The sequence below is a fragment of the Paenibacillus spongiae genome (assembly GCF_024734895.1).
Lineage (GTDB): Bacteria > Bacillota > Bacilli > Paenibacillales > Paenibacillaceae > Paenibacillus_Z > Paenibacillus_Z spongiae.
Genome location: NZ_CP091430.1, coordinates 4,652,865 through 4,710,535, shown reverse-complemented (window position 1 = coordinate 4,710,535; position 57,671 = coordinate 4,652,865). Strand labels below are relative to the sequence as shown.

The following is a 57,671-nucleotide window of genomic DNA, read 5'->3' as shown; positions in this document are numbered from 1 at the left end:
GAATCCGGTTATGTTCGTCGATCAATTCAATCAGGAGTTCAGCCGCGATATTGAACCGATGAAAGGCGGACACGGCGATAATTATTATTATCAACTGGTTGACTATATCCGTAAATATAAAGGAACTGACGCTCTGCCGGCCGCCCAGAAGAAAAATAACGTCAAGATCGACGGCAAGTTTAAAGACTGGGACAAAGTGAGTCCAGAGTATCGCGATAATATTGGTGATGAAGCGCGCCGGAATCATCCGGGAGTCGGAACTTCGGGGCAATATGTCAACGACACCGGACGCAACGATATCATTAGCGCTAAAGTCGCTTTTGACAATCACTATGTGTACTTCTACGTAAGAACCAGTGAAGCGATGACGCCATATACCGATCCGAACTGGATGCACTTATTTATCGATGCCGATCAGAATCATGCTACCGGTTGGGAGGGTTATGACTTCCGGGTAAACAAGTCGGTCGCAAGCAGCCAGAAGTCGCTGTTGCAGGCCAGCGTGAACGGTACGGACTGGCAGGATATCGGCCAGGTCGAGTACCGGGTCAGCGGCAGCGAGATGGAAATTGAAGTTCCTAGAAGTTATCTTGAATTGAACAAGAAGGATAGCGTTCAGCTGGATTTCAAATGGGCGGATAATATGCAGCAAGAAAATGAAATAACCGAGTTTACCGTAAATGGGGACAGCGCGCCGAACGACCGGTTCAATTATCGTTTCGAAGGGAAGTAGAAACGACAACTGAAGAGGGTTAAAGAGGGCTTGGAAGGCAAAAGGAAGGTGGTGCAGGGATCATCCTTGCACCACCGCTTTTTTCTCGTGATCACGCTACGCGCGGCTGCTCTCGACAGGTGTGTCGTTCATGCTGATTTGGAAACCGACCTCGAACATCCGCTTCCATGGCATGCGTACGTCAACGATCTCAAATCGTTCAGGCTGCAGATCTTGAAGATAGGTGTGAGCGAAATTCTTCAGCTGATCCCCTACGATCTGGGTAATGGCATCATAGCATTCCGATACGCTGAAATAATTGCCGCCCAGCGCCGGAAGATGTTCATTCAAGACGCAGGATCGGACGATGGCCTGGTAACCCCAATCTTCAATAAGCCGCTGGATGAGGAAAGAGCGGCTGCTCGACATTCTCACCTTCGATTCACTGGCTTGGGGACGAACGAAATAGGACTCGATAATGCCGTGTGCAATTACAGTACCAAGCGTATTGCCCGATGTGTTCCATCCGGCATAGGCATGCAAACGGCTTAACAATCCGGAACGGGACAGCAGCTGCATCAGGGAATGATCGCTGCCGTTCAGCGCGGCAACGTCCGCGAGCGCAACCGTTCTTCCACGATCCAAATAATTCTCGATTGCAGCAGTAAACTCGCGAATGTTCACCTCGGAAAAATAAGAGCGATGGCGCGTGGATAACGGTGCCGCAGCATTAGCGACAGCGTCTTGACCGGCTGCCGGCGAGTGAACCATCAGGATAAAATCGGCTTCGTGCGAATTGTCCGCAAGCAGACCCCCGGCTGCGATGACCTGCGATTTAATGCTTTCGCCAAGTGTACGGTCTTCCAGACAAGGAATGATCGTCGGCCCAAGAGTGGAAGAGTATCGTGTAAACAATTCGGGCCGGTAATTCCGCCGCTCGCAGAAGACACGGGCGATTAACGTACAGCCGACCTCGTCGGCTCCAGGGTAAATATGTATGCGATCCGATAGATTGAGTTGATCGGCAAGAATGATGAGCTTGTTCCGCTCGGAAGCGGTAAAACCATACTCCGCATTGTCATCAAGCGGTATGATAAGCGTATCGATTATGCCATCATGGACCAAACGGATGGAAGCTTCATTAATGAATGCGTTCACGCTGCGTCTTAGCAAATGCTCGGTAAGCACCGCTTGAGGAATCTCTTCCTGCAACCGCTTCCATTCCAGCTGCTCGTCAGCGGCAAGATCGCCGTGCGTCCCCTTATCGCTCAGCCATGAATATCGAAAGATGCTTGCGCCGTACTGTTCGTAATAGGAAGGCTCCTCATCGTCGCTGTTATACGAAGGGGTGCGCATAATGAGATTGAACGCCGAGATCCGCAGCTGGGGACGGCTGGCCTTCAGTTCTCTAAGAACGTTAAGCCGCCTAAGACATTCTTCTTCCGTATGATGATGCAAGCGCGAAGGGACAATACCTCCGTACACGAGCATATCGATAGATACGATCAAATCATCGGCATCCGCAGCAGATTCCTTCAGCCAATTCATGATGCCGGCGGGATCGGCAGGAGTCTTCTTGTTCCCAAGAAGATGATACGGAGGTGAAGACAATGGCAATTCACCAATGCGGGCTAATGCGATAGGATATTCGTAATTGCAAGGTCTCTCGTCTAGCGGTAGATACAGGAGAGCATTCATATCCGATTTCCTCCATTACCATATAATTGTTTGAATGAATTATACCATGTTTCACTCGTTTGAAAAAGAGAATAAATCCGATATAGGTAGATTAAAAAAAGAAATCTTCCATTTCGGATAGTTCGATGGTATGATAGCTTTTAAATAATAACCATATTCTATCCAGTCAAAAGGAGCGGAACTGATGAAGGATGCACTCATTGAAAAGCTGCGCAACGGGTGCGTTGTATCGTGCCAAGCCTTGGAGGATGAACCTCTGTTTGGTTCGGACATCATGAGCGCAATGGCTGTAGCCGCAGAAGAAGGAGGGGCAGTTGCCATTCGCGCGAATACGCCCCAAGATATCGAAGCGATCAAGAAGCGCTGCTCACTGCCGGTGATCGGCCTGTACAAACAAACTTATCCGAATAGCGATGTATATATTACGCCTACGATGAAAGAGATCGGAGCCGTATTGTCGGCGGGCGCCGAGTTTGTCGCCGTCGATGCCACGAATCAAGCCAGACCTGACGGATTGCAGTTTAGACAGCTTCTGGAGCGCATTCGTTATATGCATCCGAAAGCAATCGTCGTTGCAGATATATCCACCTATGAAGAAGGCGTAAAGGCGATGGAGATGAATGTCGACATCGTGTCCACGACAATGTCGGGGTACACCCCCTACAGCAGGCAAAGCAAAGACCCGGACATTGGGCTTGTGCAAAGGCTGGCGGCTTTGAAGAAGACTCCTGTCCTCGCCGAAGGCCGGATTTGGACCGTTGATGAATGCTTGCAGTGCTTCGAGGCGGGCGCGCATGCTGTCGTCGTCGGTACGGCCATTACAAGACCTCAAGAAATTACGAAACGGTTCGTGAAGGCAATCCATCGAAGAAACGAGCATGCATCGAATTACTCGGCAAAATAATGGCACTTCTCCGCGATTGATTCGTATGGTAGGGAGAAAACCGGCAGTCCGTTACGAAACAGATGCAGATTTAATAGAAATTACGATGCAGATTTAACGGGATGTTCCCTTGTAAAACGATTGGCATTCGTATATTCTTTCATTAATTAACCAGAATAACCCAGCGGACACAATAAGGGAGAAATACAAATGAAAAAAACACGCAAATTAAACAATTCATCTAACACGCTTCTCATGATTTCCAGTGTGTATTCCTCGATGACCAAAGCGGAGAAGAAGGTGGCCGATGCCGTACAGAACAATCCGGAAGAAGCGGTACTGTCGACCGTCACGGATTTGGCTGAGACGGCGGGCGTCGGCGAGACGTCGGTCATCCGATTTTGCCGTGCGCTGGGCTTCAGAGGTTACCACGAGTTCAAGCTGTCCATCGCTCAAGACCTGGTCAATGTCCCCAATTATAACAATGGTGAAATTGACGAATCCGACACTGCGATGGATATTGTCCGGAAAGTAACGATGAACAACGAGAACATTCTGAAGAATACGCTTGATTTGTTAGATATTGAGCAGATGACGAAAGCGGTCGAAGCGATTATCGCGGCAAATAAAGTCTACATCTATGGTGTCGGATCGTCCGGGATCACCGCGCTCGACACGCATTACCGATTGATGAGATTAGGGATGAAGGTGGAGGCGCAGCGCGATTCGCATATCATCGCGATGTCGGCTGCCATGGTAGAGAAGGGCGATGTCGTGATCGGGATCTCCACTTCTGGCAGCACGAAGGATCTCGTCGATCCGTTAAAACAGGCCAAGGAAAACGGAGCGCGCGTCATCTGTCTGACAAGCCATGCGAAGTCGCCGATTACGAATTATGCCGATATTGTCCTGCTGATCCCAACCCGCGAGATGCCATTCCAAGGCGGCGCATTATCGACGAAGATGGCTCAAATTCACGTTCTGGACATTATGTCCACTTTAATTACGACGCTCAAGAAGGATGAAACGAACGATTCAATCCGAAAAACGGCGAATGCCGTTGCCGATAAGCTGTACTAATAAGGTCATTATTCAAAATCATACAGGAGGTCGTCAGATGTCTGTCGAGCTGGCAGTTGGAGTGGATATTGGAGGAACCAAAATTCATTTTGCACTCGTAGACGATGAAGGCAAGCTCTACCATCAGGAGATTGTCCGGACAGAGTCGAGAAAGGGCGCCGTTGTCGTTCTGAATCAAGTATTAGAGGGAATTGAACGGATGTGCCTGGCAGTTCCAGCATATACGGACCGCGAGAAGCTTCGCGGCATCGGAATCGGCAGTGCCGGACAGATTGATTTTGCCACGGGAAGGGTCGCCTTTGCCGTCGATACGCTGCCAGGCTGGACGGGAACGCGAATTAAGGAAGAGGTATCGGCCCGGTTTCCGGGACTCCGGGTCATCGTCGATAATGATGTGAACGTTCAGGCTATTGCGGAGCGGCGCTACGGCGCCGCCCAAGGCTTGAACAGCTTCGTCTGTTTGTCGCTCGGGACCGGAGTTGGCGGCGCTGTGGTGGAGAACGGGCAGCTGATTCGGGGGACATTCGGAGGAGCGGCTGAGCTGGGACATGTATCCGTCGATTTCAATGGACCACGCTGTTCATGCGGCAACAGAGGCTGTCTGGAATTATATGCCTCCGGTACCGGTATCGTACGGTTAGCGGATGAACGTGCCGCTGCAGGCTTGTATGAGGGTCAGACCGATTCGCGGTCCGTAATTAAGGGTTGGTTGGATGGAGAATCGAGTGCCGCGGCAGTTATGGATGTCGTAATCGCGGCATTGTCGACGGCCACAAGCGGTCTCATCCATACATTCAATCCTCAGGCTGTCATTATTGGAGGCGGCGTATCGGAAGCTGGCGAGCCACTGCTGACCGCGCTTCGCAGCGAGACGGCACTTCGAACGGCTCCGGCGATGTGGAAAGCGGTACAGATCGTTCCTGCCGCAGTAGGCATTCAAGCCGGTGTCATCGGAGCAGCTGCACAGATTTGGCACTATGCTTAAACATATATTTGCAACCGGTTTCAAGAAATATGACACAGCTATTTCGACTTCGTGTGCAGGCATGGGATAAGAGATCTCGTGCCTTTTTTTTATCGAGTAATGGTGAAAGTAACCGTCAGTATAGAATGTGAAAGTGAATAATTCTTTTTAAGGAGGTGATGGGGGGGACGATAAGCAAATAGGCAGTAAAGGAGCAGTAAAGGAAACGAGATGATTCAGCAAACGGGTGGAATGATGACATTATAAGCTGTCTAAGGGAGGTAGAACGGATTTGAATATTCGCGCCAAATCACTGCTATCATGTATGCTATGTATTGCCCTTATCTTCACTGCTGTCGCCGCAACGGTATCAGCGGAGCCTCAAATTGAAGACCCGACATTCATTCATACACAAGAGCCGCCGGCAGGCGGGCCGGAAGAGGTGACTAATCAAGATCAACCCGTTTCGGAAAACAGCGAGAAGGTCGAGGATCCTTCACAGGGGATCCCCGAGAATGAAGATGAATCCAGTCCGCTTGCTGCTCTTGCCGATGATCCCAGGATCATCGTGGAAGGCCGCGAACCCATACAAGTGGATAGGGTGGATCAGGAGCGCACCGAGAATTCAGTAGTTATCTATACGCGCAATTATGGAAGCGCAACCAAGCCTTATCTTGCGGAGAATACCGCGGAATACATCGTTGTCAATGGCGTCATTGCCGTCATAGGAGCCGACAGGCAAACCGGAAGCAGCGGAACCAACATCCCGCTGAATGGCTATGTCATATCGGCCTCGGGCACTTCTAAGACTCTCCTTGACGGTGTACAGCTCGGACAGTCGGTTACAGCCGAATCGGTTCAAATTCCAGTGTATCCGAACAAATATTTTAAGGTAAGCGACATAGTAGTTGGAGTTACAGGGACCAATACACAACGCCTTGCGGCAGATGTCATTCTGTTTACGCCAGAATACGGGGACACGACAACTCAGAATCCGTGGGGGATGGAGCTAACAGTGGTAGATGGCAAGGTGACACGTATTGTGAAAATTCATGCCGATGAGAACGGGAATTTCGTCGATAACAATTCACCGATTCCGGATAATGGTTATGTGTTATCCATTCAATCGGGAAATCAAGGCTACGATGATTTGGTCGATATCATGAAAGTTGACGACCCTGTTGAATTGAATATGGATAGCCCGGTTTATCAAGCCGCCAAGACGGACTTTGATGCGAGGAATGCCGACCGGCTGGGGGATCAATTAATTGTATACGATCGGAGTTATGGTGAGCGAACGAACACCAACGGCTGGGGGAACGAGGTTGTCGTCGACAAGAATGGCTTTGTCATTAGTAATAGCGGCAACGATTCATTCATACCCGAGGAAGGATTCGTCTTATCCGGACATGGCGTGAAGAATGCGTGGTTAACGAGCAATGCGCCTGTTGGCGCCCGCGTATGGGTCGATGATATCACGAAACAAGTGCTGATCATCTTTACTCCCGAATCGTACCTGGATAAGGCGAAGATCAATATTTTGGCTGCCGAGAGTCAGTTGGAGCAGTCGAAGAAAGAATTCAGAGACGTTCCGTACAACGAGATTCAAGCGAAGATCGATCAGGGGAAGATGCTGTATGAAGAAGCCGAAGCAAAGCTGGCAGCGGAAGGAATTGGCAGCATCCTGGAGCTGTTGAAGGAGATCGACCGCATATTGACGGACGCGTTTTATTTGAGCTTCGAATCCGGCAAGGTGGAAACGCGCGGCGTATGGCTTCGTCCGAAGGAAAGCAATATCGAGGATGTGAAGAAGAAATTAAATAACTTGAAAGCCATCAACGTCAATGCCGTCTATCTTGAAACGTGGTGGGACGGATATACGACCTGGCCAACGGTAATGAAAGATGGCGAAGGGAAATTGTTAACGGAGCTGAACCCGCTATACAAAGGCTTTGACGTATTGCAGGCCTATATTGACGAGGGCAAGAAGCTCGGTATTGAAATTCATGCCTGGGTGGAAAATTTCTTTGCCGGCGGACCCTCGGTGATGAATCATCCGGAATGGCGATTAACGTCCAGAGACGGCACCGATTATGAGCCGGGACCGAATAATACACCATGGTATTGGCTGAATCCCGCTCTGCCGGAAACCCGTGATTTCGTTTCCGATGTGTATGAGGAATTACTTACGAAATACGATGTCGCGTCACTTCATCTCGACTATGCACGCTACCCGGGTTCCGGCGATTACTCCAATGATTTCGGGTATGATACGTACACGCGCGGCGAATTTATGAAGAAGTATAACACCGCTATCGATCCGATTAATCTGCACCCGGGCGATGCAGCAAATGAGGAATTGTGGAATCAATGGCTGCAGTTCCGGGCGGATATCATTAATACTTGGGTGGAGCGTGTCGTGGAAGAAGCCCATGTTATCAAGCCTGATTTGCAAATTACGGCTTCTATCTGGCCGAATTTCCATGAAGCGCCTAAGTCTCATGCACAGGAAACGAAATATTGGCTGGATCAGAATTTGATCGACGAGCTGTTCCATATGTCCTATGCATCGGGCTCCTCCGTCGTTGTAGGCGATTTGAAGAATTCACTTGAGCTTGCGAAGTCGAATGCGTTCGTTTCCTCGGGCATCGATACGTTCCAAGGAAATCCAACCAATGCTGTGCTGGACCAAGTGAAGGAGACGATCGCGAACGGTGCGATTGGAACCGCATTATTCGAGTATGAAGGGATATTTAATTTTAAATACGAGAATGCGCTGCGCTCCAGCGTGTTCCGCAATGAAGCGATCAAACCGGACTACCGATACACGAGACCGCTTACAGCAGTCTTTACGGATATGATACGTAAAATCAATGATATTTACGTACCCTATAACGGGCTCAGCGATAAGAATGCTAAAGAGCTGCGTAAGGATTTGCAATCTGCAATTAAACAGCAAAAGTCGAAAACCTTAATGGACGGGAAAATAGCAGCGAAAACGAAGAAAGATATCGCTCGAATGAACAACCTAATTGCATCTTCTACGCAAGGGATTAATGACGAAGTGAAGAAGCGGTTAGCTCATGATTTGTCTATCGCAAGTAAAATGGTCGACGTATTTCTAGCAAAAGACGTAGGCAAACATGGATCCAAACCAGGATCCAAAACCAAATCCGAAGAATGAAATATAGATTAGAAAGCCGCAGAAGCATTTGATCTGCCGCATTGACAATGCGATCGAGGAGGGGCTTAGAAGGCTTCCCTCCACGTCCATTGGCATGTTGAATTCATCCATAGCAAGAAATAAAGAAACCGTTCTTTTCGTAAATGGTGAGCTGCACTCCATTTATCAATGAACGGTTTCATTATGTTGGGGTTGCACGATTATATGTATTGCCGTTTACAGAGGCGTCATGACAGGCCAAGCGAGCTCGATGCCTTCACGTTCCAGAAGCGCTTGAAAATCTTTGAGAAGTTCGGGATTGTTACGGACATGCCGGGGGATGGTCCCCTTACGAAGACTGTACGCGGCTAAGTAGCCCGCAGCCTCGCCAATATTCCATTCCACGGGATGCAGGCGATAGCATCCATTCGTAATATGGGTGACGCCAAGGTTCTTGCAGGCAGGAAGCAGGTTATCCGTCCGTACCGGGATCAGGCTGCCGAGAGGGATCTGGAACGGCAGACTGGAGATATCGAGAAAGTTGCGGTTGCCTGTATCGGGATGGAGATCGATCCGATAGGCACCGACTCCAACGGAATCGGCAAATTGCTCCGCACCCCGATCGCCTCGCGCGTCAGTGCCGATATGCTGCTCCAGAACCGTGAATTCGGCCTTAATACGGCGGGATTCGCGAATGTAGGGCGCCATTGCCAGCCCGTCCTCCGTTCCGACAACGTCGCGTCTGAGCCGCAATCCAGGGTATCCGACACCTCCGTCGGGACGCGGAGCTTCCTTCTGCATCCAGTAGAGCAGCGACAGACTGAGCTGTTTGGCCTGATCGAGATGCCGATTCCGCTCGTCCTCGGAGACGTCGATGATAGAGCCCAGCCAATAATCGTTTTGAGGCCAGTTGATAATGGAAATATCGGCATGGAATGTCCCCGGCGCGAAGTTGGTCCTGTCCAGAATGCGGCGATAATGGAAGAACGGGTACTGCCCCTTGGCATTAGGAAACAGCGACACTTCCGTCGGCTTCAGCGTGATCGGGTTCGGATAGGTCCAGCTCAGATGCTTATCCGGCCAAAAGTCCGCTTGATAGGAACGCCAGAAATCATAATCGCGCGGCTTATCAATCGTATGATCCTCACCTTCGGCGTAGTCGACGGCATAGCAGTACGTGAATGCCTGCATATGTTGAGGCTGCGGTTCGCCTTCGAGCGCATGCGGCTCACCGGTTTGCTTGATGGATTCTGCGCCGGTTACATATTCGATTCCTGCAAGAGGCAGGACATCGCCGCATTCGGTGGCATCAATGAAATAAGGCGCAGAGAGAATCAACGATTCGCCGCTCAGCGTGGAGCTGACCTTTACCGACGTTACTTTATCACCGCCTGTCTCAGCGGAATCGATGCGATGATGCGCAAGAATCGTAATTTTACCGCTATGTACATACGGGGCAAGCAGCTCCTCCAGGACGGACAACCCGACACGCGGATCGAAGCACAATCGGCTGACATTGCCATTACCGGGGTTTAACCGTTCATTCGCGAATGCTTCCGGCGTCATCGGAAACTGCCGGCGGTAATATTCCCGCACGCGGTTCCTGAACTGCCGGTAGCTGCGCGTGCAGCCGAAAAATTCGATCCAACGGTGTTCATCGGGAGGAACGGCTTGGCTCGTCAATTGACCTCCAATCCATGCGGTCTCTTCCGTTAGAATGACCCGTAAGCCCATCTTGGCCGCAGACAACGCTGCGGCGCAGCCCCCGGTGCCGCCTCCAATAATAATAAGATCTCCTGTCATTTCGCGTGCCATCGTCAAGCCTCCAGTCCTATTACTAGTAATGAATATGCCATGCTTGATCTTCCTGAAAGGGTGGTTACAGCAATTAAAGGACATCCAATGACATAGCGGGATGCGCCTTGACATACCTATTCGATAACACATGGAATATTCCTCTAAAAATATAGAATTAAAAAAATATTTTTGTTAGTACAGTCGGAATGGCTAACAGTACGCGGCCTTTAGAGTGACCCCAAGTCGAAGTCGTTAGAGAATCAATTGCGCTAGTAGGATTCTAATAACCAACCGATTGGACCGTCGAGCGGGCTTCCACCTGGACTGTTTGGCATCGATACCTGCTCCCGTGTTGGAATGAGGCTGTGAATAGAGAAAGGCCTCACAGAGGGGTACGGTGATGGAGACGTACCGAACTGTAAGGCCATTCTGGCTGTATGAATGATTCACAGGTTATGTAACAAGCGTATGGGAAGACCTGATATTTATTAAGTGTATAGGCAATTAACCGCTGACTTTTGCTTTCTTCTTCGCTTTATCGCCGCTGTCGGACCGGGAGCGGCTGCGCTGAAGCGAAGGGTGAAGCGTGACTTTATTCTTGCCGGATGTCTTGGACTGGTACATCGCTTCATCGGCCTGCCTTACAACTTCTTCGATTGAGTTGCCTTCATGCGTAATGCTTACGCCGACGCTTACGGTAACCATCGTTTCGTGCTCGACCCGGCTGCGTATTTGCTCGGCGACTGTCTCGGGCTTGATCCCAGGGGCAGCTACGAGACCGAGCAGTTCCTCGCCGCCGTAACGGCCCGCCGCGCCGATGCCTGCGGTCTCTTCCTTGATAATCTCGGCTACCTGCTTCAGTACGCCGTCTGCCTTATGATGGCCGTGGGTGTCGTTGAGCTTCTTGAAATTATCGATATCGCAGAAAATGATGGCGACCCGTTTGTATTCCTGCAGCAGCTGTTCGGCTTTCTTGTTGAAATGGCGGCGGTTATACAGACTAGTCAGCCCGTCGGTGATGGACGACTGAAAGGTCATAAGCAGCCGTTCGATTACCCATTCGAACAAGAGCAGGAACATGAGCGTATAATAAATGACCGGAAGCAAATGAGTCAGAACGGCAAGCATCGGAACGCCGCCATGAAACACATAAACATCGGCAACGTTGGCCAATTGATAGACAAAAAAGATGATCAGGCTCGCGGAATAGTGAAAGCGCTGTTCCATTCCCCTAAGATTGAGAAAAATGGCAAAGTTGATGACAAGACCGTAAAAATCCAGCGCCAGCATCGAGAAGCTCTCTTCTCCTACAGGCATGTTCAACAGCTCGGGAGCTAGCGCGACTTGGATACCGGCAATGATGATAGCGCCGAGTGACATGAACAGGAACGGAAAGCCCTTCAATCTGGAAGAAGGCTGCGTATATAATTTCATAAAAACAAAGTTTATAATGATAAATGAAAGCAGGCCCAGCAGCGACGAGAGCAAATGAAGATAAGGGTACTGATATAAGCTTGGAGAACCGAGCGCGATAACAATACCTTGCTGCACCATAATAATCGGCAGAATGAACATGAGCAGCAGATAGATCCGGTTTCGTCGATAGCTCTTATATAATCGGTTGGCCATAAATAGCATCAATACAAGAATGGTGAGCACACAAGCGGAAGCGAAAGTTTGTCCGGTCGGGCCGGCGAGTCCTTGCAAAATCATCATCGTTCGAAACCACCCATGTCAAAATTCGTCTGGTCAGGACGGCATTCCTTTACAGAAACATATGTTCTAGTATATCATGTTTGAGTCGGGCCGGGAAGACTCGGATACAAGCGATGCTAGGGAAACAGGAGCCGTATAAGAGCAGCTGCTTTCGTATTATATAGATGCAGATTAGTGCGAGCGGGGAATGCGCAATTATCAGTAAAATTTGTGCTGGATGTCGCGAATAATCTTGATTGCAAATCTTCTTACGTCGAGCTCAGGTACATTTTTTAGTAGATTCACACCTTAAGATATATAGAGCATTGTCTGCCGTAAACGCTTAGCCCATGCTTACGAAGTGCGTTTTCTCACGAAAACGCTTAGCCCATGCTTACGAAGTGCGTTTTCTCGCGAAAACGCTTAGCCCATGCTTACGAAGTGCGTTTTCTCGCGAAAACGCTTAGCCCATGCTTACGAAGTGCGTTTTCTCACGAAAACGCTTAGGAGGACACAGATATGAACATCTTGCAAGCATTGTTTTTCCCCCCTGAGCAGCCGGGAGGGGTATCCTCGATGGTTCCCTATATCCAGGAAAGGTTCAATAAGCTCGGCTGGCCCATGGAGCTGTTCTCGCTGCCGAAGCGGGTAAGAGGCAAGGGTCAGGAAAAATTTGAATTTGAAACATTCGACGTACAGCCGTTCGAAGGAAATGCGATTGTCGATAAATATATGCAAACCATCCGCGACTACGTATGGTGGACCAAGCTTCGGATGAACAAGTCATTCGATCTGATTCATGCCCATCATCCGATCGCAGCGCTGGTCATGAAACGATTATTTCCGGATACGCCGCTCGTCATGACGATCCACTCCAGCTACGAAAGGGAATTGATTCTGAACGGAAAAATAGAAGAGGGCGGCATCGAGCACCGTTTTCTTACCTCGCTGTATGGCGAGCTCGAAGCGAAGGCCGACCGAATCCTGACCGTATCCGAATCCTTCAAAAATTACATGGCGCCATACGTCAACAATCCGGAAGCGATCGGCGTCATCCCGAACGGATTCAACGAGAAACGCTTCAAGCCCATTTCGCACGAGAACGAGGTCGTTCAGCTCATCACCGTCTGCCGGCTCGTACCTGCCAAAGGGCTCGATATTCTGCTGCATGCATGCGCGGAGCTGAAGCGACGGGGACATCCGTTCGTCCTTCATATTATCGGCGACGGACCGATCAGACTTGAGCTTGAGCAGCTTGCGCAGCAGCTGGACTTGTATGACGATATTATTTTTTACGGTTATATGCTTCATCCGGAAGAGTTCATGCCGTTCTTCGACGTGTTCGTGCTCCCTTCCAGGGCGGAAGCATTCGGTTCCGTTTTTGCGGAGGCGGCATTGTGCTGGCTAGCGCTGGTCGGAACAAACGTAGGCGGCATTGCTGAACAGATCGAAGACGGCGTCAACGGATTGCTCGTGCCGCCCGAGGATCCGATTGCGCTGTGCGACGCTTTGGAAAAAGTCGTGACCGATCCATCCTTCCGCTACAATATGGCCCGGCATGCCTGGAGCAAGGCGAAGAAGGAATATTCACTGACGCGCGTTATCGCTCAGCTGAAGCAGGTGTACCAGGAATTGGCGCCGTAACCGGCCTAACATAAGCATCAGACTTTAGCGGCGAAGCCGTATATCATATATAGGAGGATCATTAATGAGTGCCGCGTTCCGCTTCATTCATGCCGCCGATCTGCATGTTGACAGTCCGTTCCGCGGCTTAGCGGTAGCGCCGGAGCGCATACGCGAAGCATTGGCGGAATCTACGTTTGCGGCTGTCCGGCATTTGGTCGATTCGGCGATTGAGCATGAGGTTGAATTTGTCGTGATTTCCGGGGACTTATACGATGCAGCGGACCGGTCGCTGCGGGCGCAGCTCGCGCTCAAACGGGAATGGGAAAGGCTGTGCGCTAAGAGCGTGCAGCTATTTGTCATTCATGGTAATCATGATCATCTGTCGGGAGCCCGCGCGTCTCTGGACTGGCCGGAGTCCGTGACCGTGTTCGGTGCGGACAAGGTGGACCATAAGCCTGCCTTCAACAAGAACGGCGAGCTTATCGCTTACATTCACGGCATATCTTATGGAACCCGTGCCGTTACGGATAATCTGGCTGCACGGTATAAAGCGCTGCCGGATATGCCGTACCAGATCGCGCTGCTCCATGGCAATGTAGACGGGGATGCTTCCCATGATCCCTATGCACCTTGCTCATTATATGAGCTGGCTGCCTCGGAATTCGATTACTGGGCACTGGGTCATGTTCACCAGCGCGCCGTCTTACATACATATCCGCATGTTGTTTACCCCGGCAACACGCAAGGCAGGCATACACGGGAACAGGGAGCAAAGGGATGTTACCTCGTTGACGTATCGGCGGCGAAAGAAACGGAGCTGACGTTCATCGAGCTGGATGCCGTCCGCTGGGAGACGGTAATAACGGATATCGCTGATCTGACCACGGAGCAGTCGCTTCTCGAAGCCATGGAAAATGCGATCGTTACGATGGCCGCCGACTGTGGGGGACGTCCTCTCATGCTGAAGCTGGTATTGACCGGCAGGGGACCGATGCACCGCAAGGTTAGCGAGAGCAGCTTCATTCAGGAGCTTCTGGAAGAGCTCCGAAGCCGGTTTGACCTTGATGAGTACGGTGCCCATGAATCGGCCGCCGAGTGGATATGGCTGATCGGTCTTGAAACGCGGACCGGCGCGGAGCTAGATCCGGAGCTGCTTTCAGCCGAGGACAGCTTTGCGGGCGAATTATATCGGCAGTGCGCTTCCGGTTGGAAGGATGGAAGCGGATTGGCTTTGGAAGAGGAAGCGCTGGCACCTCTATTGGCCAACCCCCGCTTGCGCAAGCTGATCCGGTCGGTCTCTGAGCGGCAGAAGCAGGAGTGGATCCTGCAAGCCCGGGAATTGACGCTGGGGCTGCTCACGGATGAAGCGGAATCGGCGGCAGCGGGCATGCCCGAAACAAGCGGCGAGGAGGCCAGGCAATGAGATGGGTCGGACTTCATGTGGACGGATTCGGCAAGCTGAATGATTTTTTCGTGGATATGGACGCACCGATTACGGTTATATACGGGCCCAATGAGGCAGGAAAGAGCACCACGCTCGGCTTTATCCGGACCATGCTGTACGGGTTCGCAACGAAAGCGAACCGGGTCGAGCGGCAGGAGCCGTCAAGCGGCGGGAAGCATGGGGGCCGGCTGTTATTCCGCGATCATGCGGGCCGGCTTTATTCGGCGGAACGTTATGCGGTTTCTTCAGGCAGGGTATCCGTCCGAATGCTGGGATTCGATCCCGCAGCAGCCTCTCACGAGGAAAATCTTCAAATCATTGAGGCAGGTGAGCAATCGGACAGGAACCTACCTTCGGCAAAGGACGACCTCTCTGTTCAAACGTATACGCAAGAGGTCTGGGAACGGTTATTTCTAGGCGGGGTCAATGAGCGGGTCTATCGCCAATTGTTCGCGATTACGCTTACCGAGCTCCAAGCGATCGGCATGCTGGAAGGCGATGAGCTGGGCAAGCAGCTTTATCATGCGGGATGGAGCGGTGGCGCTTCTGTGGCGCAGGTGGAAAAGAAGCTGAACGCGCAGCTGGACGGGCTGTTTCGTCCAAGAGGAAGCACGCAGGCCATCAACCGTCATATTAAAAAGCTTGATACCGTAGAGGCGGATATCCGCAAGATGGAGGACGGCATTGAAGCTTATCAATCGTTAACTGCCGCCATTGAAGCCGCTGAAGCCGAATGTGAGGAATCCGAATCTCGATTGCCGGGCTTGCGGGAGCAGGCGATTCTGCTTGCCAGGGCGTGCAGCCTGCACCCTCTCTGGGTGCGGCGGCTTGCTCTGCAACGGGAGAGGGACGTACTGGAGCGGACCGGCCATCTTCCTGCGGATGCGCGCAGCCGCTGGGAAGGGCTCCGAACAGAGCTCGATCGTTTGCAGTCCGAACTGGATCGGCTGCGCGAGGCGGAAGCTCGTACAGGCGAGCGTCTGCGCTTACTGGATCAAGATCAATCCCTTGCTGCCCGATGGGATGAAATTCAAGCGCTGCTGCTGTCGTCGGAAACGATGGAGGCAGCTGTGCGGGACCGCGTTGAAATCGATGCCGAGCTGCGCGAGCACAAAGAAACGATCGAGCGGCTGCTGCAGCGTATTGCGCCGAATTGGACAGAGCAGCGGCTGCGTACGTTTCGCGTGGACGTCGCGGAGCGTGAATGGATCCGGCGTTCGCGAGCGGACATGTCCGAGATGTTGAAATCGCGCAGTCTTGCAGAGGCGGAGCTGCGCAGCATAAGGACGCAGCAGCATGCACTGACCGGCGAGCTGGCGGAGCTGAATCATCCGCTCGAATCGGCTTGGACAGCGGAGCCCGCGCATATCGGAGCGGCATTCGGGGAAGGGTTCCGCCAGGTGAATGCTGGCATGAGTGCGCGCTTCGAGCTGCTGCCCGCATCCTATGAAGCGCTGCGTCATGCTGCGCGGGCTTTCGACGATGCGTGGCGCGAATGGGAGCTCGAGCAGATGAGCGCAGCAGCGGCATCGCCTGCGCCGGCATCGCCTGCCGGCGCGGAAGCCGTGCGCGGCGGAGCCGCGCTCTGGGCGGCCGCCGGCACGCTCGCAGCCGCCGCTGCAGCGATGACGGCCGCCGGGTGGCACACGGCCGCCATCGCTGCGATCGCGGCAAGCGCGGCGCTGGCGCTGAGCGCCGCGCTTGCCCGCACGCGCGCGCGCGCCAGCGCCGCGCCGCAGCCGCGGGCCGGCGGCGCATCGGCGCCGGCCCAGGCGGCCGCCGCGGAACGCCGCGTCGCGGCGGCGCTGCGGGCGCTCGTGCGCGAGCCGGAGGCCGCGCTCGGCGCCTTGTCTGCTGCGCAGATGCATGCGGAGCTGCGAGCAGCGGGCAGCCGCGGCGCGCGTTCGCGCGGTGCGAAGCCCTTACGAAGCAGGGGGCTCGCATACAGCGAAACGGCCGCCGCTTCAGAAGCGCCGGGCGGCCGTTCCTTGCGCGAAGAACTGCTGGCTTCGGTCGAAGAGCGCCTCGAGGCGCTTCGAAGCGATGAACGAAGCCGCGAACGCAGGCAGGAGCTTCAGAGCCGGTTGAACCGGCTGCAGAAGCAGGGGGAAGGGGCAGAGGACGAGCTGGCCGGCATTGTGCAGCGGGAAGCCGAAATGGCTCAGAGCTGGCGCGAGTGGCTGCTGCAGCAGGGATTGCCGGAATCGCTGTCGCCTGAGGCCGCGCTGGAAACCGTGGACCTCGCGGAGCAGGCGCTTCACCGGCAGCAGGCTTGCGAGCGTATCGCCGCGAAAGCGGCTGTTATGGATGCCCGGTTGGCGGAGTTTCATGCAGCGGTTGCGGCTATCGCTGACGAATATCCCGGCATGGGTCCTGGCAAACCGGGGGATGCCGTGTTAACGCTGAGGCTGCTGCATGCTGAAGCGACGAAACAGGCTGCAGTTCGGGATGAGACGGCACTGCTTGACGCGAGGCTCGCGGAGCAAGAGCAGCGAATTAATGAGCTGCAGCCGGAGATAGCCCGATTAACCGTGCAGCGCAGCGAATGGTTCGAAGCTGCGGATGCGGCAAGCGAGCCTGAATTTCTGGCTGCGCTTGCGAGCTCCGAGCGCTTGTCGGAGGTCGAGAGCGAGCTGTACAAGCTGCAGGCCGAGCTGGGAGCGGGGATGCGGCCGGATCAATTGGAGCAGCTGACACAATGGTACACCGAAGAGAGCTTGCAGCAATTGCAGGACCGAAAGTCGGAAGCCGAGAATATGCTGCGGATTGAAGAGCAAGCCGGCCGGGAACGGCTGGAGAAGCTTGGGCGGCACCGTCAGGCGCTGGATCAGCTGATGCATGAGACCGTCCGGCAGAAGCTCACGGAGGAACGCGAGTCGGCCGCGGCTGCGCTGGAGGAGCTGGTCTCGCGGTATGCGGTGCTTTCACTTGGATTAACGATGATCAACCGGACCAAACGCGTCATGGAGGAGCAGCGGCAGCCTGCCGTGCTTCGCGATGCATCCCGCTTTATGGCGATGTTGTCTAACGGAAAATATAAAAGGATCGCCGTTCCCGAAGGGATGGAGACGATCCGTGTGGAGACGGCGGATAACCGCATTGTGGACAGTATGCATTTGAGCCGGGGGACGGCGGAGCAGCTGTACCTTTCCATGCGCTTTGCCTTGGCGGATGAAGCGGCTGCGTCCGTGGAGCTGCCGATGATCCTGGACGATCTCTTCGTGAACTTCGACGCCTCGCGTCTGGAGGCTGCAATCGAGCTGCTGCGCGAGATTTCCGGCCGCAGACAGCTTGTGCTGCTGACCTGTCACGATCATGTGCGCGATTTATGCATGAGCAGGCTGCCGGGCGCCAAGCTTGTGGAACTGACCTCCTGACCGCAGGAAGAAGGACCGTTAATTGCCCTGCGGCGAACGTATTCGAATAAGGAGAATGAGCCATCCGAGGCTGATCAGGCCGAATAACGGATAGAGGGTGGACAGCAGCGGGCCGAAGCCGATTTGACTTGCCAAATAGCAAATGAACAGGACGGTAACGGTGAGCAGGACGCGGGAAACCTTCAACCGCTCTTGAAGCTGAAGCGTCAAACCGTAAATATCCGCAACCAAGGTCGTGAAGATCTCGGCGAAAATAAGGAAGATATAAATCCACTGAACGCCTTGTCCGAGCTCGCGGGCGATGCCGCCCATCGGAATCGCGAACTGCTGTATGCCGGGCATGTACACCGATAAGGCGATATGTCCGGTCAACAGCATAAAACCGATGCCGAAACCGCCGAGCCAAGCGCCGTAGACAATCGTTTTGCGGTCCTTGATCTCCGCGCCCAGAGGGACGAGCACGGCTTGCGACATGGACAGATTGAAAGCGGCATATAAGAAAGGCGAAGCCCATGCGGCCCAAGGTGAATGATCGCTTGTAAGGATCATCCAACGGTCGGAGCCAGGCGTCTGAATCGTATCGATGATGATCAGCACGGTGAACAGCAGCATGATGGGAACGACGATGCTGTTGAGCGTCAGGATGGCTTTCATTCCTTTGCGCAGAAGGAAAAAACAGCCGAACAGCGTGATAAGAAGTCCGGATTGATACGAGAAATTCCAATGCTCGTTAAATATAGAGCCTGCGCCGGCAAGCATGACAGCGTTGACGCCGAGCAGGACAATCAGCATGAAGTGGCTGACCCAGCTGCCGAACCGTTCGCCGAACAGCACTTTATTGACAGCTTCATACGATTTGGCCGAAACCTCGCTTGCGATAAGCATCATCTTTGCACCCAGCCAGATGAACATGGCGGTTGACAGCAGGATCGTCAGTGCGCCCCAATATCCGAATCTGGTGAAGAATTGCACAATTTCCTGGCCTGTTGCGAAGCCGGCCCCTACAATCGTTCCCATATAAGTGAAGGCGACTTGCAAAACTTTACCGGTTCTTTTCATACGACGTATGCCCTGCCTTTCATCCCGCCTTTGTTATAAGGTATGTCCGGGAGAGGACAGGCATGACATAAATTGATACTGAAGGCCATAGAAGACCGGCAGCATGGTTGTATACCTTACGCGCCGGTAATGCAAGTATAGCGACGCTTGGCAGCTTGCGGGACAAAGAAGGATCGAACGGGACGGTCTGAGGAAGATCGCGGTTAAGTCATCGAATCGATTTGCTTCAGTAGGCAGAGGTGAGGTGGATAATGCGGTGAGGCCGAAGCTGGTTACAAGAACCAGCCTCAAGGATCATAAGATCCGCGGGCATACCGGATATCATGAGGTTGAAAGAAGGGGCTTCATACGCCGGTCGCCGTTGGAATAGTCGCGTGGTGCAGGGAATATAGAGTAGGGATTGGTAATTGTGTCCAATCTATTCGGCTTCATGGAACAGCTTGATGGAGATAATAGTACCGGTCTTCGGTTCCAAATCGATCTTGAGCAGCGCTTTCTCAGCTTTGTAGGCCAGCACGCTGGAAGTGTTCGTATCGGGCTTGCCTAATGCCTTAACGGCGGCGTCTTTATTATCGCCAATCTTCAGTCCGTTCAACTCGGTTGAAACGCCGGCTTTGAAGACTTCAACGAATCTGACTTTCTTATCGGCACCGAAGCCGACAGCGAAGCCATCGTATTCGTTAACTCGCAGCTTCTCGGACTCATCCTCCAGATCGTATGCGTCGCTTGGCTTGCCGAGCTTACGATCAAGTGAGGTTTGAGTGTCGCCCAGGGCGATGCCGCGAAGCTTCGGCGCAGTAGGGTCCCATTGCTTCTCTTCTTTGATCGGCGTGACTTCGGGCTTGCCGTCTATCTTGGCATCCTTCTTGTCCGAAGATGATTGGGTCTCGGCGTCGGGCTGATCCGTCTTATCGTCGTCTGCGACGGCGTTCGCTACCGGTACATCACCCGAATCGGTAGCGCTATTGTATGTTTTTTGCGGGCTGTCGGGATTTGAATTCGGATCGGAATTAAGATTGCTCGCCCCTATGCTCGTACCCGGTTCCGGCACGGGATCGTTTATCGTCGTTTGGCAGCCTGCAATAATAACGGACAGAAGGAGGACAGTAGACGTTTTTGCTGCAATTCTCGCTGGGTTAGGTAACAACTAATGACACCTCCTGTTGATGAAAAGTATCGCGAAAATAATCTCTCTTTCTATAGACGCTTTAGCAATGGAAAAAGTTGCATGATTATGGCATAAATCCATTCCTATTTGAGGATTTCAGTTGCGAAGCCCGCCTACCTTATGGTACGTTATCGGAAAAAGATTTTTTCTGGAGGGAACGCGGATGGATATACTCAAAGAACGCATATTACGCGAGGCTTCCGTAATCAATAGCGATGTTCTTAAATTGGATGCTCTTCTGAATCATCAGGTAGATCCGGAACTGACGATGGAGATGGGGAAGGAATTTGCGCGTCGCTTCGCCGAGAAATCGATTACGAAAGTCATTACGGTCGAATCATCGGGCATACCGGTCGCATTTGCGACAGCACTTGCCCTTAATGTGCCGCTTGTATTTGCCAGACGCAAGAAGACGCTTATTGCCGATCAGGATGCTCTAACTGAGCGGGTGCCATCCTTTACGAAAGGGATTGTGACGGATATTATGGTATCGAAGCAGTTCCTTCGCCCGGAAGACCATGTGCTCTTCATTGACGATATCATTGCCAACGGAGACGCCGCCCGGGGCTTGATCAAGATTATCGAGCGTTCCGGCGCTAAGCTGGCGGGGCTTGGAATCGTCGTTGAGAAGTCATTCCAGGCCGGTGCAGGTACGATTCGCGAGCAGGGAATCGTCGTGGAATCGCTCGTTAAAGTGGCTTCGCTGGAGGGCGGAATCATCCGCTTCGAATAGGCGTGCCTGTCACATTTCCACAATCAGTCCCTTTTCGCGATATTCTTTTTGTCATATAATGTTCATAAGTGACCAAGGGGAGGCACAAGAACATGGGGAAGTTTTCTTCTGACTATTTACATTCCAAATTGTCCGACGCCAAAGTCCATTTCGAGCGTGCGCTCGACTGCAAGCATACGGAATTCGATGACTTATACCCTTATATGATTGAGCATCCTCAATTTTTTTGGTATAAACGATACGTTGCTTGGTCAGAATTGTTAACGATCGTCAAACTTTGCGGCGAGCTCGAGGTCGATTGGCACGAGATGTTCACGGAGAAGCAAGCCGAGTACATTACCAGCCGTGTCATGTCCTCGCGCGTGTTGGATGAATGGTACGAGACGAACGATTCGAAGGAGCACGTCGGATAGTTCATTGCGATATCCGTAACCAATACAGAGATGAAGACCTCAATGAGTGCGATGAACGCGGCATTGAGGTCTTTTGTTATGGTGGACCGCTAAGGAGGCCTGGAAATAATCATGATAACGGATGAACAGCTTAATACATATCGGCTGGAAGGAACCAAGCTCAGAGTGGTTCGCGACGCATTGGAGATGAACGATGTGATCGGCATCGTCGTCGCATGGGATAAGGATAGCGTCGTGATTCGAAAACATAATCGCAGGGTAGTGAAGTTAAGCAGGCTTTATAGCTATGAGCTTGCATCTGAACCCCGGTCGATTGCAGTCGAAGAAGAATAAGAGGTCCCTGCGAACATCATTAGGCTGCAAGAAACGAACGGCGATGTGGAACGTAATCGGCAGAAGTTCGTATGGAACGATAACGATATGCGTGTATTCGAAGCGGGTAAGCTCCATGATGCTCGTTCGAAGCCCATATGACGATTTAATAAGGAGGGATTCGTTCATGAAGTGTCCGGTTTGCTCAGATGTTCGAATGCGGGAAGTGGAGAAGGACGGTGTAATGATCGACGTATGTCCGGATTGCAAAGGGGTTTGGCTGGACCGCGGCGAGCTTGACAAGCTGATGCAGGGGATGCGTCAGATCCAGGATGATTATGACCGACTGGAGGAGCAGTATTACAGAGGCGGCAACGCCCAAACAATCGGCGGGAACGCACAGACGCCTCCGCCGCCACCAGCAGGCGGCTATGGACAAGCAGCACCTCAAGGGGGCTATGTTTCTCAACAGCCGCAGCAAGGCCATTACGGAAATCAGTCTCATCCGAACGGCGGGTACGGCCACCAGGGTCATAATGGGGGATACGGCCACAAGTACGGATACGATAAATACGGAAGGCCCAAGAAGAAAAAGACCATGATTGACGTATTGGGCGATCTGTTCGATTAAATCTGCGGAGCAGATCTTCAAAAGGAGAGAAATATAGTCCGCAGCATCTTATTTTTCTTGACTTTAGTGATCTCGGGATGATAAGATAGGTTACGTGCTTGCGATTATGATGCTGCAAATGGCATCGCTGTCAGCAAGATGCGGTCGTGGCGGAATGGCAGACGCGCTAGATTCAGGTTCTAGTGTCAGCAATGACGTGGAGGTTCAAGTCCTCTCGACCGCACCAACCTTATCATTCGTTTCAGCTCATGCGGCTGGAACTTTTGTTCGTTTATGGGGGTTGTTTTCTAACATTCTTATAACATTGGTTTTATTTAATGTTTCGATGCGTAGGAGTACGGATTCCCGATGACCTTGAAGGGTCATTATTTTTTTTGTTCGAATACATATCCTCATCCTGATAAGAGTTTGTTTTAACTCTCCCCTCAGACTGACCAACTGAAGGCGGATGTCATCAATAATTACCAGGTTTATGCAACAAATCGGTTCAGATTTGCAAATATTATTGATCGTCTCTGTCTTCGTTTAGAAAGTGGCCAATTGCCGGAAAATCTTTAGATCAACTTATATAGTAACGGAGAAAAAGAATAAAAGTTATAGACCGTACCCCAATCTTAATAATCCCTTCATTCATACTTTACATTTATAAGAATGGATAGGGGAGGCCATATCGTGAAATTATCATCATCGCCATCCGTATGGGTAATGACGGCTGAGTTCGCCCCGTCAATTGTAGGCGGACTCGGTACAGTAGCTACGGAACTAGCGAAAGCCTTAATGAAACAAAACGTTAGAGTGAACGTCATTACCCAAAGCACTACCCATTCCGTCCATTTGACCCAAAACAAAGGACTGGCGACCGTCCGCATCCCTGCGAGTGCCAGGTATTATAATCATTCGTCTTCATCCTATAAGCCAGAATCTATTCAGCAGCTGAGTACACGGTTCTTCCCGCGAAAACCGGATGTTATTCACATTCATAGTCTCGAGTTTGAGAGAGCTGCAATATTATTAAAACGTAAGTATCATATCCCTATTGTATACACCTGTCATTCCTTAGTTTCTATGGAAGATGGAAGCAGCCTGCGCAGCATCAAAAGTCAGGCTTCACTCCTTCGCCATGCTGATCAAATCATCGTACCCAGCTACTGGCTCAAAAAAGAAATCCAAAAACGGTTCTACAGTGCAGCATCTAAAACGAAAGTGATTCCGAACGGCGTTCGGGTCGGTTCGAATGGCACGAGGGTCCCGCCCCATCGACTGATGTTTGTGGGCAGGCTTATCAGGGATAAAGGCATTGAACCATTAATTCGGTCAATTTCCATATTATCAGGGCAAAAAAAACAAATCCGCTTGACCGTTATCGGGAAAGCTTCGCTCAAATATCAGAAGCGTCTTAAAGCTATCGCGAAACAAATAGGCGTCTTATCCAACATCCGCTGGCTTGGATTTCTTCCGCATGGCCAGGTGCAGCGGATGTATTCTTCTCATGGCGCGGTCGTCGTGCCAAGTAAACTGGAATCGTTCGGCTTAGTGGCGCTTGAGGCGATGGCCAACGGAATCCCTCTAATTTCCACTCGTGCGGGCGGTTTGAAAGAATTTGTAAATCCACGGAATGCTCAGATTATTACAGCAGTCGATAGTAATGCGATCAGTCAGGCGATCGAAGCCGTTTGGAAAAACCCAGGTAAGACTAAGCAGCGACTCATCCAAGCCAAGCTTATGGTGAAACGATATTCTTGGCGGAGGATGGCAGCCGAATACAAGACATTATTTTTGCGGCTTCAAAGATCCGGCGTTCGTTCTTCAGTGAAGGAAAGAGTGAAATGAGTACACGGAAAAATGCGGCTCCCATAGCCAGGCGCTTCGGAATTCATCCGATTCGAATTATTCCCATCCAAAATGGGGTTTTTCGACTTGTTCTGCCTAATAACAAAGCATACGCGCTGAAGCGTATGCCTGTATCGTTGCAAAGATTGCGATGGATTGACCGGTCTTTGCTGGCGATTCGCAGCAAAGGGTTCAACCGGCTCGGTTGGCGCAGCGTTCATACGGAAGAGGGACGCCGCCTATTTGTACAAATGCATCGCGGCGGGTCTCTTTATGTTCTCGCTCCGTGGATTGCAGGGCGATGGCCTTCCGTTCAATCACCAGGCGATATGAGAAAGTGCGGCGCTGCTTTAGCGCGATTTCATCTCGCTGCGCGGGGATCTAGCCGATCTATATCAGGCGCTGCGAACATGGTCGGAAAATGGCCTGCTGAAATTCGCGCCCAGCATAGATTGATGTCTGGACTGATCAACAAGTCATCTCGTATCCATCCACTTTTGCAAAAGCATGGAATGGAAATCCTCGGTTATTCGAACTTAACTCAGCAGCTTCTGCGAAACCATAGTTATCAGAAAATATGCCGATCCGGGCGTCATTTAATTGTATTGTGCCACGGAGACGGCGGTCCGACCAATTTCATAATAAATAACAACGGTATGCATATCATTGATTTTGAAACGTTAAGAGTTGATCTGCGCGCATACGAGCTATATCGGATGATCTATAATTGTTGCAAAGACCATAGGTGGAATTTTTCAATTGCCGCTAATTTTCTTGACGGATATCAGCGAGTCAGCAAATTAGAACGAACAGACTATGCCATGCTCCGCGCTTTGCTGCGTTTTCCCAGGACGACGTATCTTCTGCTTCACCACTATCGTCATCAAAAAAATCGTAACCGTACGCTTCTTGAGAAAGAAATGCTGCGGGCGCTGGATGCTGAAAGAAGAATGACTTCCTTCATCAAGCAGCTGGATCGATATTCTCGCACCCAAATGATGTAGTTCAAAGCTCATATGCAATTCCTCGAACACTTTAACGAAAGTACGATGGATCGCTTAAAACCATTGCCAATACTAAGTTTTCGATCAAGTAATCTTATACTCTGAGGAAGCCAAGAAAAGTATTCTCAAGTTTCAGGTTCTAGTGTCAGCAATGACGTGGAGGTTCAAGTCCTCTCGACCGCACCATGCTCTTGAATGAAACTCTTCTGAAATTAAAGAAGGGTTTTTATTTTGTGCCAATGTAAATACACTTGGAGCAAAAAAATTTAGTTTAGCCCACAGAAGGCTGCGTTTTCTGAAACGTTCAGAGGAAATGAGAATTACGCTAAGCAAAAAAGAAAAGAACGATCAATACTGCCGAAACCCTTGATTTTATAAGGCATTTCGCGGTTTTTTGTTTTCCCTAAAGGGATATGTTTTTCACTTGGTTCCCAATCGTGCCTTCGATTAAATCAAAATTTGGCTGCTCTCGATCACTTCACACTCAGTTCCTGCCTCATTTCTTCTCTGCCGTGCAGCTTGAAGATGGCCAGACCGAGAGCTAGAGCACTGTAACCATAGAGCACAGCAAAGCCGGCCCATGGTGCTAACGGATAATAACCCGACTTCGGTATATAAGGACCGATAACATGTAGGTACTCCGGAATGCTCTGCTGGATCGCGAATCCGGCAGCCGGGGTAATCCGCAAGAGCCACTGAGACATGTCCACAGTGATGACGTTGGTAAACGTGAGGATCAGGGGGAGTACAACCAGCGAGCAGCTAACAATCGCTGCCAGAACACGACGCCGGAACAAGGCAGCAAGAGCGAGTGCGAATACAGCAGCAGCGGCGAGCAATGCAGCGGTACCCGCTATTACACGCAACTCGGTAAACAGAGTTACGGGAAGGGTTTGAATACCGTTTGAGAGAAGAATTGGTCTGCATAGTAGAACGGTAACGATGGCGGCAGCCAGCCCCACAACAAAAGTGACCGTACCCGTCACGACAGCCTTTGCTACCAGCACCCGGACTTGGTCTCGTCGAAATTCGGCGGTAGCAAACCGTACTGCTACGATAATCACTACGATCAGCCCAAACAACACACCGGTAAGGGAGCGCTCAATTCGCCAGCCACCATCATCACCAATCTGCGGTGCGATGTCACCAACTCCAGTCACTGTGAACCGCCCACCGGACTCCTCCACCCCGCCTGGGTGATGCGGCGTCTTCCCATCGGGTTCCATGGTGACGCCCACATCGACGCGGCTCCACGGGCCTTGGAGGTTGACCTGATCGAAGACTGCCGAAACCTCACTAAAGCGGACTACATACCCGTTATCGTTGAACCTGAGATCACCAGGTGAAGCGGCAAACATTCCGATCTGGACGGTGTCCGGCAGATCCATCTGAACCGTGCCGATCTTGATCCACTGTCCGCCATCAGAAGACTCGTAGCCGATCAGCGTATCCCCCTCGCGGGCGAGTCGCAGCCAGCGGGGGGAATTCTCCGAAACGTCGCCAGGCTGCCCAGCCGTGTCGTAGACGAAGTTGTGCTGCATGCGCACGCCATGCTCGGCGGTGGCCATAACCGCCACATAGGGCGCACCTTGGCGAACACCGTCTTTGATCATGACACCGGCCTTCGCCCATGGTACCATCCCAGGCACGGGCTCGCGGCCAGGCCCGATCGTTCCGGGAGCCGGAGGTTCCTTGATCCGGCCTGTCATCGAAGTCAGGCGTACCGTGATGCTGCCGTCTCCTGTCAGCGGCTGATGCACAAAGTAGAACTTATCGGTTACTGCTTCACCATTTGGCCCCTCCAGTAAGGGAGGAGGGTCACCCCCATTCGAACCGGTAATCGAGGGTAGCAGTCCAAACAAAATGATGAGCAGTGCCGCAATAACCATGCCGATCCTCAAGCTGCGTTTTTTTCGGAATATAGTCCACTCCGAATGCAATAACTGCGCAAAGCTGTCGACTTCAGTGTGTGCCTTGTTATTTATAACCATCGCTTACCTCCGTTGATTTTTGATATGATCATATGATATCTCGAGGGAGGTTAAATGACGGTTATTTTTTCGGCAGTACAACGGTTATTTTTGAAAAAACTCCGTATTCGCTTTTAACGAAAATTTTCCCGCTGTGTTTGTCGATGATGGTTTTTACAATGGATAATCCAAGTCCGCTGCCTCCCAATTCCCTTGAACGGGAGTTATCAATTCTATAGAATGGCTCGAAGATATTTTCATGTTCTTCCTCCGCAATTCCTATGCCGGTATCCTCGATATGGACGATCACAGAATCATCGCTCATGACTGCCGTAATCAAGACTTCTCCATCCATTTTATTATATTTCACAGCGTTCTGAACGAGATTAAAGAAAGCTCTTTGCAATAGCGCCTTATCACCTGAAAGCATAATGCCCGAGATGTTGTTTTCAATGTGGATGTTTTTATCGCCGCTGCTTTCCGATACAGCCTCAATAATATCGACAAACATCGCTTTCGCTTCAAAACGTTCATAATGGTCCGCATTCAACGTACTGTTCATCTTCAACAGGTCATATACCAGGAGACTCATTCTCTGCGCTTCCGCCAAGGTATCTTCCATAACCTCTCTGTACTCCAGAACGGTAGGATATTCTTCCATCTGCAAGACCTCAATGTTGGCAATGATGCTAGCGAGCGGCGTATTGAGCTCATGGGCGGCATTGGCCGCGAACCGCTTCTGATGATTGAATGATTTTTCCAATTTCATCATCATATGGTTGAAAGATGTTGCGAGCTGTGCCACTTCGTCATTCGTATCAAAGCCTGTAAGCGGCTGAAACAGCTTGTTTTCGTCGATATTCTTGATGCTTTCGCTTAAGTTTGCAACCGGTTTTAACGCTCTGCCGGACATGTAGTAGGAGGCGCCTGTACCTAGTGCAATCATGGCGACCATGTAAACGAAACTGGAAGCAATGAAATTATTTTGTTTTCCGGAAATAGGTTGTTCCGGCGTAACATGTAAACGGGAATTTACATCGGCATTGAAAAGGGGAGCCGGCACTGATTCAGAGTAGGTGATCACTTGAGAAAGTGTCAACAGAAAACAAACGCCTGCAAGCGTAAGCGCGGTTGATATCGTCAGCCTTAATCGCAGCGTAATCTTATTGAACCGTTTCATCTGCATACTCCTTCGTGAGCGAGTACCCGAAACCTCTCGTGTTTTTAATCAGTTCCTTATCGCCGATATAAGGTGCCAGCTTTTTTTTCAAAGAATTAAGCTGTACCTTGAAGGAATTGGAAAAAAGATCCGCCTTGTTCTCGTCCCATATATGCTCAATAAGTTCCTCGGTACCCACGATCCTGTCTTTATGCATAAAGAGGTATTCCAGGATGGAATATTCCTTTTTGGTTAGCTCAATCTTGTGATTTCTTACCGTGACGCTCCTAAGAGCAGTATCGATTTTGATATCGCCGTATGTAAGAATGGTATCTTTTTGAATAAAATCCCTTCGCAACAGCGAACGGATACGGGCATCCAGTTCTTTGAAATGAAACGGCTTTGCCAGATAATCATTGGCCCCGGTATCTAATCCGATAATTTTGTCTTCCACTGCCGCTCTTGCCGATAAAATCAAAATACGAAGCTCACGGTTCATGGATCGGATTCCCTTCAGGACCTCGATCCCGTCTATTTTCGGCAAATTCAAGTCGAGTACAACCGCATCATATGCATTTATTTCGACAAGCTCCAAAGCCTTTTCGCCATCGACGGCAGCGTCAACCGCATAACCATATTTTTTCAATCCATTGCACAGGGCTTTTCGCATGCGCGCTTCATCCTCTACAACTAAAACTCTCATAACCCCCACATCCTTCGTTTTACTAGTTTTACGAATTATTATACAGAAGAAGAAGTTAAATAAAGGTTAAATGATGATTGTAACAGAATGGGATGAGTCAATAGATGGCGAGGGTCCGGCTTTGCATCAAATTTGTCAATGGCAGGGAGCAGGGCTATTTTCACGATTTCCTGAATCGGGGATTCTATACCTTTAATCAGAAGCAGCCCGTTATCGCATCAATGCGGTAACGGGCCTTGTTCATTCAAGACCGGAAATTGCAGACTGAACAACGCGCCGCCGCCCGGCTGATTACGCGCCGTAATTCTTCCGCCGCAGCGCTCGACAATGGCGCGGGATATGGCCAAGCCCAGCCCTGTTTCACCGTTCTTCCCTTTGGAGAACCGCTCAAAAAGCTGCGGCAACAGCTGCTCGGAAATGCCATCCCCGTCGTCGGCAATCTCAATAGCGATATAATTGCCGTTCGCAGCTGCGTCGATTGTGATCGTATGCCGTGCATAACGCGCCGCGTTGCCTGCAACGTTGATTAACGCCTGCAATACTTTTCCACGGTCAACGTAAATCAACTGCTCGTTGGCATTTTCTGAGATGTTCACGTTAAGCTCATGTCCTTTTTTGACAAGTAACGGATTGATCCTTTCCACCGTTTCTTGAATCAAATCCGCAACCGAAACGCGATCCGGATGAAAGATGCCGTCCTCGCTCTCCAGCTTGGCTAGCAGAATCATTTCCGTTACGATTTTTTTCAATCGCTCGCATTCCTTCACGATGATATTCAGTCCGCGTTCTGCGCTTTCCCCGGTAAAGATACCGTCATTAATCCCCTCGGCATACCCTTGAATTGACATTAACGGCGTTTTCAACTCGTGAGAGGCATTCTGAAAAAACTGCTTCTGGGTGTGCTGGTACTTCTCCAGCTCCCCGGCGAGCTGATAGACGCTGCGCGCAACCTCCCCGATTTCGCCGCCCGACTTCACCAGCCGGACTTCGGAGAAGCGGCGGCGTTCCACCTTCTTCAGTTCTTTCCTCAGCTTCGCAAGCGGGTCTACGAGTCTTCGGGTTACGAACATGCTGAGCAGGAAAGCCATGATTCCGCCGGCGGTCAGGATGATCATCATGCGTTGAAATAAAGCAAGCTGTATCGACTTGACTTTGCTCAAGGGTGCAGCCATGACGGCGGTGAGGCCGCTTGCTTGCGCTTCTCCCTCTGCTGCCGTCAATGTTTCTACGATGTATTGACCGTCCTTCCCGTGCGAGATGCCCGTTGCCGGGTTAACTCGCTTCGCGATTTCGATCATTTCCGCCGCTTGCAGGGCAGGCAATGTACTGAACAGTACCCTATTGTCCGGCGCAATCAATAGGGCTTTCGTCGCTGGAGCGAGAGGAACCATATCCTGCATCGCCGGTTCTTCTAACCGCTGCGCAGGTACCGTGGGCTTGGCTAACGTTTGATTCAACAGCTCGCTCCCTTGTTCCCGCAGCTCCTTCCTCTGGCCTTCTACCAAGGTGTCCAGCATCAGCGGATAAATAACGGCGGCGGTTATCGCCAGCGTGCATAGAAGCAGCAGAGCGAATGATAAGTTTAGCCGGTGGATCATTCTCATCTTCATCACCTACATGCCGGTCCGAAGACGGTATCCATGCCCCCATACCGTTTCGAGCGGAAGTTCGTTTATTTTTCTGCGGAGCCGTTTGACCAGATCATCGATGGCCCGGTCACTGCCGAAATATTGGTCGCTCCAAACGAAGGTCAATAATTCGTCTCTTGAAAATGCTCGGTTCGGCTGCTCGGCTAACGTTTGAAGCAGCTTATATTCCTTCGCCGTCATCTCAATTTCGTCTTCGCGCCAGAATACGCGCCTTTCTTCCGTGTTCAGCCGCAGATGCCCTGCCTCAATCCGCGTTCCGGAGGGGGATGGATTCTCTTTCTCCTGCTGAATCGAACCGAGCCGATGGAACAAACGATTGACTCGCGCGACTAACTCCCGTGGGCTGAAGGGTTTGGTCATGTAATCGTCGCTTCCCAATTCCAATCCGAGTATTTTATCGACGTCCTCGTCACGTGCCGAAATCATAATAATGGGAACTTCCGCTTCTTTGCGGATCTGCCGGCATAATTCGAAGCCGTTCATGCCCGGCAGCATGATATCGAGTATCCACATATCCGGCGGCTGGCTCTTCCATAGCGCCCACGCTTCTTCCGCCGTAGACAGCTGAATCGTCCGATAGCCTTCTTTTTGCAAATAGGCTTCTACTATATCGCGAATTTGAGCGTCGTCGTCCACCACGGCGATTTGATAGGCATGCATAGGGAAACCTCCTTGTTTAACCTAATCATTGTAACAAAGATTTACCGCAGGCTCATTCCATACTTTTTCCACAGTTGCTCCAAAGTTTTGCCGGAGGTTGTCTGTACACTGGTAGATGTGATACCGGCAGCTGTCGCTATCATCGAATGATCACGGGAGGCTCTCATTATGAACATGCATCGATTGGCGCGCAGGGAGCTGCTGGTAGCGTTATGCTTTCTTGCTCCAAGCCTGGCGGGATTCTCTGTCTTCTACCTGATCCCCTTCGGCCAAAGTGTCCTGATTTCGTTTCAAGACCGGCTTGGAGGGGGAAGCATGACGCTGTCCAACTATAAGGAGCTGCTGCTCAGCTCCTCGTTCCAGCAAGCCGCGTCCAATACGTTCTGGTTTACGTTAATCAGCGTCCCTATTGTAGTGACGGTATCGCTCGCTGTCGCTCTTCTCTTGAACCGGCGGGTCTATCTCCGGAATTGGCTGCGCACCGCTTACGTTCTTCCGCTTGTCGTCCCAGTAGCCTCTATTGTTATGGTCTGGCAGATCCTGTTCGATTGGAACGGCGCATTCAACCTGGTGCTCGGATATTTCGGCATGGACCGCATCGACTGGATGAAATCGGATTGGGCGGGCTTTGTCATTATAATGATATACGTTTGGAAGAACATGGGTTATAACATCGTTCTGTTTCTGGCCGGACTTCAGAACATTCCGGAGCAGTATTATGAAATCGCGGATTTGGAAGGGGCCGGCCCTTGGCGCAGATTGTTTGGCATTACGCTGACGTATTTGACACCGACGACCTTTCTCGTCGTGCTGATGTCGGTCTTGAATTCGTTCAAGGTGTTCCGGGAAACGTATTTGGTCGCGGGGGCCTATCCACATGACCGCATTTATATGATGCAGCATTACATGAACAATATGTTTCTGTCACTTGACATTCAGAAGCTGTCGGCCGGTGCCGTGTTAATGGCGGTCAGTATTCTTGTGCTAGTTGCCGTATTGTTCCGTACGGAGCGAATATTCCGTTCTTTCATGGAATAACGGCTTTTTGCAGCTTTGTTTTGAAGAACCTGAGCCAAGGAGGTGGATAACATGAATAAACATTCGGGCATGGCGCTGCTTCGCACACTCCTGCTCATGGCTGTCGCGGCTGTAATCCTTACGCCTGTCATTTTGACAGTTGTCAATTCGGTTATGACCGAACGGGAAATCCTGGCTAACTATGGCATGTTGGGGAAGAGCGACACCAACGTATTCGTCACGATGAAATGGATTCCCGACTGGGTGTCCTTCCAGCAGTACGAGAAGGTGTTGGTTTCGACATCGATGTTTCTGCGCATGTTCTGGAATTCCGTATCGATGGTCGTTCCAATTATTCTGGGGCAGGCATTCGTAGCGACATTGGCGGCCTTCGCATTCGGCAAGCTGAGGTTTCCCGGCAGGGATTCGCTGTTCTTCCTATACTTGATCACCATGCTGATGCCGTTCCAAGTCACGCTCGTGCCCAATTACATCATGGCAGACTGGCTGGGCCTCTTGAATCATCCCGCTTCTATCATTCTGCCCGGCATATTTGGCGCTTTCGGCGTATTCCTGCTGCGTCAGTTTATGCTTCATATTCATTCGGCTTATATCGAAGCCGCGAAGATAGACGGCGCAGGCTATTTGCGTATTTTCATAACGGTGGCGCTGCCGATGGTCAAGCCGGGTATTGCCGCACTCGTCGTGCTGCTGTTTTCGGATTATTGGAATATGGTCGAGCAGCCGCTTATCTTCCTGCAGGATGCAGGAATGCAGCCGCTGTCCGTCTTTTTGTCCCGGATCCAGGAGGAACTGCTTGGCGTCTCCTTTGCCGCTTCCGTGGTTTACATGGTGCCGATGGTGCTCTTGTTTTTATACGCCGAAAATTATTTTATCGAAGGCATTCAACTTTCCGGCGTGAAGGGTTGATCTGTCGCCGCAGCAGCGGTGCAAGCAAGAAAGGGGAATAGAATGATGGCATCACGCCGACAACGTTTGGCAAGTATCCTGCTTATTGGTTTTTTTCTCGTATTGGCCGGGCTAACGTTATTCAGCAATACGATCCAAACTGCGATGCTGCCGAAAGTTACGACAGAGAAAGCATCGCAAAAAACGCTGTCCCATCGTATCGAAGGGAGCGGCATGATCGTCCCGCATGAACAAACCGATCTCATCAGCGAGAGCGGCTGGAAGGTTGTCAAGGTTCATGTCGGGCGTAATAAACAAGTAAAGAAAGGCCAAGTGCTGATCACGTTCGACGGATCGGAGGCGCAGCAGCAGCTTCTGGATGCCGAAGACGAGCTGAAGAAGCGGAATTTGAACCGGGAAACGCTGAAAGAGCAGTATATAGCAGCCAAGCAAGCCGGGGATGAGACGGCGATTCGCAAAGCGAAACGCGACTTGGAAACCGATCGGTTGGACCTTGAAATCGCGCAGCGAAAAATCGACCGCATGCGCAATGAGTTAGCCCGACACCGAACGTTGACGGCTCCATTTGACGGGAAAGTAACGGATATCAAGGCTGAGGAAGGGATGAACGTACCGGCGGAACAACAGGTGCTCACCGTCGTGAAAGCCGGAGAAAGCTATGAATTTCCCTTCACTGCGGACAAAGCTGCAGCCGCTTTGCTTCAGCTGGGCGAGAAGGTTGACGTCGTAATAAACGGAGACAGCAGGCAGCGGCACGAAGGGAAAATCTCCGAAATTACAGATACACCTTCGTCAGGCAGGGGCGGAGGAATCGATAGCCCGGGTGAAACCGGCGGATCGAAGAGCGGGAGTGAAGACTCAAGTGCTAACGGATCCCAAACAGTCGTTGTCTCCGTATCCGGCACCGGTCTCCAAGGAGGTGAGAAGGCCAGTTTCGCCTTAGAGAAGCAAGCAAAAGAGCAGGGGCTGGTGATCGGCAAGAAGCTGCTCAAGCATGATGGTACGGGGAATTATCTGTTCGTCATCCGCGAGAACAAAAGCTCGCTCGGCAATACATATACGGCACAAAAGGCGTATGTACAAACCGGGGAAGAAATCGGAGAAGAGATTATTATACTGGGGGGAATTTCCCCGCAGGAAGACATTATCGCAGAATCGAGTGAACCGCTGCAGGCCGGCAATCGGGTTCGATTCCAATGAGAAGGAGATGACCTAATTTGAAAAAGAGATGGATATTGCCGCTGATTGCGGCGATTGCATTAACGGTATCGGCTTGTTCGAGCAATGGAGATAAGAAGGACGCGGCGGACGGTAACGCATCTGCCCCGGGCAATAAGAAAACGGTGACGATTGCGGTTATGAGCGCCGACCGCTTCTTGCAAACGGCCGCGCAAAAATTCGAGGAGCTCCACCCGGATATTCATATCGAGATTAATGAATATATGGCGACCGAGACGAACGGAGACGGCATGTCTGCAGCCATATCGCAGGACGATATCGAGAAGTATATCCAGACCGTGACGACTCAAGCGCTTTCCGGTAAAGGATCCGATTTGATCAAAATGGACAATTTGCCTCAGGATAAATTTGCGAAGAACGGAATGCTTGTCAATTTGTATGATTGGATGGCGAAAGATTCCTCGTTCGATAAAACGAAATACTACGAGAATATTTTCAAAGCGTCGCAATCCGGGGACGGACTGTATGCCATGCCTTTCTTCTTCATGGTCAACTTGATCGAAGGGAATACCGAAACGTTAAACAAAGCGAACATCACGATCGACGACAAGACGTGGACATGGGATACGTTCAGAGATATTGCCAAGAAGCTGAAGGAAAAGACCGGCCCCGACTACGTCGCATTCGTCAATAAATCGCCTCAACAATTGCTTAGCGACCTTATCGAGAACAATTATGCGGAGCTTGTCCAGGGCGGCAAAGCGAATTTCGACTCGGACGCATTTCGTACGATGATGAAGCAAATCAAGACGCTGTATGACGAAGGAGTATTGAAAGACGAATTTACGTACGATTACACGAAAGGATTGTTCCGGGAAACCGGCATTTATAACCTGGAACAGGCATTAACCGATTCGCTTCGCGATCATATCCATTACTACAGTGCGCCGGGCGGATCCGGAGAAACGCAAGCCGGACCATTCAAATCGTTCTTCAATCTAGGCATGAACAGCAAGTCCAAGGTGCAGCAGGAAGCGTGGGAATTCGTCAAGTTTATGCTGTCCGATGAAATGCAAAGCTCCCCCGAATTGCAATTTATTCCGATGAATAAAGGCGTTGCCGAAAGCAAGCTGAAGGATGCCGCAGATCGCATCGTGAACGGCTCTCTTCCGGTTCCCAAAGGCAAAACGGACGCCAAATCAGTAGAGGAACGCACCCGCATGATCCAAGAGCTTCTGAACGGGGCGGGCAAAAAGCAGACAAGCGATTTTAAAGTCGTTTCGATCGCGATGGAAGAATTCGAATCGTATATGGGCGGACAAAAGTCGGCCGAGAATGTAAGCCAATTGATCCAAAATCGGGTGACGATTTATTTGAATGAATAGCCGTTAGCATAGAGAAGGTGGGTTCTTGCTAAAACCCGGTATGAAACACCATACGAATGAGGATGAATTTATAGTTGTCATTTGCCGGGCTTATTGACAATAAAAACTTGGTTGTCGGCAAAGGATACGGATACGATCCCTATTGACAATCACATGCGAACACTGCTATATTTCTGCTGTTGCTTATTCGATTTTATATCATACATTCGTATAACCTCGCGAACTCAGGGCGGGGGTCTCTACGGGAAGCCTTAACTTCCTTGCTACGAATATCGGATCGCATTTCGCGTTCCCGTATTCCATGCAAGGGAGTTTTTTTAATTGACGACAAACGGCTTATGGAGGGTATAAAGATGAAATACAAATTGTCGGTATTGTTGGGCGCTGTATGCTACGGCGTTCTGTCGACGATCGTCACTATGGCGTACGGCAAAGGATTTATGCTAGGCGAAATCGTCGGAAGCCAATTAACGGTTGGATTCGTATTAGCTTGGTCTCTTGTCGTATTGACCAAATGGAAGGAGAGGCGAAGCAAGGAGAGGAGCGGGCTGGCGTCTGCCGCCGCTGCGGCCGCTCCGGCCGCTCCGAAGTCCGAATGGAGGCAGCGCATGATCCTGATGGCAGCCGGCGTTCCTTCGGTCGTAACTGGCTTGTTGTATTACGAATCATTGAAGTTCATTCCCAATTCACTTGCCATTTTGTTGCTTTTTCAATTCACATGGATGGGAGTATTGATACACACAATCGGACAGAGACGGCGCCCTAGCGGCATCGTTCTGTTCACGCTGTTCGTATTGTTGGGAGGGACTCTGCTCGCTGCCGGCATACTCGATCAAGGCTTGGCAAAGTTCAACTGGATCGGCGTCATCTTCGGCCTTGCATCCGCGATAAGCTACACTTTGTTTATGCTGCTGAGCGGTAAAGCGGTGCCTTCCATGCATCCGACATACCGGAGCGCTTGGATGATCACAGGGGGGATGTTGTTCGTATTCGTCTTGTTTCCGCCTGTCTTCTTGTTTAACGGCGCGCTTCTTGAAGGATTGCTTCCGTTTGGTTTAATGCTCGGCTTGTTCGGCGCCTTCTTGCCACCGGTATTATACGCCATCGGAGTGCCGCATATCGGAGAAGGATTGACCGGCATTCTTGGCGCAGCCGAGCTGCCTGTGGCGGTCCTGCTGTCAGCCGTTGTTTTGCACGAGCACATAAGCGCGCTCCAATGGATAGGGGTATCCATCGTATTGTTGGGCGTCGCTCTTCCCGAGCTCTTCAAACGAAGAGGCGATTCGGTGCCAACTATTTCTAAGACTCGTCATAGCCGGAAGTGATCACACGGATCATTGGAAGCCGGGTACTTCACGGATGGCCATGATGGATCCAATAATAGTAAAGAACATGCAATTCGTGCTCGCAATTCCTTTTATTATGCTGGTCCTCCATTCTTTCACTAGCCGAATGACAATGACTGATCTTGATCGAACTGTCCTTGATGGAGGGTCTGCTGCCCCCCTTCTAGGACAATTTTTTATTTGGATGCGATATGAGTAATCGGCGGATGTAAATATTTGATAAAAATGTGTTTACAATTCAAATCCCATTCATTATTCTATACATAAAGTTAATGATTAACTAAATTAGATTAATCGGCTGCTGCGGTGATGCGGGTCCGCCGCGAGCCCCAGCCGCAAGGCATCAGAGGATGAGAACATAACGACAAAGCCTAGTGGAGTGAAAGCTATCAATACGAACAAACAAGCTTACCTGCAGCAAGTCAAACAGCAAAACATATCGGCAGTGTTGAATGTGATCTGGGAGCATCAGTCGATCTCGCGGGTTGAAATGATCAAGAAGACGGGTTTGACATCGGGAACCATTTCGAATTTGACGAAGGAACTGATCCAGCTCGGCATCATTCGTGAGTACGAAGCGGTGTCCGGTACAGTCGGCCGAAGAAGAATCATGCTTGGCTTCAATCCGGATTCTTACCGGATTATCGGCATCGATATCGGCCGATCGACGATCGAGGTTGTGCTCACAGATCTGACGGGCAACGTGCTGCTGTCGGTCGAGGAGAATATCGCGCAGTTACGGGGACCTGATCAGATCTTGGCGGTTGTAGACCCTCATGTGAACCGTATGAAGGAGAAGGCATTGGCCGGCGGCGGCCGGGTGCTCGGAATCGGTACGGCGGTGCCGGGGCCGATGGATTTGGAGAAGGGCATCATCCTGAGTCCGCCCAATTTCTTGGGCTGGGACGGCTATCCGCTTCGGGATGAATTAACGCGACGCTATTCGCTCCCGGCGCATATCGAAGACGATTCCTGCACCTGCGCGCTAGCCGAACGATGGTACGGAATCGGAAGAAACAGCAGGGATCTCGTGTTCATTACGATGGGGATGGGGATTGGGGGAGGCATTGTCACGAAGGGCGAGCTCGTCCGGGGAACGAATGGCCTCTACGGTCAAGTCGGCCATATGACGATCGTACCTGATGGCGAGAAGTGCGCTTGCGGGAATTACGGCTGCTGGGAGACGGTAGGCGCCATACAAGGTATTCTGAAGCGTTCCGGCGGGGCGAGGACAATGGATGAGCTGATGCGGCACGTCCGCGAAGGCAATCCTCAGGCAACCGAATGCATGGAGAGAACGCTGCAGTATTTGGAAATCGCGATCATCAATGTGTTTGCGATGTACGATCCCGAACAAATCGTGCTCGGCGGAAGGCTGTATCCGTATCTATCCGATCATATCATTGAATTAAGAAAACGGGTGAGAGAGCGTACCTTTTCATTCGTCAAGGATCGGGTTCATATCGCGTCGGCCACCTTCGGAACTTCTCAAAGCGTCATCGGGGCCACTGCCGTCGTGTTCGGTAAGCTGCTGACTTCGCCGCTCGACACGCTGTTCGGGTAACCATACAACCAGGACGCTTCGTTGATGTTGACCGTTGGAGTCGGCGTTGACGCGCTGCTGCCGGGAGCAGATGCGGCTTGGTACATCCATCTGCGGAATTAACTTAATGATTAGTTTAATTAGCGCGATTGAATGAAAGCTGCATCAATGGCAAGTCACAATATTTCATTTGGGAGGAATAGAAATGAAAGCGGTTGTCAATTATCAATCCGGAGCCGGAAGGGTTGAAATCCGTGACGTTCCGATCCCGTCCGAGCTAGGGCCCAAGGACGTCTTGATTCAGGTGAGAGCGGCCGGCATCTGCGGCAGCGATCTGCATATGTATCACGATATTCAAGGCTTCGCGGTAAAAAGGCCGGTAACCCTCGGTCATGAGTATGCGGGTATTGTGGCGGCGGTCGGCACTGAAGTCACCCTCTTCGCGGTGGGAGACCGTGTCGTTAGCGAAACCCCGGCGTATATATGCGAGCAATGCATCTACTGCCGTTCCGGTCAATATAATCTATGTCCGGACCGCAGAGGGTTCGGCGTGCTGGAAGACGGCGCCATGGCGGAGTATGTGAAGACGCGGGAAGCCATCGTTCATAAAGTGCCTGATAATGTTTCTTTCGAGAAGGCGGCCATGACGGAACCGACCTGCGTGGCTTATAATGCCGTCGCCCATCATTCCCGGATACGTCCGGGAGATTATGTCGTCGTATTCGGACCGGGACCGATCGGTCTGATGTGCGTTCAAGTCGCCAAGCTGTTTTCGCCCGGCCAGCTGACGATTGTCGGAACTAGCAAGGATAGAAGCCGGCTTGAGATCGCCAAGCAATTCGGAGCGGATACGATCATTATCGGCGACGAGCAGGATGTGGTGAAGGAGATTCTTTCCTACGGAGATGGATTCGGCCCTGATCTGGTGCTTGATGCGGTTGGTATATCCATTACGCTGAAGCAGAGCATCGATGTTGTCCGGCCTGCCGGACAAATTACGAAGATCGGGTGGGGCCCGGCTCCGGTAGGATTTACGCTGGACCCCTTGATTCAGAAGGCGGCACGCCTGCAGGGCTCATTCAGCCACAATTATCCGATGTGGGAGAAAGTGCTGTTAATGATGGGGAAGGGCGAGATCGATCCGCTGCCGATGACGAAGTCCTACGGCATCGATCAATGGAAGGCAGCCTTCGATGAAATGGATTCATTGGTGAACGCCAAATCGATTATTTTGCCTCATTCATAATTATTCAAGTACAGGAGTGAGCATATGAAACCTATCGTACAGATTTCATTGGATTTAACCAACATTCGGGAAGCGCTCGAAATGGCCGAAATCGCCGTAGAGGCCGGAATCGATTGGATTGAAGCCGGTACGCCTCTGCTGCTTGGAGAAGGGCTTCATGCCGTGGCGGCCTTGCGTAAGGCGTTCCCGGAGCATCCGATCGTGGCCGATTTGAAGACGATGGACGGCGGGTATCTGGAAGCGGAAATGATGGCAAAGGCCGGGGCAACCCATGTCGTCGTCATGGGGGTGGCGCATCCGGCTACCATTCGGGCTGTCGTCAAAGCGGCGCGCGATTACAACATCCAAGTGATGGGCGACATTATGGCGGCTCCCGATAAGGTAGCCTGTGCCAAAATGCTAGAAGACAACGGAGTGGACTATATTATCGTTCATACCGGCTTCGACGAAAGAGGGGAAGATCCTGAGCGGAATCCTTTCGACCATCTTCATGAGGTGGTGGGCGCGGTGTCCATACCCGTGCAGGCCGTAGGAGGTTTGTCGGTTGCGCAAGCGGCAGAGATGCCCAAGCATGGCGCCCCGCTCGTAGTCGTCGGAGCGCCGCTGGTGATCGACCAGAAGGAATTCCGCCCAAGCACGGACAAAGCCGAATTGAAAGCTGTACTGCAGGATCTTGTAGCACAAGTTAAAGGGGTCTGAGAGAGGAAGGGATAGCCGATGCGCAGGAATGACCGTGCGAAGATCGCCGTATTTCCGAAGGGCTATATTGAAGAAATATCCGACGGCAGAATGTCCTTGGCAGAGTGGATCGAGATGGCCGGCACATTGGGTGCGGACGGCTTGGAATTATATCCGTTATTTTTGAAGGAGCTTGACGAAGCCTATTTGCAGCAGGTGAAGGACGCGGCGGCGAAGCAAGGCTTGGAAATTCCGATGATGTGCTCTTCGCCGGATTTTACCCATCCCGACCCTTCATTCCGCGCGCAAGAAATCGTTAAGATGAAGCAGATGATCGATGCGATGGCCTTTCTGGGTCCGGATGATTTCCGCAGCTGCCGTGTGCTGTCCGGACAGAGGCGTCCCGAAGTATCCGTAGAAGAAGGGATTCGCTGGACGGTGGAATGCATCGAGGCACTGCTTCCTTACGCGGGGGAGAAGCAGGTTCATCTGGTCATGGAGAATCATTACAAGGACGGATTCTGGGTATATCCCGAGTTCGCGCAACAATCCGACATCTATCTGGCGATTATCGGTCAAATTTCATCACCCTGGTTTGGCGTCAATTACGACCCTTCGAATGCGATCGTTGCCAGTGAAGATCCGCTGAAGCTGTTAAGGGAGGTCAAGCATCGCGTCATTACGATGCATGCCAGCGACCGGTATGTGAGGGAAGGGTATTCGCTCGACGACCTGAAGGAGTATTCCCTGCAGGGTTATTCCCAAGCATTGGCGCATGGCGTAATCGGGAAAGGCGTGAACGATTACAATACGATCTTCTCGGAGCTGAAAAGCATTCGTTTTCGCGGATGGATTTCAATCGAGGATGGCGTAAACGGCCTTGACGAAATGCGGGAATCGGTTGTTTTTCTAAGAGGGAAGACAGCTGAATATTTGGAAGATACGCTTGAATCGACAACGTAACCTTAAGCAGAAAAGGAGAATGACCTTGAAGGCATTTATGATCCATGAGCCCCATAAACACTCCGTAGTTGATATTCCCGTCTCCGAGCCGGGGGAGGGTCAGGTGCTTGTCCGCTCCATGTACGCCGGTATTTGCGGAACGGATCTGGAGCTGGCGAAAGGAATGGTGCGCGCGGATGCGGTAAGCTACCCTTGCATTCCCGGGCATGAATGGAGCGGAATCGTAGAGAAGGTCGGACCCGGCGTAACCGGACTGAAACAGGGAGACAGGGTCGTATCCGAAGGCGTGCAGCACTGCGGTCATTGCAGATTCTGCAGGCAAGGCGAAACCAACCTATGCGAGAACATGAAGGAGCTCGGTTTCACCATTCCGGGAGGGTTATCCGAATACGTGGTCGTCAATGCGCGAATGGTTCACCGCTTACCGGATAATTTCCCTCTGGACATGGCGGCCTTAATTGAGCCTACGGCAGTCGTAACGCGCGGCGTATGGCGCGCGCACCCTGAACCGGGTGAGACGGTGGCGGTAATCGGTCCAGGCACGGTCGGACTGCTTGCCGTCATGATCGCCAAATTGTTCTCTCCGCGGAGAATAATACTGATTGGGGTTACGGACGAATCGTTATCGCTGGGAATAAGTCTCGGTGCCACGGACATCGTCAATATTACGAGAGAGGAAGCGGCGGAACGCGTCTCAGAGCTGACGGACGGCTATGGCGCTGATATTGTCATTGAGTGCGCGGGGAAGAGCAGTGCCGTGGATATGGCGTTGTCCATCGTTCGCAGGGGAGGCAAGGTTGTCCTGCTAGGAGCAGCGGGCAAAGATGCCAAGATGGAGCTGTTCAGCGATATTTTCCATGTGAAGGATCTGGAAATTCACGGAATCCTGTCGTATACGAAGAAGACCTGGCAGGATGCCGTCAATCTCGTGACCAATCGTCTGATTCCCGTAGACAAATTAATCCGGTACAGATTTTCGCTTGATGAGGTCGATAAAGCGCTGGATGTGCTGGACTCCGGTAAAAGCGTAGGGAAATCGCTGATCGAGCTGACATGATCGGCCGATGCGGCTAAGCTCGCTATCTTGATAACGCGCTATCCGGAAGAAGAATGGTTCAGGTGCAGGAGCAGCTCTGTCGGCTGTTGTGGGAGTCATAGGGAATAGTCGGCATGAACCGCGCGTTATCGAGTTATACGCTAGGGTTGTCGTTAGAATACGGGCATTGGTGCATAAAGGAAAAGTTACCGACATCGTATTGTTGTATATTCTGCAGCTTAGGGCGGACTGTGGCGATGATAATCCGGAATTGTTGTAAATTTTACAACAATTCCCCTTGCCTGAGAGGCTGATTCATCGTTTCTGATCCACATTGTTGCATAACGTACAACAATACGGCCACTGGTGCGGATTGCTTCAGATAATGTTGTATTTTATACAACATCTTTCTACGAAACTTTAGCACGATTCAGTGAATGCATAGATGCAATGATCATAAATAATATCGTTCTTGCTGTTAATCCGAGGGATGGTCTTACAGTTTTTGCGCCGCGCGCAGCTCCCAGTCCGGCGTTTCGCAGCTTGACGGCGGTCGGTCGACCACTTGCGGCGCATTATTAAATGGAACCGGCCTCATTGAGAATAAGCATATCGCATCCCCGCAGGAGCATAACCGGCATCTCGATAAGCTGAATCTCGATAAGCTAATCATCCTCTTGAAGAAGCTCGTGCAGCAGCTTCTCTTTGTTGTTCAGAAATTGCTTATAAATGATAAAGTGATCGGTATCCTCAAGACTCTTCACGGCAGCGCCTTCTGGAGTCAGCTCATAAATCAACGAATCCGGATAGGCCATCAGAATGGGGGAATGGGTCGAAATAATAAACTGAGCGTTCTGCTTTACGAGCTGATGCATCCGGGTGATCATCGCCATCTGCCGGAACGGGGACAGCGCGGCTTCCGGCTCATCCATGATGTATAGGCCATTGCCGCTGAACCGGTGAATAAAGGTGGCGAAGAACGATTCGCCATGCGATTGTTCATGAAGCGATTTGCCGCCGTATGATTGGATGATCGGCGGCCCGAAAGAGCCCTCGCGATCCAGGAGGTCGATATTCGTCGCCAGATTGTAATAGCTCTCCGCACGGAAGAAGAAACCGTCCCTGGGCTTTTGAGGTCCTCGCACGAGCCGGATATTTTCATGAAGCTCCGAATGGGTCGGTTGTGTGGAGAACGAGAAATTTAGCGTTCCTCCCTCCGGATTGAAGCCCCAGGCAATCGCGATCGATTCCAGCAGCGTGGACTTGCCCATCCCATTCTCACCCACGATATAAGTGACATTCGGATGAAACTCCAGCCGTTCAAGATTCTTGACGGCATCCAGCGAATAAGGGTATCTGTCAAAATTGTCCACTTGATCCCTCAGCAGCTCCATGCTGCGCAAGTATGTTCCCCGTCCATTTCTATACAAGCCTATCGTAACCTCCATCCGTTATTCCCGCCATTTTTCACTATTTGAAGTATACTGAATCTTGAATTGGGAAGCCATATTTATGTCGGATAAGCTCGCTTCGGGTCAGGTCTTTTCCCGTTCGACAGATTTCGCCCGTTGACATTGCAAATCGTTTGTGCCTACAATCTTAGGTATAGACCATCAAATAGGGAAGGGAGTCGACGATGAGTTATCTGATAGAATTCATGCTTTCCTTTGGTATCGTAGTGGCACTTATTCCTCCATTGAAAAAGGCGGCGTTCCGGATTGGCTTTGTGGACAAGCCCCGAAAGGACAGCGCTAGAAAAATACATAGAGAGCCGATACCGCTTACTGCAGGTATTGCCATCTTTATCGGTTTCGTAGCCGTATATCTGTTATTTGTCCGGGACAGCTGGGTACAGACGGCCGCCATATTGGGCGGAGGGCTGCTCATACTGGTCATCGGCATCGTAGACGATTGGTACAAGACCCACGGCAGGGAATTTCCGGCGCTGCCGAAATTTCTCGTTCAAATGACGGCGGCCGTGCTCGTATACGCGTCAGGAATCGTCTTTGCCGGATTTGAGAATCCGCTCAACGGCTATTATATTGTTCTGCCGGCATGGTTGTCTTTCCTCTTCACGGTGATGTGGATCTTTGGCGTAACAACCGTAATTAACTTCTCCGATGGAATGGATGGACTTGCAGGAGGCTTGTCCGCCATATCCGGCGGAACGCTGCTTGTCGTTGCGCTTGTCATGGGACAGCAAGGCTCTGCTATGATGGCTGTTATTACGGTTGGCGTATCCGTGGGCTATCTATTGTTCAATCGTCCGCCGGCTAAAGTTTTCATGGGCGATGCGGGAGCGACCTTCCTTGGATTCATACTGGGTGTTGTCGCACTCGACGGCGCCTTCAAGCAAGCGACGATGTTGTCGTTGTTTATTCCTATCCTCGCTTTAGGCGTGCCAATCCTGGACAATATTCGCGTCGTAATCGCGCGGATGATGAAGGGCGTTCCCGTGTACCAAGCGGACGCATCCCAAGTTCATTACCGGCTGCTAGCCACCGGAATGAAGCCGGTTCAAGTCGTTTCGTTCCTTTATTTAGTTAATATCTGTTTCGGGCTGTTCTCTATCGTACTGCTGCTCGCCCAGTAAAGTCAGCCAGCACCTTGCGTTTCAAAACTCCAGAGTTCTCTGGAGTTTTTTGTTGTCTTGATTATGCGCGATCAGTGATATCAGGTCTATTCTCCCGTATGGATACCTGACCGCGTCAGATGGAGGGCTGAACCGGGAGTGCCAGGACAACCGACAAGCCGGCAAGCGATCTTTAGCAAAATTTTAAACAAGAGAGTTTTGCCTTTTTGCCTCAGAAATGAAATAATCAAATCGGATGCAGTGATGGATCTGGAGTAAGGACCGGGACGGACTGCACAATCGGGATATCTAACAGGAGAGTGGACCACGTTGTTTTTGCATTTTCTACAGGCGAAAGAGGATAAAGAGGCATTCCTGGAATTAGCGCATGTCGTGGCGAAGGCCGATGGATTCGTCAGTAATAAGGAGCAAGGTTATTTGCGCTCCTTCATGGCCGAGATGAATCTGCGGGAGTCGGATTATATCGGCTTTTCGAAAGCAAGGGACCTGCCTGAAATCATCGCTGACCTGAAGGTCGAACAGGTCAAAAATATATTCTTTGTCGAGATCCTTCTCCTGATATTTGCCGACGGGGATTATAATGAAGAAGAGAAACAGATCGTGATGGACTTGAAGCGTCTGTTCGGATTGTCAGATGAAACTTATGAAGCTTTCAAGGATTGGGTTATTCGTATGGATAAGCTAAAAATCGAGGGTGTTAAACTTATTATGAACTCATCATGCATGAATAATGGCTGAGAACCAATCACAAGAAACCATCGCGGATATGAAGCGGTGGTTTTTTGTTTGTATATTTTAAAACCTACCCACAAACAATGAGAGAGTACCGCAGGAAAAGGAGTGAAAGTAATGAAACGATTGGTATGGGTTTCGGCAGCAATGATCCTTTTGCTCAGCAGCGCATGGGGTCGGACGGGGAATGCCCAAGAAGAGCAGGCGGCAGCAATTACTGCAGACGGCAGACAGCTGGCCATCGTGATCGACGATTTCGGCAACAACATGACAGGAACGGAGGAGATGTTCGATCTTCCGGTTCACATCACGGCGGCTGTTATGCCGTTCATGAGGACGACGAAGCAGGATGCGGAGCAGGCGCACAAGAAGGGGCATGACGTGATTGTCCACATGCCGATGGAGCCGAACCAGGGGAAGAAGGAGTGGTTAGGGCCGGGGGCAATACTGACGAGCATGAGCGATGAAGAAATCCGCAAACGTGTTCAGGATGCCATACGCGATGTCCCGCATGCGATCGGAATGAACAATCATATGGGTTCCAAGGTTACGGCCGACGAACGGGTCATGCGTATCGTGCTGTCCGTCGTGAAGGAGAATAATATGTTCTTCCTCGACAGCCGGACGACGTTCAAGACGGTCGTGCCGAAGATTGCCGCGGAGCTTGGCGTTCCGTTATTGTCCAACCATGTGTTCTTGGACGACGTATACACGATGCGGCATATCGCAGGCCAAATCGGCGTGCTAAAAAAGCACTTGGAATCGAATGACGTCTGTGTGGCAATCGGCCATGTCGGTGCGCCAGGCAAAAAGACAGCCGCGGTACTCAAGGAACAAATACCGCAGCTGAAGGAGAAGGCAACCTTCGTTCGATTATCGGAGATGCTTGCTCCGTCATCGGAGAAGGAGGTAATTCCGAATCCCTGAGGCAATCGCAGATGCTGTCTGAAGCTGATAACGAGGGTCGGTCAACATCCGGCGGTCTTGTTCATTGCTGATAAAGCCCATCTCGACAATGACCGCCGGTTGTTCGACGACGTTGAGCAAATAGAACGGTTTTCCCAATTCCGGCAGCTTGCGGGTATTCTGCTGGCGGTTGAGGGCATCTTGAATACAATAGGCGAGCAGAGCACTCTGGCCTTCATCTTGATGGAGAACGAGCGGTCCGCGTACGGACTTATTTTTTCCCGAGTTAACGTGAAGACTGACGACGATGCGCGTCTGAATTTCCTTGCTTAACTGGGAACGTTGGGATAAATCCCGCTTATGCCTGGAGCGGCTGGCGAACCAGCGGTTATCCTCGCTAAGCGCATAATCGCCGTTCCGGTTCAATATGGTCCGGACACCGCTGCTGCTTAAGAGCAAATACAATTTTTTGGCAATAGCCAGATTGATGTCCTTCTCCTTAATGTCTCCTACATATGCGCCGCCGTCAATCCCGCCATGGCCGGCGTCGATAATGATATCGGCCGTTGGCAGCGCGCGGTGGTAATCCGGATCGCTGAGCGGATCGATTTCTGCTTGAGCAGGTGCAGGAATAGGACCGCGAGTAGGATGAGGGATCGGGAGTTCGCTTCGTTCCGGTACAGAGGCGCCCGCCGGACTGGCATTCATCAAGCTGGCAAGGAGTAAACAGCCCATTCCCAGTGTGCGTCCAAGCCTTCGCGTGAATCCGTTCATTAACATGCCTTCTCTACCTCCATTCAAAAGCCTTCGCTTTATCGTGGCTCATCTGGACCCAACTCATGCATGTTTGAACGGAGAGATACAGGGAACACTGTTAACGACAATGATTACGGAGGTGCATCAGATGGCAAGCCGCGACGAACTGATTAAATACATGACGCAGCAGCTGGTCACTTATATGGAAACGCCGCAGGAACAGCGCAAGCTCAAACGCGAAGCAGCCAAGGCTGCTAAAGAGCCTTGGCTGACACGCTGGTTCGGGATTGCTCCGCTCGGAATTGCATTGTGGTGGCGCAAGCGCCGGAGTCGTTAAGAGCCAAAACGAGCTCGCTTCAGTTGAAGAAGCTTCCGCCGCCGAGAGAATTAACCGGCATGTAACGTGTGCCGTGCTCTTCGAAGGCAATGAATAAGGTTTCGTCATTCCAGCGGTGATAGCCGATCGCTGGCCATACGAACAACACGTTCTTCTCGAACAGCTCCGCCGTGAATCGAATTTGCGCTTTGCGATCCAGTAAACGCGAGAGCTGCTTCACTTGACTGCCGTTTAATGGGGCTTGAGTCAGCCAAGGCATCCTTTCGTACGGATCGAATGGTTGGTTCATGTGTGACAGGGATAGATGTACAGGCTTATCCGAAACAGCCGATTTGGCTAAATAACGTTCCGTCTCCGCTTGCCATTGCTGATCATTGATGGGCAGGGCGTCGCCGCTCCATGCGTCCAGATAGTAGGTTTGTCCGTCTGGAGCGTACCACTTCCAAACGGCGAGCAGCGGATGGATGTAAAGCCGTTCTAACTTGAGCGGCTTCTTTATTATGTCGGAGTAAGAAGATATAAATTGCTGCCGTACCATAGCCTGGTACAGCGTATTCGGATCAAAAATCGGTTCACTGCCGGCACCGTATTCACCAAGGGCGAAGCCGCCTTCTTCGGTTGCGTTGACGATCATATAGCCGACCGGCTGCTGCTTAACGCGGAACGTAACAAGCCAGCCGTGCTGGCCCGGACCGATTGGCACAATCGTAAACTCAGCGTTCTTCCACGCCGCAAATTCAGGCTGGGCCGACAAGCTGTCTGCCCAAAGCAGTACTTGAACCGTCAAGGCCGTTCCGCTTCCGTTTGCTCCATCGGGGCTTGTCCCGGCCGCCTGGCCTGACTGGCCTCCGGCAATCATATGAATCAAAAGTAATGCCGCATACAGCGGAACCCATTTTTTGTGCATTTTCTCCACCTGCTTCTTTCCTTACGAATTTGGTGTAACGCCATTGTATCGCAGCTTAGACGAAAAGGTTGTAGGAACCTGTCGCGGCGAAGCGGACAAGCCCCCTTCTATTTTTGCCGTATTCATGCGAAAGAACGGTCAAAACCCTTCTAATTGTCGTTACCCAATTCCTTGCAAATAGAAAATGCCGCAGTTAATGGCGGATACCGTCACGCGGGGTTCATACTGCCAGCGGATCTCATCCTGTCTTCGTTTGAACTGCTCGGCGGCTGCCGCGCGAGCGTCTTCCTCTTGCGCTTCAAGAAGAGGCTCGTAATAATGTTGAACCGTCGCTAATTCCAGCTGGAGTCTGGCAGCGGCCGCATCCGCCCAGACGTAATCATAGCCCTTGAGTTTGCGTTCCAGCGTCTGCTCAGCGACAGCTGTTGCCTTCGCAAGCGTCAAGCCATTCTTCGCGGTATGAACGTTCGGAGGCAGCCGGTGGGTCATGCGGAGCGACTGAAGCCGGTCATGGAAGCGCTCGGTGCATTGACCGGTAGCCATAGAAACGCCGAAGGAATGCAGTTCCTCCCGTTTCATGTCGCAGGTGAATTCAACTTTAAAATTGACGCCCAGCCAAGCCGTATATGCTGTCGATTGAAGCGGATGGGAGTTCTTCTTATCGGGCTCCTGAAACATGCAGAGATAGCTGCCGCTTGCCTTGGCAGATTCAAACAATTGCTCCAGCTTTCGGGATCCATAATACAGATCTTCGCGGGGGACGCGGCCGGATGCGTTCAGCGAGCCGTGCACGAATCCGAGTGACCGGCCTAGGGCCGCCTCGGCGGCACCGGCTATCCCGCCTGACGGCTGCGTCGTCCCGGATGCGCCGGACGCGGATTGTACCTGCGTACCGGGCGCGGCTGCTGTCCCGGACGGGCTGGCGGCGGCTTTGGACTCGTCGTATTTGTTCTTGTTCGTTACCAGAAGCATGGACATCGTCTCCGGTTCTGCTCCTGTCCGGTCGACAAACCCCCAATAGAATGGACGGTTCGTCAAATCGCGGTCCGCTCTAGGTGACAGCTTAACAAGGAAATGCGCAGGCGATTTCTCCATGATCCGGCATTCTGTCGCCTCCAGATAACGCTGCACAAACTTATGAACTTGACGGTCGTTCACGGTCTCACCTCCACCGATTGGCCGACAGCGTCCATGATTGACCCCATTGGGTTCATGAAGTCTTCGGCTTCTACCTCGCTTCGAATACGGGTCAATGAATGACCGAGGTCGTCGATTTTCATGCGGAGCTCTGCCGAATTGCCCGATTCCAGCATCGCGCGCGATAAGCGCTGCTCCAGGGAGTGCTCACCTTTCTCGAACCGTTCGATAATGTGGTCGAGTTCTCCGATAACGAGCTCGAAGAGATTGATTTTCTCATGCAGCAGGTTCACGATATGCTCCTCGATCGTTCCAAGCGTGCAGAGGTTATAGATATGGACATCGTTCTGCTGGCCAAGCCTGTGGACACGGCCGATCCGCTGCTCGACACGCATCGGATTCCAAGGCAAATCGAAGTTGATGATATTGTGGCAGAACTGCAGGTTAATGCCCTCGCCTCCGGCTTCGGTAGCGATCAGCACCTGGGCGCGGCCGCGGAACAGATCCATCATCCAATCTTTCTTGCCGCGGTTCATGCCGCCCCGATAAGGAACCGCAACCAGATTGTGCGAACGGAAATATTGCAGTAAATATTCCTGCGTAGCCCGGTATTCGGTGAACACGATCACTTTGTCGTTCATCTCGCGGATGAGCTCCATCGTTTTCTCCGCTTTGGTGTTGGCCTGAATGTTGCGGATGAATTCGACGAGCTCCCATATCTTAGGACGAAAGGGCGAATCCTCAGCGGTCTTCTTGAACAAATTGACAAGCGTCAGGAAGACGGCATCCCGGCTGGAGCAAACTTCGCGCTGCAGGGTAATAAGAGAGAGCATGCTGGTCCAATCGCCGCCGCTCTCTTCATAACGCTGGCGAACGAATCCCGTTACGGCGTCATATAGAGCCTGCTCCTGATCCGAGAGCGCGAGCTCGATATTCTTGACAATCCGCTTCGTAAAATGAATGCCGCCATCGCCCCGCCGGTTGCGGATCATAACGCCAGACAAGGCTTCTTGCAGCTGGTCTTCATTCTTCGGAAGGCGCTTGTCCACGACGAAATTGGCGGAGAATTCGCTCTGTCCGCCCAACTGGCCCGGTTTCAACAGCGTAATGAGGTTATAGAGCTCGTCCAGATCGTTCTGAACCGGCGTCGCGGTGAGCAGCAGGCAATACTTTTTGCGCAGCTGGCCGACGAACTGATAATTGGTCGTCTTCTTGTTCTTCAGCTTATGCGCTTCGTCAATAATAAGCATGTCGTAATCCTGCGCAAGCAGAATGTCGCGGTGAGGATCGCGCTTGGCCGTATCCATGGAAGCGACGACGACATCGTACTGCCACATATATTCCTTCTTCTGCGCCACGGCAGATATACCGAACTTTTGATTAAGCTCGCGCACCCATTGCAGAACCAGAGAGGCGGGAACGAGGATCAAGACGCGGCGGACGAGCCCCCGGATCAAATATTCTTTGAGCACCAGACCGGCTTCGATCGTCTTGCCGAGTCCGACTTCGTCGGCAAGAATCGCCCGGCCGCTCATCTCGTGGAGCACCTTGCGCGCGGTACTTAATTGATGCGGCATCGGCTCTAAATTCGGCAGGCAGCGCATGCATTGCAAGTCGTCAAAGCTGCCGATCAGCTTCGACTGCTCCGCCTCGACAGCGAGCTGGTACATCGTCCAGTCATCCCAAGGACCGTTGCGGTCGATGCGCTGCTGCAGTTCGTTAAACCAGGTGCGGTCCAAATGCAGGTCGACACTGGCGTTCAGCTTGCGGATTACGGGGGAGGCAGGACCTTCGCCCCGGTGTTGTTCGATCGGCGGCTGCATGATGGAGCTCCTTTCCAAGGAAGGGATTGGCTTTATCTGTATAGTATGGCCTTGAGCAGAGGAAAACATAAGAACGCAACATGAAAAAAGACTCATTTTTCAATTGGACAGGAAAAAATAGCGTATCTTAGCGTAAGATGGTGAATCAGTGAGATCGGGCTGGATTGCCTGTCTCTAATCGGTCTTCCATTGTTTCCATGTCCATATATTGTGTGTTACAATGAATCTTGTCAATGATTAAACACCATATGTGGTATTGGATGTTTGAATGTGGGAGGCGCGGAATTGTATGGAAACGAAGAGTGCGGGTAAGTTAGAGGGACTAAGCGAGAAGATTTTTCTAGATCGCTACGCTTGGAAGAATGCAGATTCGAAGGCGGCCAAGGTAGGGGATACAGTGCTCGTCTTGACAAAGGACGACCCGAAATTTCCGACCAAGGAGGTCGGCGAGGTAATCAACCGGGAAGGCCAGCAGGTGACGATCCGGCTGCGCAGCGGCGAGACGGTTGAATCCGATGTGGAGAAGCTGACCCTGACTGTCGAGAAGACGCCTGACGAATTGTGGGAACGGCTGTCCAGGGCGATTGCGTCCGTAGAAGACAGCGATGAGAAGCAGAAGCTCTGGCAGGAGCGGTTCCGTTATATTTTGGACGATTGGAAGCTAGTGCCGGGCGGCCGGATTGCAGCCGGTGCGGGTGCGAGCGATGAATTGACATTGTTTAACTGCTATGTCATTCCTTCTCCGCATGACAGCAGAGGCGGAATAATGAAGACGTTGACCGAGATGACTGAGGTTATGGCGCGCGGCGGCGGCGTCGGCATCAATCTGTCTTCACTGCGGCCGCGCCGCGCCGTGGTGGCAGGGGTCAACGGTTCCTCCAGCGGTGCCGTCTCTTGGGGCGGTCTGTTCAGCTATACGACGGGCTTGATCGAGCAGGGCGGCTCGAGACGGGGTGCATTGATGCTGATGATGCATGATTGGCATCCCGATGTGCTCGATTTCATTACCGTCAAGCAGACGATGGGGCAAGTGACGAATGCGAATTTATCGGTATGCGTCAGCAATGACTTCATGCACGCGGTGAAAGAGGATCTCGATTGGGAGCTCGTCTTCCCGGATACGAAGGATCCTGAATACGATGCGCTGTGGGATGGCGATCTGGAAGCCTGGCGCAGCCGTGGCAAACGGGTAATCCCGTACAAAACCGTTCCGGCTCGGGAGATATGGCATACGATTATCGAATCGGCCTGGAAGTCCGCCGAGCCTGGCGTCGTCTTCATGGAGCATTATAATCAGATGTCGAACAGCTGGTATTTCAATCCGCTGATTGCAACGAATCCTTGCGGCGAACAAGGGCTGCCGGCATGGGGAGTTTGCAATCTATCGGCCATCAATTTATCTAAATTCTATGATGAGGCCAACCATGACGTGGCATGGGACGAATTGGCGAAGGTAACGCGTTACTCGGTTCGGTTCCTGGACAATGTCATTGACGCGACGCCGTATCACTTTGAAGAGAACGAGCGCAATCAGAAGCTGGAACGGCGGATCGGCCTGGGATCGATGGGCCTTGCCGAGCTGATGATTAAGCTCGGCATCCGTTACGGAAGTCCGGAATCGCTTGAATTTCTGGAACGGATCTATGGCTTCATCGCCAAAGAATCGTATCTGGCTTCGACGGAAATTGCAGCGGAGAAGGGCTCCTTCAACGCATTCGAAGCAGATAAGTTCCTGCAGAGCGGATTCATGCGCCATATGACAGATTCCTTCCCTCAAATCGGCGAGGCGATCCGGAAGCGCGGAATGCGCAATGTGACCGTACTGACACAAGCGCCGACGGGCAGTACCGGTACGATGGTTGGGACGTCGACTGGCATCGAGCCGTATTTCGCCTTCGAATATTACCGTCAAAGCCGTCTGGGCTACGACAAGCAGCTGGTGCCGATTGCACAAGCGTGGAAGGACAATCATCCGGGCGAAGAGCTCCCTGATTTCTTCGTAACTTCCATGTCGCTGTCGGCAGAGGATCATATCCGTGTTCAAGCCGCGATTCAACGGTGGGTGGACAGCTCGATCTCCAAGACGGCGAACTGTCCGAACGACTTTACGGTTGAAGAGACGAAGCGGTTATATGAGCTTGCCTTCGAGCTTGGCTGCAAGGGCGTAACGATCTATCGTGACGGAAGCCGCGATGTGCAGGTTCTGTCCACCAAGAAGGATGAGGAAGAAAGCAAAGAAAGAACGCCTGAAGCAGCCACGACGGCTTTCGGTCAAGTGTTGGAGCCAGCTCATCAGCAGTCGGCGGAAGCCAGTGCAGCGCAAAGTAGCGATGCCGTCCCGACTGCGCCGCGGGAAGAGTCGGTCATTGACAAGCAATATAAACGCCGTCCGTCCGTGCTTCGCGGCGCAACCTACAAGATCAACACGCCGTTCGGCATGGCCTATATTACGATTAACGATATCGACGGGACGCCTGCGGAAATCTTCTTGAACGTCGGCAAGGCCGGTTCGGATGTATTCGCAATGGCCGAAGCATTAGGCCGGGTGTGCTCGCTATTCCTTCGTTATGGCGATCATGGGAATAAAGTGAAGCTGCTGGTGAAGCATCTGAAAGGCATTGGCGGCTCAGGCGCGATCGGCTTCGGTGCGAACCGGGTCGAATCCATTGCGGACGCGGTGGCCAAATCGTTAGAGCTCCACATGATCGGCAGCGGTGATCATGAAACCGCGGCTGCGCAAGCAGAGAGCTCCGTTGTACCGGATGCCGAGGCAGATACGATCATGGCCTCGCTCAAGATGCCGTTCCCTGGCACCGAGACGATCACGAAGGATCTCTGTCCATCATGCGGCAGCGCCTCTCTGATTCACGTGGAGGGCTGCAGAACATGCGCGGGCTGCGGGTACAGCCGCTGCACGTAAGAGTGAATTGTTTTTGGAATAACCATGACACCAGGCTAGTATTAATGAAAAGAAATTTCCTAATGGAATAAGTATCGCGAGAGGAGCCGTTCATTTACTAAACGGTTCCTTTCTATTATTTTTCCGCGATGTAGAATAGCTGAAAATGCGCGAGCAAGAAGAGCAAGTACAGGACAATGAGCCGGAGGAAGGGCAGCCACCAACGAGCCTGGAAGCTGCGGCAGTTATCATGACTGCGCTTAAAGAAGGCGATAGAGCCTCTGGTATTGCGTTTTTTTGATCCAGAAGTATCTCGAAATTTGAAATGAACGGACGATTCCTCAAGTCAAAACGACGGTTTGAGGGATCGTCTTTCTTTGTTGCAGGAGTCCTATTGGCAAGTAACTTCATTGACAAACTTAGTTGTCTGGAATATAGTTGTCTAAGCAACTAATATCGCAAGAGAGAAGGAAGCTGGAATGACCTCGAATATGTATGGCTTGGAGCAATCATTGGGCTTCAATATGGGCATAACGTACCGGAAGCTTACGACGCTGCTGCAGAATCGATTGAAGGCATTCGATATTACCCCTGAGCAATGGGCGGTTCTGTTTCAGGTTGATAAGACGGATGGGCTGATCCAGAAGGAGATCGCCGAACGCGTAGGCAAGGACAAGCCTACGACAACCCGTATTCTCGATCATCTGGAAGGGAAGGGCCTGATCCGCAAGCAGACGGGAGAGTCGGACCGCCGCTCGTTCGTGGTTCATATTACGGATAAGGGAAGAGTCTTAATCGAGCAGACGACGCCTATTGAACAGGGCGTTATTGACGTTATCAAGCAGTGCGTAACTGATGAAGAATATAAACGATTTCTGGAAATTCTTCTCCGGATCAATCATCAAGTCGATTCATTGACAGCTTTAGAATAGGAGAGAATGATATGCCGCATCACGAACAACAAACGAAATTATGGACGAAAACCTTTATCGTGTTGACGTTTTCGTCTTTTTTATTATTTTTGAACCTGCAGATGCTGTTGTCTTCATTTCCTTCCCATGTGAAGACTGAATTTATGGCAGGAGATATAACCGTCAGCCTCGTAACAAGCGTATTCGCAGCTTCCGCGATCGCAACCCGCTTCATTACGGCCCTCTTGATGAGGAAGATTCACCGCAATGTCATTCTAATGGCCGGTCTCGCCATTGCAGCAATAACGACCGGATTGTATGTGGTTGCGAGTTCGATTGGATCGCTGCTCTTGATGAGGGTCGGCTACGGTATCGGATTCGGTATGGCGAGTACCATCATTCCAACGTTAGTCTCACAGATCATACCGGGCGGCCGGATCGGGGAAGGGATCGGCTACTTCGGCCTATCGACCAGCCTAGCCATGTCAATCGGGCCGGTGATCGGACTTAACGTCATGAAGCAATACGGGTTCCATACATTGGCTTTGCTGGGTACCGCAGTTGTGATACTGATCTTCCCGGTTATGCTTCTAACGCGCTCGATACCGCCTGAACCGAAGAAGAGAGTGAGATCTATGACAGCGAACGCCGGCAAGCCCACGTTCAATACGGCACTGCTGATTCCGGCAATACTGAATGTCTTTTTGTCGGTGACATACAGCGGTATTCTCAGCTTTATCGCTTTGTTCGGAGAATCCGTACAATTGGAGCAGGTCGGATTGTTCTTCTTGTTCAATGCCTTCACGATCATTCTGATCCGGCCGATATCGGGTCGGCTCTTCGACAGTAAGGGGCATGCAGCCGTTCTAATCCCAGCCGCAATCTGCGTTGCGGCAAGCCTTACCGTGCTGTCCTATACGGATTCAATGGCTATGCTGATCTTGTCAGCGCTTCTGTACGGACTGGGTTTTGGGGCGATCCAGCCTACACTTCAAGCTTGGATGCTCCGCTCCACACCGAAAGAGCAGCATGGTATGGCCAACAGCATGTTCTATAACTCGACCGATGTCGGGGTAGCTGTCGGGGCAATCCTGCTGGGCGCGATATCCTCGGTTACGAATTATGGGACGATGTACCGATATTCGGCAGGCTTCATGATCGTGTTTCTGCTCTCCTATCTGCTATTCAGGTTCTTCCAAGCGAAATGGAACAGGCAAGCAGATGAAGCGGCTTAAACTGCATCTAGACGTTACGAATACAGAACCGCGTCGACTTTGAGAACGCAAAAACAAGCCTGCATGATGTTGGGGTTTTATGGTACGATTCGAGTGTAAGTTAGGCCTACAACCCCAAATTGCAAAGGATGAGAAGCGTGAGCGACAAATTCAAGGGACTTGTAATCGGTTTATTGATTGGTATTCTGGTGTGCTCCCCGGCGATTTATGCATCCGGAACAAAGATTGATGTGGTCTTCAAAAAGCTGACGTATATCTTCGATGGCGAGAAGAAGGTGCCGCCGTCCGGCGGAGGAGGTTTTGTGTATAACAACACCACCTATGTTCCTCTGCGTTTTGTAAGCGAATCGCTCGGGAAGCCGGTTTTTTATGACGGCGAAAC

47 protein-coding genes, 1 tRNA gene and 1 riboswitch (2 of these 49 cut by a window edge) are annotated in these 57,671 nt (G+C 51.5%); of the genes, 33 read left to right on the top strand and 15 right to left on the bottom strand.

All coding sequences use genetic code 11. The features are described from left to right. Positions 1 to 733, top strand: the 3' end of a protein-coding gene (locus L1F29_RS21315; RefSeq protein ID WP_258384055.1) for a hypothetical protein. 1,940 nt of this gene lie to the left of the window's left edge; 733 of the gene's 2,673 nt are visible here — the last part of the coding sequence; the start codon falls outside the window, past its left edge; the stop codon is at positions 731 to 733. 96 nt (positions 734 to 829) lie between these two features. Here the strand turns inward: L1F29_RS21315 and L1F29_RS21310 are convergent, their stop codons facing one another. Next, complete coding sequence (locus L1F29_RS21310) at positions 830 to 2,410, bottom strand: DUF4127 family protein (RefSeq protein WP_258384054.1); 1,581 nt, start codon at positions 2,408 to 2,410, stop codon at positions 830 to 832. 184 nt (positions 2,411 to 2,594) lie between these two features. Here L1F29_RS21310 and L1F29_RS21305 point away from each other — a divergent pair, with 184 nt between their 5' ends. The 4 genes from L1F29_RS21305 to L1F29_RS21290 all read left to right on the top strand — a co-directional run bounded on the left by L1F29_RS21305 (position 2,595) and on the right by L1F29_RS21290 (position 8,521). Continuing rightward, positions 2,595 to 3,314 carry an N-acetylmannosamine-6-phosphate 2-epimerase gene (locus L1F29_RS21305; RefSeq protein ID WP_309252324.1) on the top strand — a complete coding sequence of 240 codons (720 nt, stop codon included), beginning with the start codon at positions 2,595 to 2,597 and terminating at the stop codon, positions 3,312 to 3,314. Positions 3,315 to 3,503: 189 nt separating this feature from the next. Continuing rightward, entirely contained in the window at positions 3,504 to 4,373 is an 870-nt protein-coding gene (locus L1F29_RS21300) for a MurR/RpiR family transcriptional regulator (protein WP_258384053.1), read from the top strand. A gap of 37 nt (positions 4,374 to 4,410) precedes the next feature. Beyond that, the gene (locus tag L1F29_RS21295; protein WP_258384052.1) at positions 4,411 to 5,358 is read left to right on the top strand and encodes an ROK family protein; all 948 of its coding nucleotides are present in this window, start codon (positions 4,411 to 4,413) and stop codon (positions 5,356 to 5,358) included. Between the two features lie 271 nt (positions 5,359 to 5,629). Next, positions 5,630 to 8,521 carry a glycoside hydrolase family 10-like protein gene (locus L1F29_RS21290; protein ID WP_258384051.1) on the top strand — a complete coding sequence of 964 codons (2,892 nt, stop codon included), beginning with the start codon at positions 5,630 to 5,632 and terminating at the stop codon, positions 8,519 to 8,521. Between the two features lie 216 nt (positions 8,522 to 8,737). On the opposite strand, the gene L1F29_RS21285 is transcribed toward L1F29_RS21290, so the two are convergent. Continuing rightward, positions 8,738 to 10,315, bottom strand: a complete 1,578-nt coding sequence (locus L1F29_RS21285) for an FAD-dependent oxidoreductase (RefSeq protein WP_258384050.1) — start codon at positions 10,313 to 10,315, stop codon at positions 8,738 to 8,740. Positions 10,316 to 10,801: 486 nt separating this feature from the next. Next, positions 10,802 to 12,013, bottom strand: coding sequence for a GGDEF domain-containing protein (locus L1F29_RS21280; protein ID WP_258384049.1), 1,212 nt, complete (start codon positions 12,011 to 12,013; stop codon positions 10,802 to 10,804). Between the two features lie 498 nt (positions 12,014 to 12,511). On the opposite strand from L1F29_RS21280, the gene L1F29_RS21275 reads away from it, so the two are divergent. The 3 genes from L1F29_RS21275 (at position 12,512) to L1F29_RS21265 (ending at position 18,439) form a co-directional block, all read left to right on the top strand. After that, positions 12,512 to 13,636 (top strand): glycosyltransferase family 4 protein, encoded by a 1,125-nt coding sequence (locus L1F29_RS21275; protein ID WP_258384048.1) that lies wholly within the window; start codon positions 12,512 to 12,514, stop codon positions 13,634 to 13,636. Positions 13,637 to 13,700: 64 nt separating this feature from the next. Then, positions 13,701 to 15,041 (top strand): metallophosphoesterase family protein, encoded by a 1,341-nt coding sequence (locus tag L1F29_RS21270; RefSeq protein ID WP_258384047.1) that lies wholly within the window; start codon positions 13,701 to 13,703, stop codon positions 15,039 to 15,041. Further along, a complete protein-coding gene (locus L1F29_RS21265) occupies positions 15,038 to 18,439 on the top strand; it encodes an AAA family ATPase (protein WP_258384046.1) in 3,402 nt (1,133 codons plus the stop codon). The genes L1F29_RS21270 and L1F29_RS21265 overlap by 4 nt, the downstream gene beginning before the upstream one ends. 18 nt (positions 18,440 to 18,457) lie before the next feature. Here L1F29_RS21265 and L1F29_RS21260 read toward each other — a convergent pair whose 3' ends face one another. Both L1F29_RS21260 and L1F29_RS21255 read right to left on the bottom strand, forming a co-directional pair. After that, entirely contained in the window at positions 18,458 to 19,498 is a 1,041-nt protein-coding gene (locus L1F29_RS21260) for a YkvI family membrane protein (RefSeq protein WP_258384045.1), read from the bottom strand. 418 nt (positions 19,499 to 19,916) lie between these two features. Continuing rightward, positions 19,917 to 20,645 (bottom strand): hypothetical protein, encoded by a 729-nt coding sequence (locus L1F29_RS21255; RefSeq protein WP_258384044.1) that lies wholly within the window; start codon positions 20,643 to 20,645, stop codon positions 19,917 to 19,919. Between the two features lie 184 nt (positions 20,646 to 20,829). Here L1F29_RS21255 and L1F29_RS21250 point away from each other — a divergent pair, with 184 nt between their 5' ends. The 7 genes from L1F29_RS21250 (at position 20,830) to L1F29_RS21220 (ending at position 25,589) form a co-directional block, all read left to right on the top strand. Next, positions 20,830 to 21,399, top strand: coding sequence for a xanthine phosphoribosyltransferase (locus L1F29_RS21250; protein WP_258384043.1), 570 nt, complete (start codon positions 20,830 to 20,832; stop codon positions 21,397 to 21,399). Between the two features lie 92 nt (positions 21,400 to 21,491). Beyond that, complete coding sequence (locus tag L1F29_RS21245) at positions 21,492 to 21,812, top strand: hypothetical protein (RefSeq protein WP_258384042.1); 321 nt, start codon at positions 21,492 to 21,494, stop codon at positions 21,810 to 21,812. 111 nt (positions 21,813 to 21,923) lie between these two features. Beyond that, positions 21,924 to 22,145, top strand: a complete 222-nt coding sequence (locus L1F29_RS21240) for a hypothetical protein (protein WP_258384041.1) — start codon at positions 21,924 to 21,926, stop codon at positions 22,143 to 22,145. A 166-nt stretch (positions 22,146 to 22,311) separates the two neighbouring features. After that, on the top strand, positions 22,312 to 22,755 hold the full coding sequence (locus tag L1F29_RS34485) for a TFIIB-type zinc ribbon-containing protein (protein WP_373876421.1): 444 nt from the start codon (positions 22,312 to 22,314) through the stop codon (positions 22,753 to 22,755). Between the two features lie 140 nt (positions 22,756 to 22,895). Then, positions 22,896 to 22,981 (top strand) — tRNA-Leu (locus L1F29_RS21230). A gap of 446 nt (positions 22,982 to 23,427) precedes the next feature. Further along, on the top strand, positions 23,428 to 24,585 hold the full coding sequence (locus L1F29_RS21225; protein ID WP_258384040.1) for a glycosyltransferase family 4 protein: 1,158 nt from the start codon (positions 23,428 to 23,430) through the stop codon (positions 24,583 to 24,585). After that, the gene (locus L1F29_RS21220; protein WP_258384039.1) at positions 24,582 to 25,589 is read left to right on the top strand and encodes a phosphotransferase; all 1,008 of its coding nucleotides are present in this window, start codon (positions 24,582 to 24,584) and stop codon (positions 25,587 to 25,589) included. Before L1F29_RS21225 ends, L1F29_RS21220 begins: the two co-directional genes overlap by 4 nt. A 473-nt stretch (positions 25,590 to 26,062) precedes the next feature. Here the strand turns inward: L1F29_RS21220 and L1F29_RS21215 are convergent, their stop codons facing one another. From L1F29_RS21215 to L1F29_RS21195, 5 genes are all read right to left on the bottom strand, one after another. Next, the gene (locus L1F29_RS21215) at positions 26,063 to 27,580 is read right to left on the bottom strand and encodes a DUF1349 domain-containing protein (RefSeq protein WP_258384038.1); all 1,518 of its coding nucleotides are present in this window, start codon (positions 27,578 to 27,580) and stop codon (positions 26,063 to 26,065) included. Positions 27,581 to 27,641: 61 nt separating this feature from the next. Next, entirely contained in the window at positions 27,642 to 28,658 is a 1,017-nt protein-coding gene (locus L1F29_RS21210; protein ID WP_258384037.1) for a HAMP domain-containing sensor histidine kinase, read from the bottom strand. Between the two features lie 64 nt (positions 28,659 to 28,722). Next, positions 28,723 to 29,421, bottom strand: a complete 699-nt coding sequence (locus L1F29_RS21205) for a response regulator transcription factor (protein WP_258384036.1) — start codon at positions 29,419 to 29,421, stop codon at positions 28,723 to 28,725. A gap of 218 nt (positions 29,422 to 29,639) precedes the next feature. Further along, on the bottom strand, positions 29,640 to 31,019 hold the full coding sequence (locus tag L1F29_RS21200; RefSeq protein WP_258384035.1) for a sensor histidine kinase: 1,380 nt from the start codon (positions 31,017 to 31,019) through the stop codon (positions 29,640 to 29,642). Between the two features lie 15 nt (positions 31,020 to 31,034). After that, positions 31,035 to 31,730: a response regulator transcription factor gene (locus L1F29_RS21195; RefSeq protein WP_258384034.1), complete on the bottom strand. Its 696-nt coding sequence runs from the start codon at positions 31,728 to 31,730 to the stop codon at positions 31,035 to 31,037. A 168-nt stretch (positions 31,731 to 31,898) separates the two neighbouring features. Between L1F29_RS21195 and L1F29_RS21190 the strand changes: the two genes are divergently transcribed. The 10 genes from L1F29_RS21190 to L1F29_RS21145 all read left to right on the top strand — a co-directional run bounded on the left by L1F29_RS21190 (position 31,899) and on the right by L1F29_RS21145 (position 43,074). Further along, on the top strand, positions 31,899 to 32,768 hold the full coding sequence (locus L1F29_RS21190) for a carbohydrate ABC transporter permease (RefSeq protein WP_258384033.1): 870 nt from the start codon (positions 31,899 to 31,901) through the stop codon (positions 32,766 to 32,768). Between the two features lie 51 nt (positions 32,769 to 32,819). Next, positions 32,820 to 33,677, top strand: coding sequence for a carbohydrate ABC transporter permease (locus tag L1F29_RS21185; RefSeq protein ID WP_258384032.1), 858 nt, complete (start codon positions 32,820 to 32,822; stop codon positions 33,675 to 33,677). 45 nt (positions 33,678 to 33,722) lie between these two features. Continuing rightward, positions 33,723 to 34,877 carry an efflux RND transporter periplasmic adaptor subunit gene (locus tag L1F29_RS21180; protein ID WP_258384031.1) on the top strand — a complete coding sequence of 385 codons (1,155 nt, stop codon included), beginning with the start codon at positions 33,723 to 33,725 and terminating at the stop codon, positions 34,875 to 34,877. Positions 34,878 to 34,894: 17 nt separating this feature from the next. Then, positions 34,895 to 36,241, top strand: a complete 1,347-nt coding sequence (locus tag L1F29_RS21175) for an ABC transporter substrate-binding protein (protein ID WP_258384030.1) — start codon at positions 34,895 to 34,897, stop codon at positions 36,239 to 36,241. Between the two features lie 186 nt (positions 36,242 to 36,427). After that, positions 36,428 to 36,527: riboswitch (purine riboswitch) on the top strand. 67 nt (positions 36,528 to 36,594) lie between these two features. Continuing rightward, positions 36,595 to 37,566 (top strand): EamA family transporter, encoded by a 972-nt coding sequence (locus L1F29_RS21170; protein WP_258384029.1) that lies wholly within the window; start codon positions 36,595 to 36,597, stop codon positions 37,564 to 37,566. A 400-nt stretch (positions 37,567 to 37,966) separates the two neighbouring features. Next, entirely contained in the window at positions 37,967 to 39,151 is a 1,185-nt protein-coding gene (locus L1F29_RS21165) for an ROK family transcriptional regulator (protein WP_258384028.1), read from the top strand. A 184-nt stretch (positions 39,152 to 39,335) separates the two neighbouring features. Beyond that, positions 39,336 to 40,376, top strand: coding sequence for a zinc-binding dehydrogenase (locus L1F29_RS21160; protein ID WP_258384027.1), 1,041 nt, complete (start codon positions 39,336 to 39,338; stop codon positions 40,374 to 40,376). Between the two features lie 24 nt (positions 40,377 to 40,400). Further along, a complete protein-coding gene (locus L1F29_RS21155; RefSeq protein WP_258384026.1) occupies positions 40,401 to 41,075 on the top strand; it encodes an orotidine 5'-phosphate decarboxylase / HUMPS family protein in 675 nt (224 codons plus the stop codon). Positions 41,076 to 41,093: 18 nt separating this feature from the next. Continuing rightward, entirely contained in the window at positions 41,094 to 42,017 is a 924-nt protein-coding gene (locus L1F29_RS21150) for a sugar phosphate isomerase/epimerase family protein (protein ID WP_258384025.1), read from the top strand. A 25-nt stretch (positions 42,018 to 42,042) separates the two neighbouring features. Continuing rightward, positions 42,043 to 43,074 (top strand): zinc-dependent alcohol dehydrogenase, encoded by a 1,032-nt coding sequence (locus L1F29_RS21145; RefSeq protein WP_258384024.1) that lies wholly within the window; start codon positions 42,043 to 42,045, stop codon positions 43,072 to 43,074. A 644-nt stretch (positions 43,075 to 43,718) separates the two neighbouring features. Here the strand turns inward: L1F29_RS21145 and L1F29_RS21140 are convergent. Then, entirely contained in the window at positions 43,719 to 44,501 is a 783-nt protein-coding gene (locus L1F29_RS21140; RefSeq protein ID WP_373876420.1) for an AAA family ATPase, read from the bottom strand. Positions 44,502 to 44,689: 188 nt separating this feature from the next. Here L1F29_RS21140 and L1F29_RS21135 point away from each other — a divergent pair, with 188 nt between their 5' ends. The 3 genes from L1F29_RS21135 to L1F29_RS21125 all read left to right on the top strand — a co-directional run bounded on the left by L1F29_RS21135 (position 44,690) and on the right by L1F29_RS21125 (position 47,305). Further along, on the top strand, positions 44,690 to 45,646 hold the full coding sequence (locus L1F29_RS21135) for an MraY family glycosyltransferase (RefSeq protein WP_258384023.1): 957 nt from the start codon (positions 44,690 to 44,692) through the stop codon (positions 45,644 to 45,646). A 309-nt stretch (positions 45,647 to 45,955) separates the two neighbouring features. Further along, on the top strand, positions 45,956 to 46,384 hold the full coding sequence (locus L1F29_RS21130; protein WP_258384022.1) for a co-chaperone DjlA: 429 nt from the start codon (positions 45,956 to 45,958) through the stop codon (positions 46,382 to 46,384). A gap of 111 nt (positions 46,385 to 46,495) precedes the next feature. Next, positions 46,496 to 47,305, top strand: a complete 810-nt coding sequence (locus L1F29_RS21125) for a divergent polysaccharide deacetylase family protein (protein WP_258384021.1) — start codon at positions 46,496 to 46,498, stop codon at positions 47,303 to 47,305. Here L1F29_RS21125 and L1F29_RS21120 read toward each other — a convergent pair. Then, entirely contained in the window at positions 47,273 to 48,064 is a 792-nt protein-coding gene (locus tag L1F29_RS21120) for an N-acetylmuramoyl-L-alanine amidase family protein (protein WP_258384020.1), read from the bottom strand. The two genes, L1F29_RS21125 and L1F29_RS21120, sit on opposite strands and share 33 nt — an antisense overlap. Before the next feature lie 124 nt (positions 48,065 to 48,188). Here L1F29_RS21120 and L1F29_RS21115 point away from each other — a divergent pair, with 124 nt between their 5' ends. Next, positions 48,189 to 48,377: a YqzE family protein gene (locus L1F29_RS21115; protein WP_258384019.1), complete on the top strand. Its 189-nt coding sequence runs from the start codon at positions 48,189 to 48,191 to the stop codon at positions 48,375 to 48,377. 19 nt (positions 48,378 to 48,396) lie between these two features. On the opposite strand, the gene L1F29_RS21110 is transcribed toward L1F29_RS21115, so the two are convergent. The 3 genes from L1F29_RS21110 to L1F29_RS21100 all read right to left on the bottom strand — a co-directional run bounded on the left by L1F29_RS21110 (position 48,397) and on the right by L1F29_RS21100 (position 52,244). Then, the gene (locus tag L1F29_RS21110; protein WP_258384018.1) at positions 48,397 to 49,284 is read right to left on the bottom strand and encodes a hypothetical protein; all 888 of its coding nucleotides are present in this window, start codon (positions 49,282 to 49,284) and stop codon (positions 48,397 to 48,399) included. Between the two features lie 159 nt (positions 49,285 to 49,443). Further along, positions 49,444 to 50,442 carry a YqhG family protein gene (locus tag L1F29_RS21105; protein ID WP_258384017.1) on the bottom strand — a complete coding sequence of 333 codons (999 nt, stop codon included), beginning with the start codon at positions 50,440 to 50,442 and terminating at the stop codon, positions 49,444 to 49,446. Continuing rightward, complete coding sequence (locus L1F29_RS21100; RefSeq protein WP_258384016.1) at positions 50,439 to 52,244, bottom strand: DEAD/DEAH box helicase; 1,806 nt, start codon at positions 52,242 to 52,244, stop codon at positions 50,439 to 50,441. Before L1F29_RS21100 ends, L1F29_RS21105 begins: the two co-directional genes overlap by 4 nt. Positions 52,245 to 52,533: 289 nt before the next feature. Here L1F29_RS21100 and L1F29_RS21095 point away from each other — a divergent pair, with 289 nt between their 5' ends. The 4 genes from L1F29_RS21095 to L1F29_RS21080 all read left to right on the top strand — a co-directional run. Continuing rightward, positions 52,534 to 55,164 (top strand): adenosylcobalamin-dependent ribonucleoside-diphosphate reductase, encoded by a 2,631-nt coding sequence (locus tag L1F29_RS21095; RefSeq protein WP_258384015.1) that lies wholly within the window; start codon positions 52,534 to 52,536, stop codon positions 55,162 to 55,164. 458 nt (positions 55,165 to 55,622) lie between these two features. Further along, complete coding sequence (locus L1F29_RS21090) at positions 55,623 to 56,075, top strand: MarR family winged helix-turn-helix transcriptional regulator (RefSeq protein WP_258384014.1); 453 nt, start codon at positions 55,623 to 55,625, stop codon at positions 56,073 to 56,075. Between the two features lie 11 nt (positions 56,076 to 56,086). Next, complete coding sequence (locus L1F29_RS21085) at positions 56,087 to 57,289, top strand: MFS transporter (protein ID WP_258384013.1); 1,203 nt, start codon at positions 56,087 to 56,089, stop codon at positions 57,287 to 57,289. A gap of 137 nt (positions 57,290 to 57,426) precedes the next feature. Further along, positions 57,427 to 57,671, top strand: the 5' portion of a protein-coding gene (locus tag L1F29_RS21080) for a peptidylprolyl isomerase (RefSeq protein ID WP_258384012.1). 565 nt of this gene lie beyond the right edge of the window; only the first 245 of its 810 coding nucleotides appear in the window; it begins with the start codon at positions 57,427 to 57,429; the stop codon falls past the right edge of the window.

Excerpts from the sequence above, each read along its gene's own strand:
- L1F29_RS21115 (WP_258384019.1), top strand. The coding sequence starts at position 48,189 with ATGGCAAGCCGCGACGAACTGATTAAATACATGACGCAGCAGCTGGTC.
- L1F29_RS21160 (WP_258384027.1), top strand. The coding sequence starts at position 39,336 with ATGAAAGCGGTTGTCAATTATCAATCCGGAGCCGGAAGGGTTGAAATC.
- L1F29_RS21180 (WP_258384031.1), top strand. The coding sequence starts at position 33,723 with ATGGCATCACGCCGACAACGTTTGGCAAGTATCCTGCTTATTGGTTTT.
- L1F29_RS21200 (WP_258384035.1), bottom strand. The coding sequence starts at position 31,019 with ATGATCCACCGGCTAAACTTATCATTCGCTCTGCTGCTTCTATGCACG.
- L1F29_RS21190 (WP_258384033.1), top strand. The coding sequence starts at position 31,899 with ATGAACATGCATCGATTGGCGCGCAGGGAGCTGCTGGTAGCGTTATGC.
- L1F29_RS21170 (WP_258384029.1), top strand. The coding sequence starts at position 36,595 with ATGAAATACAAATTGTCGGTATTGTTGGGCGCTGTATGCTACGGCGTT.
- L1F29_RS21150 (WP_258384025.1), top strand. The coding sequence starts at position 41,094 with ATGCGCAGGAATGACCGTGCGAAGATCGCCGTATTTCCGAAGGGCTAT.
- L1F29_RS21275 (WP_258384048.1), top strand. The coding sequence starts at position 12,512 with ATGAACATCTTGCAAGCATTGTTTTTCCCCCCTGAGCAGCCGGGAGGG.
- L1F29_RS21240 (WP_258384041.1), top strand. The coding sequence starts at position 21,924 with ATGATAACGGATGAACAGCTTAATACATATCGGCTGGAAGGAACCAAG.
- L1F29_RS21100 (WP_258384016.1), bottom strand. The coding sequence starts at position 52,244 with ATGCAGCCGCCGATCGAACAACACCGGGGCGAAGGTCCTGCCTCCCCC.
- L1F29_RS21310 (WP_258384054.1), bottom strand. The coding sequence starts at position 2,410 with ATGAATGCTCTCCTGTATCTACCGCTAGACGAGAGACCTTGCAATTAC.
- L1F29_RS21090 (WP_258384014.1), top strand. The coding sequence starts at position 55,623 with ATGACCTCGAATATGTATGGCTTGGAGCAATCATTGGGCTTCAATATG.
- L1F29_RS21185 (WP_258384032.1), top strand. The coding sequence starts at position 32,820 with ATGAATAAACATTCGGGCATGGCGCTGCTTCGCACACTCCTGCTCATG.
- L1F29_RS21220 (WP_258384039.1), top strand. The coding sequence starts at position 24,582 with ATGAGTACACGGAAAAATGCGGCTCCCATAGCCAGGCGCTTCGGAATT.
- L1F29_RS21205 (WP_258384036.1), bottom strand. The coding sequence starts at position 29,421 with ATGAGAGTTTTAGTTGTAGAGGATGAAGCGCGCATGCGAAAAGCCCTG.
- L1F29_RS21095 (WP_258384015.1), top strand. The coding sequence starts at position 52,534 with ATGGAAACGAAGAGTGCGGGTAAGTTAGAGGGACTAAGCGAGAAGATT.
- L1F29_RS21260 (WP_258384045.1), bottom strand. The coding sequence starts at position 19,498 with ATGAAAAGAACCGGTAAAGTTTTGCAAGTCGCCTTCACTTATATGGGA.
- L1F29_RS21295 (WP_258384052.1), top strand. The coding sequence starts at position 4,411 with ATGTCTGTCGAGCTGGCAGTTGGAGTGGATATTGGAGGAACCAAAATT.
- L1F29_RS21155 (WP_258384026.1), top strand. The coding sequence starts at position 40,401 with ATGAAACCTATCGTACAGATTTCATTGGATTTAACCAACATTCGGGAA.
- L1F29_RS34485 (WP_373876421.1), top strand. The coding sequence starts at position 22,312 with ATGAAGTGTCCGGTTTGCTCAGATGTTCGAATGCGGGAAGTGGAGAAG.
- L1F29_RS21085 (WP_258384013.1), top strand. The coding sequence starts at position 56,087 with ATGCCGCATCACGAACAACAAACGAAATTATGGACGAAAACCTTTATC.
- L1F29_RS21135 (WP_258384023.1), top strand. The coding sequence starts at position 44,690 with ATGAGTTATCTGATAGAATTCATGCTTTCCTTTGGTATCGTAGTGGCA.
- L1F29_RS21265 (WP_258384046.1), top strand. The coding sequence starts at position 15,038 with ATGAGATGGGTCGGACTTCATGTGGACGGATTCGGCAAGCTGAATGAT.
- L1F29_RS21280 (WP_258384049.1), bottom strand. The coding sequence starts at position 12,013 with ATGATGATTTTGCAAGGACTCGCCGGCCCGACCGGACAAACTTTCGCT.
- L1F29_RS21305 (WP_309252324.1), top strand. The coding sequence starts at position 2,595 with ATGAAGGATGCACTCATTGAAAAGCTGCGCAACGGGTGCGTTGTATCG.
- L1F29_RS21285 (WP_258384050.1), bottom strand. The coding sequence starts at position 10,315 with ATGGCACGCGAAATGACAGGAGATCTTATTATTATTGGAGGCGGCACC.
- L1F29_RS21215 (WP_258384038.1), bottom strand. The coding sequence starts at position 27,580 with ATGGTTATAAATAACAAGGCACACACTGAAGTCGACAGCTTTGCGCAG.
- L1F29_RS21110 (WP_258384018.1), bottom strand. The coding sequence starts at position 49,284 with ATGCACAAAAAATGGGTTCCGCTGTATGCGGCATTACTTTTGATTCAT.
- L1F29_RS21120 (WP_258384020.1), bottom strand. The coding sequence starts at position 48,064 with ATGTTAATGAACGGATTCACGCGAAGGCTTGGACGCACACTGGGAATG.
- L1F29_RS21300 (WP_258384053.1), top strand. The coding sequence starts at position 3,504 with ATGAAAAAAACACGCAAATTAAACAATTCATCTAACACGCTTCTCATG.
- L1F29_RS21270 (WP_258384047.1), top strand. The coding sequence starts at position 13,701 with ATGAGTGCCGCGTTCCGCTTCATTCATGCCGCCGATCTGCATGTTGAC.
- L1F29_RS21125 (WP_258384021.1), top strand. The coding sequence starts at position 46,496 with ATGAAACGATTGGTATGGGTTTCGGCAGCAATGATCCTTTTGCTCAGC.
- L1F29_RS21140 (WP_373876420.1), bottom strand. The coding sequence starts at position 44,501 with ATGGAGGTTACGATAGGCTTGTATAGAAATGGACGGGGAACATACTTG.
- L1F29_RS21195 (WP_258384034.1), bottom strand. The coding sequence starts at position 31,730 with ATGCATGCCTATCAAATCGCCGTGGTGGACGACGACGCTCAAATTCGC.
- L1F29_RS21245 (WP_258384042.1), top strand. The coding sequence starts at position 21,492 with ATGGGGAAGTTTTCTTCTGACTATTTACATTCCAAATTGTCCGACGCC.
- L1F29_RS21250 (WP_258384043.1), top strand. The coding sequence starts at position 20,830 with ATGGATATACTCAAAGAACGCATATTACGCGAGGCTTCCGTAATCAAT.